Genomic DNA, 57,671 nt, shown 5'->3' on the forward strand with positions numbered 1-57,671 from the left:
TTCACCTCCTTTTTTGCGCATCGTCTTTTCTTCCTCCTGGGTCACGGCAATCAGATTCTTGCGGTCAGGCAGCAGGCCGAAATAGCGGATAATGGCATAGCCTTTCTGAATATCTGCCAGCAACCCTTCGGAAACCTCCAACGCATATACTCGGCAGGAGTGGCTCTCCACCAATAGGCCGGACAGGGTGCCGAGCTCCTCGCCCGCGCTGTCCACTACTTTTAAAGGCCAGCCCTGCTCTCCCGGCGGTTTAGCCGGCGGCTTGTTCCCCGCAGCCGAGCGATTTACTAAAATGCTGGCTGCGCCTAGCAGAACGATATCTTGCCGCGCCGCATATGCTTTTTTACGATATGCGCCTGTGCCACGGAAGTAAATCCCATCGATATACCGCGATCCGGGATTCCACTGGGCGCCTTCTGCCTGGCCGACGATCACCCCATCGGGCATCTGTACGACCGGAAGGCCGGTCAATTCCTGTACTCGTCTATATCGCGCCAATTTCAGCCGCTCTCCTTTCCGCTCCCTTATTTTGTCCCCGTACTGCCCCAAGCATAAGCGGAAATTCGAGGCAAATCGCAATAAAAAAAGCCATGCTACTTGTTTATAGCATGGCTTTTGCCCTTCTTTTTATGTATGCGCCCGTTCAGCTTTTTTGCATGTGGTTTTTGCGGTAATCCTCAATGGCGGAGCGCAACGCCTCCTCGGCCAGAACCGAGCAGTGGATCTTCACATCCGGCAGCCCGCCCAGCGCCTCGATCACCATCTTGTTGGTGATAGCCAGCGCCTCGTCAATGGTCTTGCCCTTGATCATCTCGGTGGCGACGCTGGACGAGGCGATGGCTGCGCCGCAGCCAAAGGTCTTAAACTTTACGTCGACGATCCGCTCATCCTCTACTTTGATGAAGATCTTCATGATATCGCCGCATTTGGCGTTACCTACCTCGCCTACGCCATCTGCGTTTTCGATCTCGCCCACGTTGCGCGGATTCATGAAATGATCCATTACCTTTTCAGTATACATCTCCTATTCCCCTTTCGCTTCCGTATATAGCGGCGACATCTGCCGCAGGCGCTCCACGATGCCCGGGAGCTTGTCGATCACGTAATCGATATCCTCTTGCGTATTATCTGAACCCAGGGAGAGCCGCAGCGACCCGTGTGCCGTCTCATGGTTCAGGCCCATGGCCAGCAGCACGTGGGACGGGTCCAGCGAGCCCGAGGTGCAAGCCGATCCGCTGGAGGCGGCGATGCCCATCAGATCCAGGCTGAGCAACATGCCCTCGCCCTCGATAAAGCTAAAGCTCATGTTCACGTTATTGGGCAGACGCTGGGTCGGGTGGCCGTTGAGCTTGGCATAAGGAATCTTGGAAAGCCCGGCGATCAGCCTGTCCCGCAGCGCGATCAGCCGCGCGTTCTCCTGGGGCATCTGCTCGGTAGCCAGCTCCAGCGCGGTGGCTAGGCCTACGATGCCCGGCACGTTCTCCGTCCCGGCGCGGTGGCGCCGCTCGTGTTCGCCGCCCAGCATCTGCGCCTCAAAGCGGATACCCTTTTTGACATACAGTACGCCCACGCCTTTGGGGCCGTAAATCTTATGTCCGCTCATTGAGAGCAGGTCGATCCCCATTTTTTCCACGTCGATCTCCACCTGCCCAACGGCCTGAACCGCGTCGGTATGGAAGATCACGCCATGCGCGTGGGCCGCTTTGGCCAGCGCCTCAATAGGCTCAATGGTACCCACCTCGTTATTGGCAAACATGATGCTGGCAAGGATCGTATCGGGCCGAATGGCCTTTTCAAAATCCTCCACCCGCACGCGGCCATACTCATCCACCGGCAGGTAGGTCACCTCAAAGCCCTGCTTTTCCAGCCACTGGCAGGTGTGCAGCACCGCGTGGTGCTCAATAGCTGAGGTAATGATATGCTTGCCCTTTTTCTGATTGGCAAAAGCCACGCCCTTAAGCGCCAGGTTGTCCGCCTCCGTGCCGCCGCTGGTAAAATAAATCTCTTCCGCCTTCGCGCCCAGCGCCTTTGCTACGCGCTCCCGGCTGTCTTCCACCAACTTACGCGCCTCGCGTCCATAAGCATGGATGCTGGAGGCATTGCCAAAGCTCTGGCCGAACACCGGCAGCATGGCTGCCAATACCTCGCTTTTAACATGGGTCGTAGCCGCATGGTCCAAATATACTTTTTTCATTTTACACACCCCTTATAAGGCTTCTCCTGTGTATTGAAAGCGCTTAGGCGCTTTGCATCGTCCAACATGCTCTGCAAGGTGATGCCGTCGAGCACCTCGTTAAGCCCATCGCGTATCTTTTCCCATACGATCTGGGTCACACACCCGCCCGAGCGGGCGCATTTGGCGCCGCCTTCCTCCTCGTTCATCACGCAGATAGAGGGCGCCATCGGCCCGTCCAGCGCGCGGATGATATCGCCTACGGTGATCTCCTCTGGCGCCTTTGCCAGCTCATAACCGCCCTGCGCCCCGCGTACCGAACGTACCAGGCCCGTCCGGCGCAGCGTCAGCACCAGCTGCTCCAAATAGGCCTCGCTGATGGCCTCCTGCATGGCGACCTCGCCCAGGGGCAGCGGCCCTTCGCCATAGCTTTTCGCCAGGGCAAACATCGCCCGCAGGCCGTACCGGCCCTTTGTGGAAAGTTTCACGCTCCCGCCCCCTTTTGAATCTTGACTAAATCACTCGGATTTCAATATCAGCATACTAATTCCGACAAGTTTTGTCAAGTATAAATTTCGTTTTTCTACCGATAGATTAAACGTTTTTGGGCTAGCTTATGCGTAAGCGTTTTTTTGTGCCGAAAAAAGCAAATTGAATGCCTATAGCGGTTCTCCAAATAAAAAGTTCCCGGGAGGATCGATCCTCCCGGGAACTTTACTGTGCAACTAAATTGAACCGATTAATCGATGGTGTCGCCCTCGTACAGCGGGAAGCTGCGGCACAGCTCCAGCACCTGCGCGCGCACCTCATCGATGCAGCATTCGCCCTCCAGGATCACCCGGGCAATAAAGCCAGCGATCTTCTCCATCTCCGGCTCCTTCATCCCGCGGGTGGTCAGCGCCGGGGTGCCCAGGCGGATGCCGCTAGTTACAAACGGCTTTTGCGGGTCAAAGGGAATGGCGTTTTTGTTCACGGTGATATTGGCCTGTCCCAGCAGTTTTTCTACCAGCTTGCCGGTCAGCTCCTGCGCGCGCAGGTCCACCAGCAGCAGGTGGTTGTCCGTGCCGCCGGATACCAGGTTGATGCCCTTGGCATTCAGCCCCTTGGCCAGTGCCGCGGCGTTTAGCACGATCTGGTGCTGATAGGCCTTGAAGCCCTCGCCCAGCGCCTCTTTAAAGCACACGCCCTTGGCGGCGATAATGTGCATCAGCGGGCCGCCCTGTGTGCCGGGGAAGATCGCCTTGTCGATGGCCTTGGCATATTCCGCCTTGCACAGGATCAGGCCCCCGCGCGGGCCGCGCAGGGTCTTATGGGTGGTCGTGGTCACAAAATCCGCATAGGGCACCGGGTTGGGATGCTCGCCCGCGGCCACAAGGCCGGCAATGTGGGCCATATCCACCATGAACAGCGCGCCTACTTCATCGGCAATTTTACGGAAACGTTCAAAATCGATGGTGCGGGGATAGGCGCTGGCGCCCGCCAGGATCAGCTTGGGCTTATTTTCCTTGGCCAACCGCTCTAGCTCCTCATAATCAATGCGGCCATCTTCTTCGCGTACGCCGTAGGGCACGATGTTAAAGTAGCTGCCCGACATATTGACCGGGCTGCCGTGGGTCAGGTGGCCGCCGTGGGCTAGATTCATGCCCATGATGGTATCGCCCGGGCGCAGCATGGCAAAGTAAACCGCCATATTGGCCTGCGCGCCGGAGTGGGGCTGCACGTTGGCATGCTCGGCGCCGAACAGCTCCTTGGCCCGGTCGCGCGCCAGGTCCTCGGCGATATCCACAAATTCGCAGCCGCCATAGTAGCGCTTGCCGGGATACCCTTCCGCATATTTATTGGTCAGGTGGCTGCCGGCCGCGGCCATCACCGCGGGGCTGACGAAGTTCTCGGAGGCGATCAGTTCCAGATGGTCCCGCTGGCGGCCCAGCTCCTTTTGCAGCGCGTCGGCCATCTCAGGGTCCGCCTGGCGAATGGTGCGAAAATCAATCATCAATTACATCCCCTTTGCATTTCAAAAAGCGAACATTTCCGCTATTTTTAGCGTTATCGTACTTGTAGATTATAAACAAAGCCGCCGTGAAAAACAAGGGGATAGAGCAAAACCCGGGCGGAAAGATTCCGCCCGGGTTTTTGTACCTGTTCTGTTCGTTAGATATTGTTTTGCACCATGGCATTAAGCGCGCCGGGGTTGGCGCCGATCACCTGCTCCACCTGCTGGCCGCCCTTAAACAAGATCAGCGTGGGGATGGACATGACGCCAAACCGGGCCGAAAGCTCCGGCTGCTCATCCACATTCACCTTGCCCACCTTGAGCTTGCCCGCGTTCGCCTCGGCGATCTGCTCCACCACCGGGCCGATCATGCGGCAGGGGCCGCACCAAGTCGCCCAAAAATCCACCAATACAGGCTCCTGGGCCTGCTCTACCTCGGTTGCAAAATTATCCTTCGTCAGCGTAACAACTGCCATAACCTTCACTCCTTATCGATCTGTTCTTCTTCCCGTCCCTGCGCAGCCCTGTGCACCGAGACCATCTGCAACTGAAAGCGCTTTTGCCTGCGCAGCCTGGGCTCCAGAAGATGGATGCCCAAAAAGCCCAGCGCACAAAGCGCGATCCCGCTGATTGCCGCCACCACATCGCTCTCAACGCCTGCAAAAAGTGGCGCCAGCGCCAATTTGCCCAATACCGCGCCGGCAATCAGCAGCAAAAGCGGTATCACATAGGCGATGGCCGAGGCCTGCAGCATCCCCTGGGTCTGCATCTGCACCACCACCTGGTCGCCCGGCCTTGCCTCTATAGTATTCTCCAAAGTAACGATCATATCCTGCCCGTTTGCCAACATTCCGCAGGCGCCGCACCGCTCGCAGGCCGATGTGCGCTTAAAATGGACCTGCGCCTGTCCGTTTTCGGCTGAAATCACCTGTCCGGTCTCCAGCATGCTTACGCACCTTCCTTCTTATTCACTGCGGATAGTAGGTCGTTCACCACCGCGCCGGCCAGCGCCAGCCCGGCAGCTGCGGGCACAAAAGCGATGCTGCCCGGCGGATGGGCCGCCGCGTCCTGCTCGGGCCTAAAGCTTAAATCCGGCTTATGCGGCAGCTCTGTAGAATAGACCACTTTTAGCTTTTTGATCCCCATTTCCCGCAGCTCTCGCCGAATCTTGCGGGCCAGCGGATCGCCCGTGGTCTTAAAAATATCCCCAACGCGAAAGGCCGTGGGGTCCAGGCGGTTGCCCGCGCCCATGCTGGCCACCAGCCTTATCCCCATTTCGCTGCAGCGCCGGGCCAGGTCCAGCTTGGCGCGCACATCGTCCACCGCATCGGCCACATAATCAAAGCCCCGGCTCAAAATCTCCGCCCCGTTATCCGGCGTATAGTTTTGCGCCAAAGCGGTAATATCCGCATCCGGAAAGATCTGGCGCAGCCGCTGCTCCATTGCCAGCGCCTTATTTTGCCCCAGCGTCCTTTGCGTAGCCACCAGCTGGCGGTTCAAATTGCTGAGGGAAACGCTGTCCCCATCCATCACCGTCAGGTGCCCTACGCCCGCGCGCAGCAGCGCCTCGGCCGCGTGCCCGCCTACCCCGCCAAGGCCGATCAGCAGCACCCGGGCACGGGCTAAAGCCGCGATCCCTTCGCCGCCGATCAGCATGGCCGTGCGGCTTTTTTCCAACTGGTTCTCCAATTTATTCCTCTCCGCCTTCCGGCAGGTCCAGCTTAAGCCCCAGCTCGCGCAGCTGCTTATCGTCCACCGCGCAGGGCGCCTCGGTCAGCGGGCAGGAGGCGTTTTGTACCTTGGGGAAGGCGATCACGTCCCGAATGGAATCCTTGCCCGAAAGCAGCATGACCAGCCGGTCAAACCCATAAGCCATGCCGCCGTGGGGCGGCGTGCCGTATTTAAAGGCCTCCAGCAGGTAGCCAAACTGGTTCCAGGCCTGCTCTTTGGTAAAGCCCAGCACGCCAAACATCTTTTCCTGCAGCGCGGAATCGTGGATACGGATGCTGCCGCCGCCCAGTTCCGTGCCGTTTAGCACCATATCGTACGCCTTGGCGCGCACCCGTCCCGGGTCGGTCTCCAAAAGGGCGATATCCTCATCCATGGGCATGGTGAAGGGATGGTGCATGGCGCTAAAGCGGCCCGCCTCCTCATCCCACTCCAAAAGCGGGAACTCCGTGACCCACAGGAAGTTGAATTTGCTCTCGTCGATCAGTCCAAATCGGCGCCCCAGCTCCAAACGCAGCTGGCCCAGCGCCGTGCAAACGGTGGTATCGCTTGCGTCGGCCACCATCAGCAGCGTATCGCCGGTCTTAGCGCCGGCGGCTTGGCAAACGGAAGCAAACTGCTCTTCGCTAAAGAACTTGGCGATGGGCGAGCGCACGCCATCCTGTCCCAGTACGGCCCAGGCCAGCCCCTTGGCGTGGTAGGTCTTGACCAGCTCGCCCAGCCTGTCCAGCTCCTTGCGGGCCAGGCTTTGCCCTTCCAGCACGATGGCGCGCACGCTGCCGCCGCCCGCCAGCGCATCCGCAAATACCTTGAAGCCGCAGCCCTGCACCGCCCCGGACAGATCCTGTAATTCCATGCCAAAGCGGGTATCCGGCTTATCCGAGCCAAAGCGCGCCATGGCCTGCGCATAGGGCAGCCGCTGCAATGGCAGGGGCAGGTCCATTCCCAGCACCTCTTTGCAGACCAACTGTACAAACCCCTCGTTGACCTGCATCACATCCTCTTCCTCTACAAAGGACATTTCAAGGTCGATCTGGGTGAATTCCGGCTGGCGGTCCGCCCGCAGGTCCTCATCCCGGAAGCAGCGCACGATCTGGATATATTTGTCAAAGCCCGACAGCATCAAAAGCTGCTTAAACTGCTGCGGGGACTGGGGCAACGCGTAAAACGTGCCCGGATGCACGCGGCTGGGCACCAGATAATCCCGCGCGCCCTCCGGGGTGCTCTTGGTGAGCATGGGCGTTTCAAGCTCTAAAAAGCCCTGCTCGTCAAAATAGCGGCGGGCAAGCTGGGCTACCCTGTGGCGCAGCATAAAGGTAGACTGCATCTGAGGCCGGCGCAGGTCTAAATAACGGTATTTTAGCCGCAGCGCGTCGGAGACCTTATCGGTATCCTCATCCAGGTTAAAGGGCAGGTTTTCCGAACGGCTGAGCACCTTGAGTTCCTTCACCGCGATCTCGATCGCCCCGGTGGCCAGCTCCTTATTAATATCCTTTTCCTGCCGGCGCACTACAATGCCTTTGACCGCCAGCACATCCTCATGGCGGATGGTCTCCGCCTGCTCCTGCAGGGCGGCATCTTGCGCCGAGTCAAACACCAGCTGGACGATGCCGCTGCGATCCCGCAGCCATACAAAGATCAACCCGCCCAGGTTGCGGCGGCGCTGCACCCAACCCATCAGCGTGACTTCCTGCCCGGCGCGGCTCTCTTCCACCTGTGCGCAGTAGCAGCTGCGTTTCCAGCCCGATAACGATGTTTCCATGCGTCGTTCCTCCTATATCAATCGCTTTATTTCAGTGTTGTTATTGGGCCAGCCGGGCCGCGATGGCCGCTGCCGCGGTATCAAGCGGCAGCAATTCCTCTTCGCGCGTGGCCATATTCCGCAGTTTGACCTGGCCGCTTGCCAGCTCGTCACCGCCCATAATCGCCACAAACGGCGCATCGATCTTGCCGGCAAACTTGAACTGGGCCTTTAAGCTGCGCCCCACATGGTCCATGTCTGCGCGCACGCCGGCCAAGCGCAGTTCGTTACAAAAACCAAACGCCGGGCCGCGTGCCTCCTCGCCCAGCGAGGCCACGTAAACCTGGGTAACCGCCGGTTCTTCGGGCAGCAGGTTCAGGCTTTCCATCACCAGCAGCAGCCGCTCCATCCCCATGCCAAAGCCGATGCCCGCAATGGCGGGGCCGCCCACCTGCTCCACCAATCCATCGTACCGGCCGCCGCCGCACACCGTGCCCTGGGCGCCGATATCGGTAGAGATGATCTCAAACACCGTGCGGGTGTAGTAATCCAGCCCCCGCACGATCATGGGGTCGATCTCGTAGGGGATGCCCAAGCGCGTAAGATACGCCTCTAACTGCTCCATGTGCGCCTTACAATCCGGGCACAGATGGTCGATGCACTTGGGCGCGCCTTGGGCGATCTGCTTGCACACCGGGCTCTTACAATCTAAAATGCGCAGGGGGTTGCGCTCCAGGCGGCCTTTGCAGGTATCGCACAGCTCGTCCACATGCGCGGCAAAATAGCTTTTCAGTGCCTCGTTGAACTTGGGCCGGCACTCCGGACAGCCGATTGAATTGATGTGCAGCGTCAGCTTTTTTACGCCCAGTCCCTGGATCACCGCCCAGGCTAAGCTGATGATCTCCGCATCGCAGCTAGCCTGCGGCGCGCCGAATACCTCGATGCCGAACTGGTGGTGCTCCCGGTAGCGCCCGGCCTGCGGGTTCTCATAGCGGAAGGTGGGCGAATTGAGGTAGTACATCTTGGCCGGCAGCGCCTCGTTATAGAGCTTACGCTCTACAAAGCAGCGCGCGGCCCCCGCCGTCCCCTCAGGCTTGAGGGTGATCGAGCGGCCGCCCTTATCCTCAAAGGTGTACATCTCCTTTTGCACGATGTCGGTGGTATCCCCCACGCCGCGCAAAAACAGCTCGGTATGCTCAAACACGGGGGTACGCACCTCGCGCACGCCGTAAAGCGCGCACACCTCACGTATCTTGCTTTCGATATAGTGCCATTTGTAGCTCTGCGCCGGGATGACATCCGTCGTCCCCTTGGGTGCCCGATAATCCATATTTACCGCTCCTTTATTCTCACTAACCAATACTTCACCGCTCTTATATAGCAAAAAGCCCTCACCCTTGCCCAACTTGGCAAAGATAAGGGACGGGGATCACCCCGCGGTACCACCCCATTTGGTATGATAACCCACTTCATCGGCCCGGTAACGCGGGCCAGGCGTTTTAGCCTACTATGCTTTTTCAGCTAACCGACTCCGGGGTGTCATTCTCCCGGGGGGCCTGGCGAAAACTTACAGTCGGCGATCTTCGCTCCCTTACAGGCCCGTATCCCGAAATACTCTCCCCTTCATTGTCTTTTCGCGCTTATATGCTTTATAAGACTTTATCATTATACAATGACAGTCTCTGGCCTGTCAAGCAGCGTCCCGCACAATCTGGGTTCCTTTCGGGCGATCATCTCGTCTACCCGGGCGATATACTGCTCGATATTCTTCACATTGGGTGTGCGCTCCAGCCGGTTCTCCGCAGGATATACCCATTTGCTGATACCGCCCGCGCCCAACGCCAAAATGGAGTGGGTCTCCTCCATGATGTCGATATTATAAATACAGGCCTTGCCCGGCAGGCTGTAGCCGATATTTTCAAAGTTGCCCGTCATGTACTTTTGCCGGTAGAGGTAATAGGGCTCCATGCCCCATTCGGCAGCGGCCGCCCGCGCCGCCTCCAGCATTTTTAAGACCTCTTCGCCGCTGGGCAGGCTGTAGCGCCCCTTTTCCTCCTTGAGCTTGCTGGCCCGCTTCATAGCCAGGGTGTGCACCGTCAGGTTATCCGGCGCAAGGGCCGCGATCTGGCGCAGCGTCCGCGCCATATCCTGCGCGCTCTCTCCCGGCAGCCCGGCAATCAGATCCATATTGATGGCTTCAAAACCCGCTTCCCGGGCCAGCGCAAAGGCCTGGACGATCTGCTCCGGGGTGTGGGTGCGCCCCATGCGCATCAGCGTTTCCCCATTCATCGTCTGGGGATTGATGCTGACCCTGCTAACGCCCGCATCCCGCAGGGCGCGCAGCTTATCCCGATCGATGGAATCCGGACGGCCGGCTTCCACCGTCACCTCCGCCGCGCCGGGGAAGGCCAGGTTGACCGCCTCCAGCAGCGCGCATAGCTGCTGTGCGGAAATAGCCGTGGGCGTGCCCCCGCCTAAATATACGGCGCGTACCTGCCAGCCGGCCTGCCGGGCCATCTGCCCGCACACCTTGATCTCGTGGTGCAGCGCCGCAAGGTAAGGTTCCACCCACTTGCGGTTTTTGCGGATGTCGCAGGCCGCAAACGAGCAGTAAGTGCAGCGGGACGGGCAAAAGGGGATGCCCACATACACGTCCAGCTGACGGAAGGATTCGTGGCACACGATGCCCTGCTGCGCCTTTAAAATCTGGAAAAGCAGGTCCGCCTTTTCCCGGCTCACATCAAAGGTATCCTTCAGGTATTGGGCCGCCTGCTGCACAGAGCGCCCCTGCGCGAGCAGCTCATACGCCAGCTTGGTGGGCCGTATGCCGGTGAGCGAGCCCCAGGGCATCGCTTTGCCGGTGGCCTGAGTCAACAGGTGGTAGAGGACGATCTTGACGCCGTACTTAAAATACCGCTTTTGCTCCAGCGTGCCCTCCCCCATCTCCTGCTGGCAATAGGCGGCGGTAAGCGGCGCCCTGTCCGGGCCTGTCAGCACGGCCTCGTGCAGATAGCCCTCCCCCTCACGCCGCGCGCGCTGGACGATCATCACGTCCGCTTCGGGTTCCATGTCGCCCTCCCTATAAAGCGTCAGCGGCGTGTCCCCGTAAAAAAGGCGCACCACGTCCCCCGCTTCGCTATAAAGGGCGGGGTGCTGCATCTTAAGCGTTATAGATCCCATAGGTCTTCCCCTTGTAAAAATGGATTGGTCCTTTTCTCCCGGCCGATCGTGCTCTCCTGCATGTGCCCGGGATAAACCTTGGTCTCCTCCGGCAGGGTCAGCAGCTCTTTTTGGATACCCGATAGCAGTTTTTGCATATCCCCGCCTGGAAAATCCGTGCGGCCAATGCTGCCCGCCATCAGCGCATCTCCGGTAAAGACGGCCCCGTCAATATAAAAACTCAACCCATCGGGCGAATGGCCGGGGGTAGAAAGCACCTTAACCGGCTGCCCCGCAAGGTACAGCGTCTGCCCGCCTTTCAGGCCTTCCGGCGCTGTGCGCATAAAAACCGGAGCGATCCCCATGCCGGCGGACAGGTTCTTAGCCGGATCCGGCCCAGCCTCCAGCTCCCCCAGCGGCGCATAAACGGCGGCCTTTGTCGCCGCCGCCAGTTCATCCACCCCGCCGATATGGTCAAAATGCATATGAGTGATGAGGATCATCTCCACCTGTGCACCCAGCAGCGCCGCCCGCGCGGCAACGCGCTGGCCTTCTCCGCCGGGGTCGATCACGGCACAAGCGCCGTTTTCAACCAGCAGATAGGTGTTAACGCCAAAGGGCCCCGTGGCCATCCGTTCGATCAGCATATTGCACGCCCCTTAAAATTTCTTTTTGGAATCCAGCAGCAAAGTCACCGGCCCGTCGTTCACCAGTTCCACCTGCATATCCGCCCCAAAGCGCCCTTTTTGCACGCGCAGGCCGTATCCCGCCAAGCGCAGGAGCGCGGCCTCGTACAGCGGCTCGGCCTTTTCCGGCAGTTCGGCATCCGTAAAGCCGGGCCGCCGGCCATGGCGCGCATCCCCCAATAGGGTAAATTGAGAGATCATCAGCGCCTCGCCGCCGATATCCAGCAGCGAAAGGTTCATCTTTTCCGCCTCGTCCTCAAAAATGCGCAGGTTAGCGATCTTATCGCAAAGGTATTCCCCATCCTTCAGAGTGTCCCCTTTTTCCACGCCCAGCAGGATCATCAGCCCCTTGCCGATGGCGCCTAAGGTCTGCCCGCCGGTTTCCACCTTGGCCCGGGCCACTCGTTGAATTACCGCTCGCATACGCTCCCTCCTCTAGGCGCTGGTGCGGAAGGCCTCCAGCACTTCCGGAATCTTGCGCAGTTGTTTGAGCATCTTCTCAAGCTGCTCGGTATCGGTGATCTCCACCGTAATATTGATCATGGTGGTCTGGTTTTTGCTCATGTGGGCGTTGATGGCCACGATCTGCATCTTCATATCTGAGATAGCGTTGGTCACATCCGCCAGCAGGCGCGGCCGGTCGGCTGAGATGATCTGTACCTCGGCATGGTAGCCGCTCACCTTGGGGCTATCTGCCCAGGAGACTTCTACCAACCGCTCGGGCTCGCCGTAAAAGCTGGCCACGTTGGTGCAGTCCGTCCGGTGGATGGAGACGCCCCGCCCGCGGGTGATATAGCCCACGATATCGTCCCCCGGCACCGGGTTGCAGCACTGGGCAAAGCGCACCAGCATATCCGCCTCGCCTTTGACGATCACGCCGTGGCTGTCCTTTAGCCGCTCGGCCTGCGGCTGCTTTGCGCCCCCGCTTTGGGACGATTGCTGCCCCTCCTTCTCCGCGGCGGCTACCTGGGCGGCGATGCGCTCTTCCTTATGGGCCTGTTTATATTCAGCGATCAGCCGGGTCAGCACCTGGTTGGTGGTCAAGCCGCCAAAGCCCACGGCGGCATACATATCCTCTAGGGAATTGAGGCTGAACTTTTGCAGCGCGGCCTCCACCGCCTCTTTACGCTCCAGCTGCCCCAGGGTATAGCCCAGGCGCTTGGCTTCTTTGTCCAGCATGTCGCGCCCGTGTACGATATTTTCATCCTTAAATTCTTTTTTGAACCACTGCCGTATCTTGCTGCGGGCCTGCGAGGTCTTGGCGATCTTGAGCCAATCCCGGCTGGGGCCATGCGAGGAAGCCGAGGTGATGATCTCCACCACGTCCCCGGTTTTGATGGCGTAATCCAGCGGCACGATCCGCCCGTTGACCCGCGCGCCGGTGCAGCGGTTGCCCACAGCGCTGTGGATGTAATAGGCAAAGTCCAGCGGCGTTGCCTCCTTGGGCAGGTTGATCACGTCCCCCTTAGGAGTAAAGCAGAACACCTCGTCGTTAAATAGGTCGATCTTAAATGTATCGATAAACTCAGAGGCGTCCGCCATATCCTTTTGCCAATCCAGCAGCCGCCTTAGCCAGGCCAGCTTCTCGTCCAAATCGTTAGAATCGCTGCGTCCCTCTTTATATTTCCAATGGGCGGCAATGCCGTATTCCGCCGCGCGGTGCATCTCAAAGGTCCTGATCTGAATCTCAAAGGGCACGCCATGGCTGTCGATCAGGGTGGAGTGCAGGGACTGGTACATGTTGGGCTTGGGGGTGGCAATATAATCCTTAAACCGCCCTGGGATGGGCTTATAAAGCGTGTGCACCGTGCCCAGCACCGTATAGCAGTCCTGTATCGTATCCACGATCACGCGGATGGCCGTCAGGTCGAAGATCTGGTCAAAGGGCTTGTTCTGGTTTTTCATCTTTTTATAGATGCTGTAAAAATGCTTGGGCCGGCCGTTAATCTCCGCATGGATACCCAGCTGCTTGACCCGCGCTTCCACCTCCGCGATGACGCGGCTGACGCTCTCCTCCCGCTCCTGGCGCTTCATAGCCACCTTTTGGCTGATCTCTTCATACGCATCATGATCCAGGTAAAAAAGGCAAAGATCCTCCAGCTCCCATTTGATGCGGAAGATCCCCAGCCGCCCGGCCAGCGGCGCGTAGATCTCCAGCGTCTCATTGGCGGTCTGCTGCTGTTTTTCCTCCCGCTTAAAGCCCAGGGTGCGCATGTTATGCAGCCGGTCGGCCAGCTTGATGAGGATGATGCGGATATCCTTGCTCATGGCCAGCAGCATCTTACGCAGGTTCTCTGCCTGCATCACCTGACGGCTGTGGAAGTTGAGCTTGTCAAGCTTGCTCACGCCCTCCACCAGCATGGCTACGGTATTGCCAAAGCGCTGGGCGATATCCTCGTACTCGTATTGCGTATCCTCGATCACATCGTGCAAAAGCCCTGCGGAGATCGCGTCTACATCCATCCCCAGGTCCAGCAGGATGTTGGCGACCGATAAGGGATGGACGATATACGGCTCGCCCGAGGCGCGCCGCTGATCTTTATGGGCGTCCTGCGCAAAGGCATACACCTGCTTTAATGTTTCCACCTGCTCTGGCGGATAAATCTTTTCGATCCTTGCGATAAAATCGTCCAACGCTCTTTGCCTCCCATCCCCATCCCTGGGCAATATCCAAATATCTCGTTGCCGCTACGAAACGTGCGCCGCCTGCACGTCAGGCTCCTGTAAAAGCGCACGCACGGCGCAAAACAGGCCGCTGTCCTCCAAATTTCTGCGTGCCGCTTGCTGGGGCAGCTTGATGTGCACCATCCAATCTCTGGCGCAGGTAAAGTGTAAAAGCCCCAGTTCGTTAAACACCTCAAGGGCAAAGTACAGCTGCTCCTGCGCCCCGGCATAACCGCAGCACGCGCACAGCTGTGCAAATGGCATCGCCGCGATCTCGTGCCTTGGCAGGGCGCTGATCCGTTTCCAGCACTGGCCCAGCGCCGCACGCTCCGGCACAAGGTCCTTCAAGGCATCCCGCACAAGTTCCTGTGGCTGGTCGTGCCGCAGGGCTTCGGTCTGGCAGGTATCAAAAACCAGCCCGCCGCCCAGGGCCGCCCCTTCCGCCAGCACCAACCGTTGCCAGCGTCCATTCAAGGTAAAGAACTCCGGCAGCGGCGCCAATACAATAGCATTTTCGCCATAAGGCTCTGCCGGCGGCGCGCCCTCGTAGACCTCAAAACGCTGTAGCGCGCCTGCCTTTTCCAGCGCCTCCAGCAGCAGCGCCGCGCCTTTAGGCGTATAGCATACCGCAAGCGACCCAAACGGCGAACCGGCCGCCGCCAAAGCGAGCCCGGCTGTGCCTTGCTCAAAGGGGTATTCCCGAATCGCCCCGACCCCCGGTTTATCCATATTATAGCGAATCGCCCCTAAAATTGCACGGACAAATTTGAGCGCGGTATTCTCACCGGAGGCGAGCGCGCTGCGCGCGTTGGCTTGGGGCGCGAACGCCTTGACCTGGCAGCGCAGCTCCCGCCTGCCGCCGTAAGTATTGATCTCCGGAACGACCAGCAGCGTCGCCCGCCCCATCCGCTCTAACTCCCGCTGTCGCTCTCCCGCCTGCCAGGCGATGGCGGGCAGCCTGCCCCCCAGGCGCATTTTGAGGTGGCGGTTTTCCTTGCCAAAGGCCTGCGCCTGCTCTACGCGCTCATCCTCCAGCAAAAAGGCCGGTTCGGGGTTGCCCCAGCCAAAGGGGGATAGATGCTCCATTTCGCCGATCAACTGCTCGGTCACCTGGGGCAGCGCGATCTTAAGGTCGTATTCGTAGGAGCGCTGGAACAGCTCCGGCGAAAGCTGCGCCGCAAGCGCATTGATCTTTTCCGCAAAGGGCGCAAAGTTTTCAGGGGCCAGCGTTACGCCCGCGGCCTGCGCATGGCCGCCAAAGCGCATAAACAGCTCCCTGCAAGGCGCCATCAGCTCGTAAATGTTGATTCCTGGCACGCTGCGTGCCGAGCCTACCAGCCGCCCTTCTTTCACGGCAAATAAGATGGCCGGCCGGTGGAACCGCTCCACCATCCGGGAGGCGACGATGCCGATCACGCCCTCGTGCCAGTCGGGATGCTGCAGCAGGATCACGCCCTTTTGCGCAGCTTTCTCATCGGCCAGCACCATTTTTTCCGCCTGTTCGGAAAAAGTCATCTCCATCTGCTGGCGCTTTTGGTTCAGTCCGTCCAGCTCTGCCGCCAGCGCCCAGGCGCGCTCAGGCTGCTGGGCCATTAATAGCTCCACGCCCTTTGCAGGCGAGTCGATCCGCCCCGCCGCATTCAGCCGCGGCGCGAGACCAAAGGCCAGGTTGCCGGCGGACAGCGTTTTGCCGTCCAGCCCCGCAGCCCGCGCCAGCATCTGGATCCCAAGACTAGGCGCCTGATTGATCTTTTGCAGCCCCCGGTAGACCAAGATGCGGTTTTCGCCATGCAGCGGCACCAGGTCCGCCACGGTAGCCAGGGCGATCAGATCGATCATTTCATCGAGCATTTCCTCTCCGCCTAAGGCGCACAGCAGTTTGCCCGCCACCGCCGTCCCGCAAAGGTCGCTAAAAGGGTATCGTTCATCCGCCCGGTGCGGGTCGATCACGGCCAGGGCGGGCGGCAGTTCCTCCGGGCAGATGTGGTGATCGGTCACGATACAGTGCAGCCCCAGCTCGTTTGCCAGCGCGATCTCCGGAGCCGCGGCGATGCCGTTATCCACCGATACGATCAGCCCCGGCCCTCCGGCGGCGATGGCGCGGATGGCCCCGGCATTCATGCCATATCCCTCTTTATCCCGGCTGGGGATATAGTATTCCACATTGCCGCCCAAAGTTCTCAGGCCGCGCATCATCAGCGCCGTAGCGCACATGCCGTCTGCATCATAGTCGCCGTAGATGACGATGCGCTCGCCCCCATCGATAGCCTGGCGCAGGCGCTTTACGGCCTTTTCCATATCCTGCAGCGCCAGCGGATCGTGCAGCGAGCCCTGCTCTGGATGCATAAAGGCGTAAGCCGCCTGCGCATCCCCATATCCCCGGGCGCACAGCAGCGCAGCACAGGCCGGGGATATGTCCAGCGCCTGCTCCAATGCCTTTGCCTTTTCCCTATCCGCATCCCTGCCGATGCGCGCGCGCCAATGGATCACAGCCATTCCTCCCAAGCTAAAATATGACGGTAGGGCTGCCGCTACGGCAACCCTACCCAAAACTACCTAAACTGCAAAATCACGATCAGGCCCACTTATTCTTGCGCCGGTGCATCTTCACTTTTTTAGGCGTATCCCGGCCGCTGATCAGCCACCAGGTAGGCGCCGCAAGGAATACCGACGAGAAAGCGCCGGAGATCAGGCCCACGATGATGGGCAGCGTAAATTCTTTGATGGAATCCACACCCATGATGTACACCAGGAAGATCATGATAAACGTGGTCAACGTGGTGTTGATCGAGCGGGTCAGCGTTTCGCGGATACTGGTATCCACGATCTGCCCGCGGGTGAACTCCCGCGAGGGCATCTTATGCACATTCTCGCGGATCCGGTCGAACACCACGATGGTGGCGTTGATGGAATAACCGACGATGGTCAGCATGGCCGCCACAAAGGAGGTGTTGACCTGGACCTGCAACAGCACGACAAAGGTGAACATGATCAGCACGTCATGCACCAGGGCCAGCACCGCCACGATCGCAGAGAATACCTCAAAGCGGAAAGCGATATAGATCAGGATCAGGATGCAGGCGATGCCCACCGACATCAGCGCATTCATCTGCAGCTCCTGCCCCATGACGGCGCCTACCTCTTCCATCGAATCCATCCGGACATTTGGATATTTATCCTTCAGCGCATCCTGCAAAGCCTGGCCTACGCCCTCATCCACATCCCCGGGAGAGGTCTTAAAGCGGACGACCGCCAGCGTTTTGACATCCCCGTCGCCGGATTTGGAGACCGGCGCATCGCCCAGGTCCAGCGCCTTAAGCGCATTTTGCACATCCGCCACATCGTATTCCTGTTCCATATCCAGCGTCACGATGGTGCCGCCGGTAAAATCAATGCCCCAGTTGACCCCCATGGTGCAAAGCCCCACGATGCCCGCGAGAATGATCACGGCCGAGATCAGAAGGCAGTACTTGACGTTTTTGGTGAAGCTAAACTTTTTCATTTACTTCGCCTCCTTCGCTGCCGCTTTTTTGGCGCCGGCCAGGTAGAGCGAACGGTTGGTGATATTCAGTCCTACCGCGATGCGCATCAGGAACCGGGTGACCACGATAGCCGTAAACATCGAGGTCAAAATACCCAGCAGCAGCGTAATGGCAAAGCCCTTGATGGTGCCGGTGCCAAAGAACATCAGCACCACGGCGGCGATCAACGTAGTCAGATTGGAATCGAAAATCGCGCCAAAGGCCTTGGAAAAGCCGCTGGAAAGGGCGCTGGTCAGGGTCTTGCCCAGCCGCAGCTCCTCTTTAAACCGCTCAAAGATTATGACGTTGGCATCCACCGCCATACCAATGGACAGGATAATGCCCGCGATGCCGGGCAGCGTCAGCTGCACCGACGGGATCGTCGCCAGCAGCACCAGCATGATCAGCATATATACGCAAAGCGAAATATTTGCCATCAACCCGGGCAGCCGGTAATAGACCAGCATGAACAGCATCAGGATGATCAACCCGATCAGGCCCGCCTGTAGGCTGCGGGCCAGCGCGCTTTCACCCAGCGTAGCGCTGATGGAGCGCACCTCCACCTGATTAAGCTCCAGCGGCAGGGAGCCGCTTTGGATCAGCATTGCAAGCTCTTTGGCGCTCTCGGCATCCATATTGCCGGTGATGCTGCCCGAACCCGTGGCGATCACCGCCTCCACCACAGGGGAGGAAATCGTTTCGCCGTCCAGCACGATCTTGATGACCTGGCCCTTAAACTCCTCGGTGGCCTTGGCAAATACCTCCGTGCCGCTTTCGTTCAGCTCAAAATTGACCACCCACTGGCTGCCGTCGCTTATGGCAGGTTCGGCCTTTTTAATATCCTGCCCCGTCAAAATCGTCTCGTTATTGGGATCGACAAACTCCAGCTTTGCCGGCTTGCCGATAATATCCAGAATCTCTTCAGGATCGTCCACATCCGGCACCTCAACGCGGATGCGGCTTGTCCCCTGCTGGGTCACGGTGGCCTCCGTGTAGCCGGAAGAATCCAGACGGTTGCGCAGCACGCTCATCGCGCCGCTGAGCTTGTTTTGCAGGTCCTCCTCGCCGTCGTTGGCCTGGTAAAGCGCGTAAACGCCGCCCCGCAGGTCCAGCCCCTGCTTGATGGCCTCCGGCAATGGCTTAACACGATAGATGCCGATCTGCAACCCCGTCAGCGACAAGGTGCCCAGCACCGCCACCACCAGAAGCATCACGATTAACTTGATCAGGTTTTTCCTCTTGGCCCTCATGCCCGTGATGTCCTCCTCATTTTCACGATGAGCAATCCCCCTTAGCCTAACTGCTACCGCTTTTTATGTATCATTCATCCATTATAGTATGGCCCGCCCCTTCCGTCAATGAAAGGGCGCCCGTTTATTCGCCTTGCTGTTGCGCCCAGTCTCGCTCGATGGCGTAGATGGCCAGGGCACATTCCAGGCGCTTGCGCTCCATCTCGCAGCCCAGCTCATAAGGTTTGGCGATATCCCCGTTGAACTGATAAGCGTTGGCCGCGCAGCCGCCAGAGCAATAGAACCTGGCCCAACAATCCTTACACTCGGGCTTGGCCAGCACGTGGTTGGCCGCAAATTTGGCCTGCAAATCCCGGTCAAAGCTGCCGTCTAATACGCTGCCCATCTTAAACTCCGGAATGCCCACGAACTGGTGGCAGGGGTAGATATCCCCCTGAGGCGCCACTGCCACGTACTCGTTGCCCGCGCCGCAGCCGGTCAGCCGTTTTTTGACGCAGGGCCCCTGGCCCAGGTCGATCATAAAGTGGAAAAAGTTGAACCACTGGCCGTCTCTGCGCCTGCGCAGGTACAGCGAGGCCAGCTTTTCATACTCGTCAATGATTTCGGGCAGGTGCTCCGGGTGCAGGCTGTATTCCACCTCGTCCGGCGCCACCACCGGCTCGATGGAAATCTGCTCAAACCCCTGATCCGCCAGGTACAGCACGTCTGAGGCAAAATCCAGGTTATGCCGCGTAAAGGTGCCGCGCACATAATACTTATCCTGGTTGCGGCTCTCGGCCAGGCGCTTGGCCTTGGGCAGGATATGCTCAAAAGAGCCCGTGCCCTTTACGGTCTTGCGCAGCAGGTCGTGCACCTCGGGCCGGCCATCTAAGCTGATGACCACGTTGTCCATCTCCCGGTTGACAAAGTCGATCACCTCGTCATTGAGCCCCAGGCCGTTGGTGGTAATGGTAAATTTGAAGCGTTTGCCATTGGGCGCCTCCAGCGAGCGGCCATAGGCCACGATCTGCTTGACCGCCTCCCAGTTCATCAGCGGCTCTCCGCCAAAAAAGTCTACCTCCAGAAAATGGCGGTTACCCGAGTGGGCCACCAGAAAATCCAGCGCCTTAAAGCCCACCTGCGCATCCATCAGCATCCGCTCGCCGTGGAACTCGCCCGTAGAGGCAAAGCAATAGGCACAGCGCAGGTTACAATCGTGGGCCACATGCAGGCACATGGCCTTGACCACGCCAGGCTGGGCGCTCTCAAACACCCCATCGTAATCTTCATGGGTAAAGAGCATCCCCTCCCGCGCCACTTCCTCTACTTCTTCATAGGCCTCCTGCACAGCGCTGGCGCCAAACTCACCCTGGAGCGAGGCGACGATCTCCTCTTTGCTCTTGCTCTCAAACTGGCGGATGATCTCATAGGCCAGCTTGTCCACGGCGTGCACCGCGCCGCTGTCCGTATCCAGCGCCATATAGGTTCCGCATGCTTCAAAGGTATGTACCATAATGAACAACAATCCCTCTTTTTTACTGTTCTTGCCGGTCTGCCCGTCATTCCCGGCGATAAAAAAAGCAGTAATGCAAGGATTACTGCTTTGCCGCGTCCAAAAGCGGGGCGCGCCTTATTTCTGCTTTTTCTGGCAGCTCTGGTTCCCCACCGTGCAAGACGTTTTGCAGGCGCTCTGGCAGGAAGCCTGGCACTCGCCACAGCCGCCGGTAGCCATCGAATCTTTCAGGCAAGCCTTTTGCAGCGTCGTAATATGTTTCATCGCTTATCCCTCCCCAAGCATTTCTTTCAGTGGCATTATACCCCATTTCATACGCACTGCGCAAGTTCTTTCGCGCAGAAAGCCGCTTATTTCCCAATATTGGCTCGAATAATGCCGATCACCGCGCCGGAAACTACGCCCAAGATCACATCACTCAGCAGCGCCGCATCAAAGATCACGCGCTGCTCGATGGCGCTGAACAGCGCGACTGACAGCAGGATATACAGCACCCCGATGACCGCCCCGCGCAGCCAGCCCCGGGATACCGGCGAGCGCTTGCAGAAAAATACGCCCAGGATGATCGAAAGCACTTTGACCACCTGATTGACCGGCGCGATCACCGCATCGGCCGGATTGGCCAGTTTGATGAAAAGCGCAAAGATCAATACGGCAAGAAAAGAAAAAACGATGCCGATCATCGCCCCGCGCAGGCAGCTAAGCGCAAACCCCAGCGCGGATTCCTGACCGGCCGGCTTGGCTGATTGACTCACTCTTGGCATTTTATTACGCCCCTTTCGCCGCTTCTTGCTACACTTTATGACGGTAAATGCCGGGGTATGCTAAAAGGGTACAAAGAAGGGCCGCTACCCATGCAGGTAACGGCCCTTCCGCCATTTACATTAAGCCTTTTTCACTTCAGCCTCAACCTCGATCGCCTGACGGCCATCGTAATAACCACACTTGGCGCACACGCGGTGTGGAAGCTTGGGCTCGTGGCACTGCGGGCAGGTTACGATACCGGGAAGCGTCAGCTTCCAGTTCGCACGCCGGGAGTGTTTACGGGCTTTGGACACGCGTTTCTTGGGTACTGCCATGGTTTACACCTCCTCATCCTCATTCAAAAGCGATTTTAATACCGAGAAGGGATGTCTGTCCGCATTCTCCGCCTGGCAAGAACAATCGCCCTCATTCAAATTCATGCCGCAAACCGGGCACAGCCCCTTGCACGCAGGCGTGCAGAGCTGTTCCAGCGGAATCTCCGAGAGGACATATTCCTCCACCAATGGGTCTACCAGCAATACGTCGCCTTCAAAGACCCGCCGGTCCGGGTGATCCGGGTCCTCGGTCCTGGCGAATTCCTCCTCGAACTCAACATCCAAGGGATACTCAAACGGGCTCAAGCACCTGGCGCAATGCAACTGCAATACCGTCTGCAACCGCCCGGTCATCTCTAAAAAGTCATGCTGATTGACGATCTTCCCCTCAAAACGTACCGGCGCGGCAAAAGCATAATCCAACCCGCCAAACGTAAAGGGAGGCATCTGCTCGCTAAAGGCAAACTCAGCCGATGCGCCGTCCTGCCTTGCGACCCCAGCAATATCTAACTTCAAGCCCTACACCTCGAATCGTTAGCCATCCAATATTATACTAAGGCTTAGATGGCTTGTCAATTATTTTATTTCACCAGATCCAGCGTTTCGCGGGCGATGGCCAGCTCCTCGTTGGTCTCGATAACAACGACCTTCACTTTGGAATCATCGGCGCTGATGACAAAGTCGCCGCCGCGATGCTCGTTTTTCGCCTCATCCAGTTTAATGCCCAAAAAGTCCATATCCGCGCACACGCGCCGGCGGATATGCGCCATATTCTCGCCGATGCCAGCGGTGAACACCAGGCAATCCAGCCCATTCATAGCCGCGGCATAGCCGCCGATGTACTTTTTAATGGCATAGACCAGCATATCGATAGCCAGCTGCGCGCGCTCGTTACCGTCGTTGGCGGCGGCGGTCACATCGCGCATATCGCTGGTCACCCCGGTCAGGCCCAGCAGGCCGGATTCTTTATTGAGCATGTTGTTCACTTCATCAATGGACTTTCCTGTGCGCTGCATGATGAACTGGATGATGGCCGGATCCAGGTTGCCGCTGCGGGTGCCCATGGGCACACCTTCAAGAGGCGTCAGACCCATCGAGGTATCCACGCACTTGCCCCCATCCACCGCGCTGATGCTCGAACCATTGCCCAAATGGCAGGTTACGGTCTTAAGCGCACTGGCCGGCACGCCCAGAAAATCCGCCACGCGTTTGGAAACATAGCGGTGGCTGGTGCCGTGGAAGCCATAGCGGCGGATCTTCAGATCCGTATAGCACTCATAGGGCAGGGCGTACATAAAAGCCTTGGGCGGCATGGTCTGGTGGAAAGCCGTATCGAAAACCGCCACCTGAGGCGTGCCCGGCATCACCTTCTCACAGGCCTTAATGCCCATGAGGTTGGCCGGGTTGTGCAGCGGGCCTAAGGGGATATACTCCTCAATGGCCTGTTTGACCGCATCATCGATCACGACCGAGGCCGAGAACTTCGAGCCGCCGTGCAGTACGCGGTGCCCCACCGCATGGATATCATCCAGGCTCTTGACGACGCCGTGCTTTTCATCGGTCAGTGCAGCCAAAAGGTGCTGCATGCCCGCCACATGGTCCGGCATATCGGTCTCCAGCACAAAGGGCTCGCCGCTGCCCGGCTTATGGGTCAGCTTGCTGCCCGGGATGCCGATGCGCTCGATCTGCCCTTTGGCAATGACGCTTTCATCATCCATATTGATGACCTGATATTTAATCGAAGAACTACCCGCGTTGATGACCAGAATATTCATGAACTTATCCTTCCTCCGTAATTATACCCTTAACTCGCCTATTTACTCATCTGCGCCTGCACAGCCGTGATCGCGGTGACCGCCACGATATCCTCAGGGCTGCAGCCGCGGCTCAAGTCGTTTACCGGCTTGGCCAGACCCTGCAGGATGGGGCCGACCGCCTCGGCGCCCGCCAGGCGCTGCACCAGCTTATAGCCGATGTTGCCCGCCTGAAGGTCCGGGAAGACCAGTACATTGGCGTGGCCGGCTACCTTGCTTCCAGGGCTCTTGAGCTGGCCAACGGATTCGACCAGCGCGGCGTCGGCCTGCAGCTCGCCGTCGATCTGAAGCTCGGGCGCCTGCTCTTTGGCCATGGCCGTAGCCTGCACGACCTTGTCCACAAATTCGTGCTTAGCGCTGCCCTTGGTGGAGAAACTGAGCATCGCCACCCGGGGCTGGATGCCACACAGGGCCTCCCCCGTTTGAGCGGAAGAGATAGCAATGGCGGCCAGCTGCTCGGCGCTGGGATTGGGGATGACGGCGCAATCGCCGAAAATCATGATGCCGTTATCGCCATAGTCCTTATTGGGGATATCCATAATAAAGCAGGAGGATACCGTAGACATGCCCGGAGCGGTGCGGATGATCTGCAGCGCCGGGCGCAGGGTGTTGCCGGTGGAGTTGATGGCGCCGGCCACCATACCGTCCGCCTCGCCCTTTTTGATGAGCATGGTGCCAAAAAACAGCGGGTTCTTCATGGATTCCAGCGCCTGTTCGGGCGTCATCCCTTTGGCCTTGCGCATCTCATAGTAGGTATCGGCGTAATCCTGCAATTTATCGGAAGTTTCCGGGTTGATGATGGTGACGCCATCGAGCTGATCGCCGCCCTCCATCGCCCTAATCTCCTTTTCATCGCCCAGCATGATCAAGTTTGCCAGCCCCTGGCGCAAGATCTCGCCCGCAGCTTTAACGGTGCGCGGCTCGTTGCCCTCGGGCAGGACGATGCACTTTTTATCCGCCTTGGCCTTGTCTTTGATCTGGTCCATTAACGACATGATTCTTTCCCCTTTCCAAAAAGAAAAATTCCGTTCGATTTCCACTATTTATTACCTTAACGAATTGGCGCTTGCTTGTCAATTATTTCCCTCAAAAAGTGCAGGTTTTCCTGCTTTTATTGTGAATAACGGGGAAAAACAGTATAATAAAAGTAATAAACTCCTGTATAGAAAGGGGGCGTTGGGTTTGCGTGTGACCGGGATCGTAGCCGAGTATAATCCGTTTCATAACGGGCACCTCTATCATCTGGAGCTGGGCCGTACGCTGACGGATGCGGACTATACCGTGGCGATCATGAGCGGCAACTTTGTTCAGCGCGGGGAGCCCGCACTGGTGGATAAGTGGCTGCGCGCGAAAATGGCGCTGGAGCAGGGCGTCGATCTGGTGCTGGAGCTGCCTGTGGGTTACGCGCTGGCCCCGGCAGAGGACTTTGCCTACGGCGCTATCGCCACCCTGGACGCCTGCGGCGTGGTGACCGACCTGGTTTTCGGCAGCGAGTGCGGCGATCTGAGCAGCCTCCAGGTAACGGCGCAGCGGGCTTTGAACGAGAATGAACAGGAGCGGGCCACCATCCGCCGGTACCTGGACGAGGGGCTGTCTCACCCGCAGGCGCGCGCCATGGCTTATGGCGACGACGCCGGGCCGCTGGCCTCCCCCAACGACATCCTGGGCGTGGAGTATCTTAAAGCCCTGACCCGGCTGAAAAGCCCCATCCGCCCTCACACCATTCTGCGCACCAAGGGCTACCACGACCCCGCGCTGCACGGGGCCATCGCCAGCGCCACAGCCATCCGCCACGGCATCGATACAGGAGATGATGCCTGGCGCACCGCGATGCCCAAGGCAGCGGCCGCAAGGATCGCCAGCGCCTGGCAGCGCGGAGATTCTCCCATGCGGACCCAGGTATTAAGCACCCTGGCGCTGGGCGCTCTGCGCCGCTGCAGCCCCGAAGAACTGGCCAGGATCGGCGAGGTCACCGAGGGATTGGAAAACCGCATCGCCCGCAGCGCCGCCCAGGCCGATACGCTGGCGGAATTTTATGCCCTGTGCAAGACGCGGCGCTACCCTTTAAGCCGGCTGCGCCGCATTGCGATGAAGGCGATGCTGGGCATCCATGGCGTCTCCCATCTCAGCCCTCCGGCCTATATCCGCGTTTTGGGGCTACGCACCGATGCCGCGCCGCTGCTCAAACGTCTGCAGGAAAACGCCCGCCTCCCCATCATCACCCAGCCCGGCCGCCAGCTCGGCACGCTTCCCTATCCGGCACAGGTCCGTCTGCGTCAGGACTTCCGCGCCAGCGACCTTTACGTCCTGGGGCTGACCAGCCTGCCTAAACGAAAGGGCGGCCGGGATTATACCCAGCCGCTGGTCATTCTCAAATGATTTTGCAGTTCACTGTCCGCTGCTTTCCACTTCACCTTTACGCTGTTCCAATTCGGCGGCCCTTTTCAGGGCCGCTTTTTTGATATCCTCCACTCGCTCCCGGGCGGCTGCCCGCCCCAGCTCGATACACTCTTGCGCCTGCTTCATGGTATAGGGGTTGATGTGCCTTACCTTGGGCAGGATCATCACATCGGCAAGCTGCTCTTGCAATCGGATGATCTCCCAGCCCATCAGGTCCAGCGTCTGGTTGATGATATCCAGCGTGGAAGCGGGTTTCTCCTGCTCGCGCGGCTCGCCCCGGTAGCCGATATCCACGCCCACCAGCAGCTCGTCCCCCATCGCCCTGGCCGCTGCCAGCGGTACCCGCTGCATGGCGCCGCCATCCACCAGCAGCCTGTCTCCCATGACCACCGGCTCAAATACCCCGGGGATGGACATGCTGGCCCGTACCGCCGTATAGATCTTGCCGGTATTGAGCACCACCAGCTCCGCCTTGGGCAGGTCCACCGCGATAGCCGCAAATGGAATGTTCGTCTGGTCAAAATTTTTATCGTGGGTGAGCGTGCGGATGATCGACTGGGCGCGCACGCCTTTGACCAAGCCCTGCCGGGGCAGCGTCACGTCGATCAGGTCCCGGTCCTCCAGCGCCATCACCAGCTTTTCCAGCATGGGCATGGGCGCGCCGCAGCAATATGCCGCGCCGATGATCGCCCCGATGCTGCACCCGGCCACGTAGGCGATCTGGATCCCTTCCTGCTCCAGCACCTCGATCACGCCGATATGCGCCAGCCCCCGCATCGCTCCGCCGCCCAGCGCCAGCCCGATTTTCACACTCATATTTCCATTGCCTCCCAGCATAAATACTCTATGATCCAGTATATAAAATCCGTTGACGGGAAGGGACCTTATGCGTAGAAAAAGTTTTTCCCTCACCCTGGTGTTCCCAACACTATTGATTATACTCTTAATTCTCTATCCGCAACAGTCCCTGCAGGCGGCGCGGGAGGGATTTGCGCTGTTTACCGGCTCTGTACTGCCCTCGCTGCTGCCCTTTTTTGCCGCGGCCAGCCTGTTTGTGGCCCTGGGCGGCGCGCACTGGGTCGGGCGCATCCTCGAGCCGGTGATGCGGCACGTGTTCCATTGCCCGGGCATTGCCGGATACGTACTGGTGATGAGCTTTCTCTCCGGCTATCCCATGGGCGCGCGGCTGACGGCGGACCTGTACGCCCAGGGGCAGATCACTAAGGCCGACGCGCGGCGCATGACCATTTTGTGTTCTACCTCCGGCCCGGTGTTCATTACCGGCGCGGTGGGCGCCGGCATGCTGGGCAATTCCCGGGCGGGGCTTTTGATCTTGCTGGCCCATTACGCCGCCGTGCTGATCACCGGCTTTCTCTGGCGCGGGGGCAAGCTTAGCCAGCCGCCCGCCCGCGTATCCATCCCCAAACCGCTGCCCTTTGGAGAATCGCTGGGCAAGGCGGTCAAAAGCGCGGTGGAATCCATCTTTACGATCTGCGGCTTTGTAGTGCTCTTTGCCGTGATCATCGCCCAGCTGACCCAGACGGGCGTGATCGCCTTGTTGGCCCAGGGGCTAAGTCCGGTTTTGCAGCTGCTCCAGCTGCCGCCCGATCTGGCCCAAGCCATGCTTGGGGGGATGGTAGAGATGACCACCGGCTGCCGCCTTGCGGCCGAAACTACAGCGCCCCTGGTCAGTAAATGCGCGGTCATCGCCGCGGCGATCTCCTTTGGCGGCTTCTCTATCCACGCGCAGACCTTTGCCTTTACGGCCAAATGCGGCATGCGCCCCTGGCATTATTTTATCGCCAAATGCATGCACGCCCTGTTCGCCTTTTGCTTTACGGTGATCCTGGGCCGCTTTCTCATCCGCCCGGATGCGGCGGCCGCCTATGTGGATTATACCGGCGCATATTTTATGCCTATCCCCACCTTTGTCAATACCCTGCACATCGCCTTGCTCTACTGCGGATTTGCCGCGGTGCTGCTGATCATTATGCTGGTATTGGACTATATGGATTATCGTGCCCGAAAAAAAGGCAAATCATAACAAACGCCGCTTTGGAAAACCAAAGCGGCGTTAACCTGCTGCACTATACCCGGCCTATTCCGGTTTGATCATCTCGTTGTCCGCGTCGCTGTCCTCCAGGTTGCGAACGGCCCAGCGGGCGATCATCAACTTGGTCTTGTCCGCGCCGACCTCGACCACCAGCACATCGTCATGCGCCTCGACCACGCGGGCATAAATGCCGCCAATGGTAGTAATGCGGTCCCCCGTCTTAATGGAAGCCAACATTTCCTTGGTCTTTTTCTCCCGCTTTTGCTGCGGACGGATCAGGAAGAAGTAAAACAGCACCACCAGAAGCACGATCGGCCCGATATTAACGAGAATATTGAGGAACTGGTTGCTTTGGTCTACGGATACACCCGCCGCTTCGGCAATCGGCATAAGATTCTGTAAAAGTCCCGGCATGATATTCAAACACCTGCTTTCTATGTTATCAAGTAATTATTCTACTTGATTTTGGTAATAAAATCAACCTGATTCTTGTCGAATACCTAAAAGCGTCCGGCTTTTGCGAAATATTCTTTGGCAAAATCTGCCAAGCGGTCCTCCCAGATCGCCTGGCGGATGCGCTCCATCAGGTCGATCAAGTGATAAAGGTTATGGTAGCTGGCCAAACGGGCCCCCAAAATCTCCCCCGCCTTAAACAGGTGGCGAATATACGCGCGGGAATAATTGCGGCAGACCGGGCAATCGCAATCCGGGTCCAACGGCATAAAGTCCTCGGCATAGGTGGCGTTGCGGATGACCAGCCGGCCGCTCCAGGTCAGCACCGTGCCGTTGCGGGCAATGCGGGTGGGCAGCACGCAGTCAAACATGTCCACCCCGCGCAGCACGCCCTCTACCAGACAATCCGGGCTGCCTACACCCATTAGATACCGGGGCTTATCCTTTGGGGTATGCGGCATCAGGTCGTCCAAAACCTCATACATCAGCTCCTTGGGCTCGCCCACGGACAGGCCGCCGATGGCCGTACCGGGGAAGTCCAGCTCGCTGATCTGCTCGCAGCTGATGCGGCGCAGGTCTTTAAAAAGTCCGCCCTGGATGATGCCAAACAGCGCCTGATCCTCCGGGCGCTGATGCGCCTGCTTGCAGCGGGCCGCCCAGCGGGCGGTACGGTCCATGGCGGCGCGCACTCGCTCGTACTCGCAGGGGTAGGGGGAACACTCATCAAAGCACATCATAATATCTGCGCCCAGCGCGTTTTCGATCTCCATCACCTTTTCAGGGCTGAAAAAATGCTTGGAACCATCCAGGTGAGAGCGGAACATCACGCCCCCCTCCTCCACCTTGCGCAAGCTAGCCAGAGAAAAGACCTGGAACCCGCCGCTATCGGTCAAGATCGGCCGATCCCAATTCATAAACTGATGCAGGCCGCCGGCTTTTTTCACCAACTCATGCCCCGGACGCAGATAAAGGTGATAGGTATTGGAAAGGATGATCTGCGCGTGCATCTCCTTTAGTTCATCTACCGACATTGCCTTAACGGTAGCCGCCGTGCCTACCGGCATGAAGACCGGGGTCTCCACCACGCCGTGGGGCAAGTGCAGCCGGCCGATGCGCGCACCAGTCTGCGCGCAGGTCTTTAATACTTCGTATTCAAAAGCCATGGGGTCTCTCCTTACATATCAGTTTAAAAAGCTGCCCAGCGTCATCATAATCTTAAAGGTGACCGCATCGTCAAACCTGCGCAGGTCAAGCCCCGTCAGCTTTTGCAGCTTATCCAGCCTGTAGACCAGGGTGTTGCGGTGCAGGTACATCTGCCGCGCCGTTTCCGATACGTTGAGGTTATTTTGAAAGAACTTCTGTATGGTCTGGCGCATTTCCTCATCCAGGCCCTTGCCGCCGCCCTGCGGGGCTACGCGCTGTAAAAAGTCCAAGCTGACCGCCTGGGGCACCTGGTAAAGGTAAAGTTCCAGCGCCAGCCTTTCATAAACGTGTACGGCCTGCCCGGGGTCGATGCGGGTGCCAACCTCCATAGCCTGCCGGGCCTGGCGCAGGGCCTGCTCCAGCTCCGCGATCTGCCCGCAATTGCCGCTGAGCGAAAGGACGGGACGAATATCCAGCTCCGCCTGCAAGGTATCGGCCGTAGCCAAAAGCGCCTCTATCAGCTCCTCCTTGCTATCCTGGCGGAAGGTATGCACCAGTGCCAGCGTCTGCGCGTCCAGCTCTAAGAGCTGATCCTGCTTGCCTTTGGGAAAGATCGAGCTTAAGATGCGCTTGGCAGATGCAAGCGTTTGATCTGCCACACGGCACAGTGCCACACAGCGCTCAGCCTGCGGGACGATGTGCAGCGCCTTACACAGCTCCATGACCTCGACGGACTGCAGACGCCCGAAGAAAATATCCCTGTACAGCCCCTCTGTATCCGGCCGCTCGTTTCCGCCCCCCGTCCGCGCCAGGGGGATAAGCGCCGCCAGCAAGGCGGCATTCGCACGATTCAAGCGCCCGGCATCTTCCAGCCAAAGGTAACCGCCGCGCCCCTGCGCCGGACCCAGGGCCAGCAAGCCACCACCGCCATAGGGAACCCACTCCCCCAGCGGGACATCTTCCGCAAGCGTTATGCGCTCTGGCGCCGCCATGTCCGCAGCCGAGACTGCCAGCAGCTTTCCGTCCGCCTGATAATAGGCTATCTGCGTCCCCAGCGCCTGGGCACAGCGCTGCAAAACTTTTTTCATCGCTCTTTACCGCCTCTCCTTCCTGCGCCTATAAAAAAAGCAGAAACAATAAATGTTTCTGCTTTTTTGGTTAAAATCCTTCTTTATAAGGCAAATGCTTATTTCGTCAGGATAGAAGCCTCGGTCTCCTTATCGAAGAACTGCAGGCGGTTCGGGTCGAACGCAACCTTGATGGTATCGCCAAAGCGGCTGGTGGTACGAGGATCAACACGGGCGATCGCATTGCCTTCCTTACCGGAGATGTTCAGGTACAGGTAGGTCTCGGCGCCCATCAGCTCGACAACCTCAACGTAAGCGGATACAACATACTCGGAGGCATTCTGGATGAACAGCTCCTCATCGTGGATATCCTCAGGACGGATACCCAGGGTAACCTCTTTGCCGATGTAGGACTCATCCGTCAGGCGTTTTACCTTGCCCTCGGGCACTTTGATCTTGTTCTCGCCGAAGATGGCGTACACATCGTTGCCCTCTTTAACCAGCTGAGCATCGAAGAAGTTCATCTGGGGGCTGCCGATGAAGCCGGCCACGAACAGGTTGGCGGGATAGTCGTACAGGTTCTGGGGGCTGTCAACCTGCTGGATGAAGCCATCCTTCATAACCACGATACGGGTACCCATCGTCATAGCCTCGGTCTGGTCATGCGTTACATAGATGAAGGTGGTCTGCAAGCGCTGATGCAGCTTGGTGATCTCGGTACGCATGGCAACACGCAGTTTCGCGTCCAAGTTGGAAAGAGGTTCGTCCATCAGGAAGACCTTCGGCTCACGAACGATAGCGCGGCCCAGGGCAACGCGCTGACGCTGACCACCGGAAAGAGCCTTGGGCTTACGGCTGAGCAGATGCTCGATGTCCAGGATCTTGGCGGCCTCGTGCACGCGGCGATCGATCTCCTCTTTGGGGGTCTTGCGCAGCTTCAGGGCGAAGGCCATGTTATCATAAACCGTCATATGCGGATACAGCGCGTAGCTCTGGAACACCATCGCGATATCGCGGTCTTTCGGGGCAACCTCGTTGCACAGACGGTCGCCAATGTACAGCTCGCCGGAAGAAATCTCCTCCAGGCCAGCGATCATGCGCAGCGTGGTGGATTTACCGCAACCAGAAGGACCGACCAGGATGATAAACTCCTTATCCTCAATGTCCAGGCAGAAATCGCTAACAGCCGTAACGCCGCCGGCATAAACCTTGTAAATGTTTTTCAAAGTAACATTTGCCATTATAGATGAACCTCCTTCAAAATGCACCGATAAGGCCTTGGCCTTAAGGTTAGTTTTATTATATAGTTTCGGTCCCGTTCTGACTATGGGTATATCTCACAAATTTACCTGCGATTTTATGGATATTTTATATAAATTGCACAAAAGCCCTCAGCCCTGACGCAGCGCGGCGATGGGCTCCAGCCTTGCGGCCTGCCGGGCTGGGTAGGTGCCAAAAAAGACGCCCACGATGGCCGAAAAGCCTGCGGCAGCCAGGTAGACCGTTCCATCCAGCATCACGGGTAAGCCGATGGCCGACGCGGCGATCAGCGTCAGCCCCGTACCCAGCAGCATGCCGCCAAGGCCCCCGCCCAAGGCGATCAGCACCGACTCCAGCAAAAACTGCGCCAAAATCTGCCGGCGCGTTGCGCCAAGTGCCTTGCGCACGCCGATCTCCTGGCGGCGCTCCCGCACGGTGACCAGCATGATATTCATGACCCCGATGCCGCCCACCAGCAGCGAGAGCGCCGCAACGCTGGCGATGATCAGCAAAAATACCAGCACGATATTGCTGGCCAGCTGGGTCTCCTTAGATAGGGTGACGGTTCTGAAATATCCCTGGCCCTGGTACCTTTGGTCCAGCAGCTGCTGGGCTACCTGGGCAACCGGTTCTACCGCGTCCCCGCTGTCCAGCGTCAGGGCGATCTCGTCGATGGTGGTGCGCCCAAGGTAGCGCTGCATGGTGGTCAGCGGGATCATGCAGCGTGCTGTGCTGCCGCTGCCCAGGGCGCTGTCATCCTGCAGCACGCCGATCACCCGAAATTCGATCCCGCTGATGCCCACGCTTTGGCCCACGGCCTGCTGTTCGCCAAAGAGCTGCCGGGCTACCGCCTGAGGCAGCACGATCACGCTTCGCGCCTCCTGTGCATCCCGGAAAGAGAGCGTGCGGCCGGAGAGCAGCTTAAACCCCTCCTCCTGCTCGATCCCCCAGGTGCAGCCCCTTAGCTGTACCTGGGCGTTTCCCACCACGCCCTTGAGGCCGGCCTGCAGGTAGGCTGTGGGCTGCACGCTCTCCACGCCTTTAAGGGTCTGCTCCAGATAACTGGCGTCTTCCATCGTCAGCGCCGGCGCCTGATCGTTCTGGTCGATGCAGCTGTAGACCCAAACCCTCTGAATGCCAAATTTTTGTAGCTCATCCCGGATGCGCCATTCTCCGCCCCGGCCCAGCGCGTACACGGCGATCAGGCAGGCGGTGCCGATGATGATGCCCAGCATGGTCAGCAGCGTCCTTACCGGGTTGCTTTTGATATTAAAAAAGGCCATCCGAAGATAGTCCGCCTTATTCATGCCCTTACCCCCTCGCTTGGGGAAGGCTGTAACCTTCCATCCCGCAGAATATATTGCCGATCCGCATAGCGGGCGATCTCCGACTCATGGGTGATCAGCACCACCGAGACCCCGCTTTGACTAAAATTCTGTAAAATCTCCATGATCTCGCTGCCGGCGCGGCTATCCAGATTGCCCGTAGGCTCATCTGCCAATACCAGTTTGGGGCTGTTGATCAGCGCGCGGGCGCAGGCCACCCGCTGGCGCTGCCCCCCGGATAGCTGATCGGGCCGGTGATGGGCGCGCTGGGCAAGGCCCATGCGGCGCAGCATTGCATAAGCGGCCTCCCTGCGCTTGGCCTGGGGCACGCCCCGGTACATCAGCGGCAACGCTACATTATCTACGGCGGTAAGTTTAGGCAGCAAAAAAAAGGATTGGAAGATAAAGCCGATCCGGTCGCGCCGCACAAGCGCCATTTTCTCGTCGCTCAGCTCCGTGGTCAAACATCCATCCAGGCGGTAAGTCCCGCTGTCGGCATGGTCCAAGCACCCCAGAATATTCATCAGCGTGGACTTGCCCGACCCGGAGGGACCCATGATGGCGATGAACTCCCCCGGCGCCACCTTCAGGTTGATATCCTTAAGCACCTCGATGCCGCCGCTGCAATCGGTATAAGTTTTGCACACATTTGTAAGCTCGATCATTGGCTCAGCCTCCCTGCCGGGATGTTGGCCTGTCCATTTTCATCCGGATACAGCACCAGATGTTCGCCCGGCGCCAGACCGCTTATGACCTCGATATAAAAATCATCCTGCAGCCCGGTCTCGATTTTGACCCAGTGCCGGCTCCCATCCGCCTGTACCACGCAAACAAAGCTTTCGCCTTCTCGCTCATAAAGACATTCCAGCGGCACTTTGACCACGTTTTCCCGCCGGTCCAACACCACGGTGGCCTTGACTGCGGTGCCCTCCAGATAGCCCTTGCTGCGCATTTCATCCAGGTCGAACTCCACTACCATCTGTGCCGTAGCCCCGCTTTGGGCCGAAACAGCCGACTGCACGCGGGCTACGGTGGTCGTCAGCGTTTCTCCGCTTTCCGCTATATATATTGAAGCTTCCTGTCCAAGGCGCAGACGGCTGACATTATTTTGTAGAGCCGTTACCCGCGCGACCCGGGCGTCCGAAGTCACGGTCACAACCGTTTGGCCGGGGATCACATAACTGCCGGGCAGGGACTGGATATGGGATACCGTGCCGGTAATGGTACTTTTAAGCGCATACTGCTCCTGCTGCTTGAGCATGGTACGGCGTTTGAGTTCCAGCAGTTGCAGCTGCTGGATGGACTGGGCCGCGCTGGACTGCGTAGCAGACGAAAAGCTTTCGTCTATCCCCTGCCAAACGGATTGGGCCTCCTCATCCCCTACCGCCTGCGTCAAATCGGACAAGGCGTCATTCATGCGCGCCAAGTCTTTGGCGTTCATCCCGTCGAATACCGAAAGAGCGTTTTGCTCCAATATTTCCCAATCCTTTGCCGAAAGCTGCATCTTGAGCTTTTGCGCCTCCTGCTCCGCCTCCACCATGCTGATCTGATCCTTGATCAGCGTATCGTCCAGGCGCATCAGCATATCGCCCGGCTTGACCTTGGCCCCCTCCTGAACATCGATCTGCGATACGCAGCCACTTACCGGGAAGCTGGCGGCATAGACCTGCTGGGCCTCTATGGTTCCGCTCAAAAGCAAGGTAGCCTCAATATCCCCCATCGAAGAAAGGGCTGTATGCTGCAAATGCGCATCCGCAGCCGGTTTTGAAAAGATCAATGCACAAATGATCCCCGTCGTTAAGACCAGGGCGGCCGATGCAGCCTTTCTTTTGACCATAGCGAACCTCCATACTTGACATAAACCTATTTTGGCGCGCTGGCCAAACGATATACCCTGAAAGATTTCCCTATCGCGCGCACGGCTGCTCGGGACCAAAGATTTTGCCGCGCATGGTGAAATTTTATGCATAGAATGCATAACCGTCCTGATTTTAAGATACAGCTCCCTGATTTGCACGAGAAAATTGCCAAATAAAGCCTAAAACGCTTGCATTTTTATTCCCGCAAATGTATAATTATCACCATCAACAAAATTGAGGAGGCAGGGAGATTATGATACGGGTTGGCATTATCGGCGCTACGGGCTATGCGGGCATCGAGCTCGTTCGGCTTTTGACCCAGCACCCCCAAGTAGAGCTTGCGCATTTGGTTTCCCACAGCTACGTCGGTCAGGATGTGGCGGGGATCTATAAAAATTTCAAAGGCATCCTTGCAAAGGATTTAGAGGATATGGATCTGGACGTTCTGGCCGGGGAATGCGACGTGGTATTCACCTCCCTTCCCCACGCCACCTCCAGCGAGGTGATCCCCAAGCTGGTGGCCGCGGGGGTGAAGGTGATCGACCTGAGCGCAGATTACCGGTATAATTCCGCCGCGGTTTATGAGGCCTGGTATGGCGTGCCCCATCCCGATCCGGCGCTGCTGGCCCAATCGGTCTACGGCCTGCCGGAGCTGCACAGGGACGAAATTAAGGGCGCGCAGCTGGTGGGCAACCCCGGCTGTTATACCACCTGCTCGATCCTTGGGCTATACCCGCTGTTGCAGGCGGGCCTGGTCTCCCCGGAGAATATTATTGTAGACGCCAAAAGCGGCGTGACCGGCGCGGGCCGCAACCCCAGCGCCAACACCCACTTTTGCGAGGTGGATGAGAGCATGAAGGCCTATAACGTGGCCCGGCACCGCCACACCTCTGAGATCGAACAGGAGCTCTCCCTGGCCGCCGGGCAGGAGGTGCTGATCTCCTTTACCCCTCACCTGATCCCCATGAAGCGGGGGATCCTCTCGACGATGTACGCCAACCTGACCGGAGCTTACAGCCATGCGGACCTGATGGCCGCCTACGAAAAGGCTTATGGCGATGAGTCTTTTATCGTACTGCACGAGGAAGGCAGCCTGCCGGAGGTCAAGTTCGTTAACGGCTCCAACTACTGCCACATCGGCTTTGTGGTGGACCAACGCTTAAAGCGCGTGGTGGTGGTCAGCGCGATCGACAATCTGGTAAAAGGCGCGGCCGGCCAGGCCGTGCAGAATATGAACCTGCTATTCGGCCTGCCGGAGAACACGGCGCTCTCCGCCCCGGGCTGGTATCTCTAAGGGAGGCAAGCAACATGGAAAACTACGATAATCTGATCCACAAGGCCAATATCCTGACCGAGGCACTGCCCTATATCCAGCGCCTGGCCGGGAAGACCGTGGTCATCAAATACGGCGGCAACGCCATGACGGATGAAAAGCTGATCACCACCATTTTGCAGGATATCGCCCTGCTCAAATGCGTAGGCGTCAACCCCGTGGTGGTACACGGCGGCGGCCCCGAGATCAACAGACTGCTGGGCAAGCTGGAGATCGAGAGCAAATTCCACAACGGGCTGCGCATCACCGACGGGGCCACCATGGAGGTGGTGCAGATGGTGCTCACCGGCAAGATCAATAAAGACATCACCGCCCAGCTCAACTGCCTGGGCGTCAAGGCCATCGGCCTTTGCGGCAAGGACGCCAACCTGATCGAGGTGGTAAAAAAGCCGGCCTCAGACGGCGTAGACTTAGGCTATGTGGGGCAGATCACCGGCATCAATCAAAAACTGCTGCACATGCTGACCCAGGATGAGTTTATCCCCGTGATCGCGCCGGTGGGCGTAGGGCCGGACGGGGAGAGCTACAACATCAACGCCGATACGGCCGCCGCGGAGATCGCCGCGGCGCTGCAGGCGGAAAAGCTGATCTTCCTGACGGACATCGACGGCATCCGTCTGGACCCGCAGGATCCCGAATCCCTGATCTCCGTGATCACGGTCGAGCGCATCAACGAACTGATCGCCGACGGCACCATCTCCGGCGGGATGATCCCCAAGGTGCAGGGCTGCATCCGCTCCATCGAGCTGGGCGTAAACCGCACCCATATTCTCAACGGCACGATCCCCCACCCGGTGCTGCTGGAGATCTTTACGGACAAAGGTATCGGCACCATGGTGGTGCGCGCCTAATTTAAAGGGAGGTTAAAACCATGACGGTAGAGCAGATCAAAGCCCTGGATGAACAGTATTATATGCACACCTTCGGCGCGCGCTTCCCGGTCTCTTTTACCCACGGGGAGGGCTGCACGCTGTACGATACCAACGGCAAGGCCTACACCGACTTTTTAGCCGGAATCGCCACCAATGCCTTTGGCTACGCCAACCCGGCCATCGTTAAGACCATAAGCGAGCAGGCGGCCAAGCTGACCCACTGCTCCAGCCTATTCTATATCGAGCCCCAGGCCAAGCTGGCCCAGCTGCTGGTGGAAAACAGCTGTGCCGACCGGGCGTTCTTCGCCAATTCCGGTGCGGAGGCCAACGAGGGCGCCATCAAGCTGGCGCGGCGCTTCTTCTCCTCCAAGGGGATCGACCGCTATGAGATCATCACCATGCAAAACTCCTTCCACGGGCGCACGCTGGCCACGCTGGCGGCTACCGGGCAGGAGAAATATCAAAAGCCCTTCCGCCCCATGCCGGCGGGCTTTGTACACGCGGAATATAACGATTTGGCGGATGTAAAGGCCAAGATCACCGATAAGACCGCTGCCATAATGTGCGAGACCGTGCAGGGCGAGGGCGGCGTCATGCCCGCGACCCCAGAATTTTTACAGGGCCTGCGCCAGATATGCGATGCAAACGGCATCCTGCTGATCTTTGACGAGGTGCAGACCGGCCTTGGACGCACCGGCACCCTGTTTGGCTACCAGGTCAGCGGCGTGGAGCCGGATATCTTTACCCTGGCCAAAGCTCTGGGCGGCGGGCTGCCCATGGGCGCGGTGCTGGCCAAAGAGCCTGCGGCCTCCGCCTTCCAGCCTGGCGACCACGGCACGACCATGGGTGGCAACCCGCTGTGCTGCGCCACGGCTATCACCGTCGTCCAGATGCTGCTGGACGGCCAGGTGGAAAAGGGCGCGCAGGCGGGCGCGTATTTCAATCAAAAGCTGGAAGAGCTGAAAGGCCTGTTCAGCTTCATTAAAGATGTGCGCGGGCAGGGCCTGATGCTGGGCATGGAGCTGGATGCTGCCGTGCCCGGCAAAGAAATCGTCGCCAAGGCGCTGGAAAAGGGCTTTATCATCAACTGCGCCGGGCACAACACGCTGCGCTTTGTACCGCCGCTGATCATTACGCAAGCGGATATCGACGCGCTGTGCGACGTACTGTCGGCCATCTTTAAAGACATCTAAGTAAAGGAGCAACACCATGGATTTATTGAAATATCAGGCCCAATCGGTCTTTTCCCAGCAGCACCTGCTCTGTCTGCAGGACTATACGCCCGACGAGATCCTGCAGCTTTTAAGCCTGGCGGCCAAGCTCAAGCAGGAGCAGAAGTTAGGCATCCCCCACCCCATCTTACAGGGACAGACCCTGGCCATGATCTTTAGCAAGCCCTCGGCCCGTACCCGCGTTTCTTTTGAGGTGGGCTTCCATCAGCTGGGCGGCCACGCGCTCTACATCAGCGCAAATGAGATCGGCCTGGGCCAGCGCGAGAGCGTGGAGGACGTGGCGCGCGTCTTTTCCCGCTTTGTGGACGGCATCATGATCCGTACCTTTAAGCAAAGCGACGTGGAGGGGTTGGCCAAGGCGGGCTCCATCCCCGTCATCAACGGCCTGACGGACGACTTCCACCCCTGCCAGGTGCTGGCGGATATGCTGACCGTTTATGAACACAAGGGACAGATCGCCGGGCTGAAGATGGCCTTTGTGGGCGACGGCAACAACATGGCCCACAGCCTGATGATTATATCCAGCAAGCTGGGTATGGATATCACCATCGTCTGCCCCGAAGGCTATGACCCGCAGGAAAAGGTCGTAGCCTGGGCCAAGGCAAATGCCGCCCAGTCCGGCAGCAAGGTGGAGATCGAGCACGACCCCATGAAGGGTGTCGCCGGGGCCGATATCGTCTATACCGACGTCTGGTCCAGCATGGGCCAGGAGGCGGAGACCGAAAAGCGCCGCGTGATCTTTGCGCCCTATCAGGTGAACGCCGCCCTCATGGCCGGCGCCAAGGCGGACGCCATCTTCATGCACTGCCTGCCCGCCCACCGGGATGAAGAGGTGACCGACGAAGTGATCGAAAGCAAACAGTCTGTGGTATTTGACGAGGCGGAAAACCGCCTGCACGCGCAAAAGGCCGTTATGGCTAAGTTGATGAATCGTTAGGGGCGAGAAAAATGTCAAGGCTGCACCATCATTATGATGATCTGATCGAGATCCGCTACGCCACGCCGGAGGACGCCGAGGATATCCACGAGATCACCCACGACGCCTTTGAGATCTATGCCCAAAGCCTGGGCCAGCCGGATAAGGTAGCCGCATTGAAGGAGACGCCCGAGGACGTCGTGCGCGACATCGGGAAAAAGCATGTGATCATCGGCACGTTCGTATCCAAGCCGGCCGGTTCTATCCGCTTTGATATCCTGCCGGGCAATATCGCCTACATCAGCCGTTTTGGGGTGCGCCCCGAGTTTCAGAAATACGGCATGGGTAAGGCGCTGATCCAGTTCGTACACGCCCGCTGCCGGGAGTTGGGGCTCAATGCCATCGTGCTGCATACCGGCGCAAAGGTGTTCCAGCTGGTGCGCTTCTACTACGGCATGGGTTATTACGTCCACTCCACCACTACCGACCGGGGTTATATCCGCGCGTTTCTGGTACACGAGCTGCAGCCCGAATACGATTTGAGCGCAGCGATAGAGAAATAAACAGCAAAAACAGCCGGTATTTACCGGCTGTTTTTTCATACCCTAAATTACTCTACCGGCAATTCTGCCGAAGCCACTGAAAAATGAATATAGACCTCCGGATAGCCCTCCAGCGGCAGCCAGAATTTGATCCGCCCGGCGGGCGTATTTTGCACCTGCGCCTTTTGCGTGCGCAGGGCAAGGCCTGCCTTGCAGCCGGCGTGCCGCTGCGGGTTGCCATCTTCGTTGCAGCGCTCCCCCACCTTAAGGCCCAGTCTCGCAGCCGTATCGTTGATGGCCAGCACCTCGTGGCTGCGGTGGATCATCCGCACGCAGGTGGGGAATCCATCCCATATCCGGTGAAAGGCTGCAAGCGTCTTCTCGTCGATCTGCACCATCTTTTTTATCCCCTTTCTCAGTACACGGCCCAATGGGCCAGATAAGCGTAAAAGTACAATCCATTGGCAACCAGGCACAGCCCAGTCGCCAGGCGGTTTGCCCACCGCTTTTGCCCCAGCGCCGCCAGCGCAAAGCTCAGCGGGAACGCCGCCATCAGGTAGCGCGGCCCGCTCAGCAGCCAGGTGGCCCCGATGGTCGCTATAAAATAGGCGATAAAATAAGCGGTGTAGGAAGGGCGCACCCGTTTAACCGCCGCGGCCATCACCCCCAGGGCGGCAAAGTGATAAAACAGGTTGGGCAGCCACAACCCCATAAAGCCCTGCACATCCCCGCTTTGCAGGTAGCTTACGGCATAATCCGCCTGATAGGCGGCCGTGTTAAAAAAGCAACCCAGCCGCTGGCCCCAATGCTCGCTTTGATAATAGAGAAAGCGCAGCGGATCGCCCGAAACGGCGTAATTGACCCCGCAATAGGCGGCAAAGCCTAGCGGGATCAAAAGCAGCGCCGCCAATCTACCCAGCGTCTTTGGCAGCGGCGGGCGCTGGCGCAGGGTATTGGCAATTCCCTCAAACAATACCGGAACCAGCACGATCAACCCGGGCAGCCGCGTAAACGAGGCCAGCGCGCCCAGCAGCCCTGCTAACACCAAACGCTGGCGCCGGGCCAGGTAGAGGCAACCAAGGGTCAGTAGCAAAAAGAGGCTGTCACTCATCGGCGCCCAGAGGAAGAAGGCGCCTGGCAGGATCAGTTGGAATTTGACAACTCGTAAAGCCGCCCCCGCCGGAAGATCGACCCGGGCCAGCTTATAAAGCACGCAGGCCGCCCCGGCGGCGGACAGGGCCGAAACGACGAATGCCGCGGCCAGATAATCCTGCACCAGCCAGGAAAAGGCCCTGACCAGCATGGGATAACCCGGGAAAAACACCAACTGCACCAGCTGATCCCAGGGCCCTTCGGATAAATAGCCGCCCCGCTTGGCAATGTCCTGGTACTGGTTGACATCCCCTGCGACCCAGGCGTCAAAGCCCAAGGCCGCGCCGTTGGAACGCCCCGCCGCCATTTGCAGCAGATACCCAGCCAGATAATAAAGCGCGCCCGCCAGAAGGAATACGGCAAACAGCTTAAAGCAGGTTCCCCTGTCAGGCTGCGCCAACTGTTCGCCTTCCGGCTCTCCCCTCCAGGCCTTCATCCATTGCGGGATAAAGCGGACGCCCAGCAGGGCAAATAGACCAGCGCTGAGCAGCGCGGCGGCCTGCGCATAAGGGGAGCGCGGCGGATTTTGCCACCACCACAGCGCAAAAAGCCCAGCCAATATCGCCAGGCAAACGCCCGTCAGCAGGTTTTGCCCCGCCCTGCTTTGCCCTTTTTTGATACGCTCCATACCGCGCTATCAAACCTTGGTATAATAACCGGTGGGCTGCAGCTCGCGGCTTTCCTCCCCCAGCTGCCCGGAGAGGAAACGCCGCAGCTCGATGCACAGGTGACATGCGCTTAAGTAACCTTTTTCAGGCTGGTATCCCTTGGCCTGGGCGGCCTCCAAGAGCGCCCCCACCCCCTTTTGGTAAAGCAGGGTGCTATAAGGGTACTTCTCCTCATCCAGGGGCTTGCCCAGATCTTCCAGCGCAATGGCCAGGCCCTGGCAGCCCAGGTAATTGCCGTACAGGTCGATATGGAAGTGCCCGGTCTGATAGGGCTTATGGCAGGGGCCGGCCTTTTTTAGGATTTGAGATAGCGGCGTAAGCGCAAGCCGCGTTTTGTAAAACTGGGCTGCGCGCCCGGTAAAGCCGATCCACTGCCGGGGCATATCGTCGATAAAGCGCCGGCCAAAGTGCGCGTCGTATTCCGCCAGCGTATGGGTCTTGCATACATCCAGCTGATTGATGTCGCCGAAATATTCGCTGATCCAGGGGAACACCCGCATGCCCGCCTTGCGGCAGGCGGCCATCACGTCGTGCACCTTCTGGAAGGGAATGTATTCGTTATGAAAGGGACTCATGGAGATCAGCAGGGTATCCACCCCCAGCGCCTGCAGCGTATGGAGCTTTTGCAGCGCGTCGGCCTCATCCCGATACCAGGACGAGTTGCTTTCGATGTATTCGATCATAATGCCCGCATCCCGGGCCTCCTCGAGAAAAGCCTTGAGTCCTTCAAAATTCAGCATAGGCTCCCCGCCGCCCACATGGATGGAATCACAGCCCATGCCGCGCATCCGCCGCAGGATCTTGCGCGCCATCTCCCGGGTCATATAATCCTTAGCCCAGCTGGGCGAGGACGCTACCGAACAGTGCTTGCACTTGCTGGAACAATAATAATTGGTGATCACGCCGCCAGAATAGAGATGCTTGACTTGCGGGTTTTGCATCGGATGAACCTCCCATCAGTTATATCGGGGATCAATCTACCCATTTGGTTTTATTATACCATACGCAGCCCGGGCCTTAAAAGCACCCGTTTGCGGCAACGCGCCTTTTTGATCTGCCCGTCCTCCCCCCTCTCGGTTTACCGGAGCGGCCCGCGTTTTCCCGCGCGCGAAACGCAGCGAAATCTTGCAAAAAGGGCGGCTTGCGTGCTATACTTTTGCCAATGTAATTGTTTATCTGCAAAGCCCGGCCACGCTGGGCTTTACACGGTTATCAGCCAAATTCAAAGGAGGAACTTATGCAACAGGATATGATCGTCGTTCTGGATTTAGGGAGTGAGGACAATACCCTCATCGCCCGGGAGTTACGCAGCCTGGGCGTGTACAGCGAGATCCATCCCCACGACATTACCGCGGCCCAGTTAAAGGCGCTGCCCAACGTGCGGGGCATCATTTTAAACGGCGGCCCCAACCGGGTGGTCGACGGGGTGAGCATTGACGCATCTAAGGCCGTTTATGAAAGCGGGCTGCCGCTGTTTGCCGTTGACCACAAAGGGCAGATCCCCCAAAATCTGGAGCGTTGGCCCAAGGACGCGGGGCAGCTGCGCGATACGCTGCGCGCGTTTACCTTTGAGGCCTGCAAGGCCCAGGCCAACTGGAATATGGAAAACTTCATCGCCGACCAGATCGAGCTAGTGCGCGAACAGGTAGGCGATAAAAAAGTGCTGCTGGCCCTGTCCGGCGGGGTGGATTCCTCTGTCGTGGCGGCGCTGCTGCTCAAGGCGATCGGCGATCAGCTCACCTGCGTGCACGTCAACCACGGGCTGCTGCGCAAGGGCGAGGCCGAGCAGGTGGTTGAGGTCTTCCAAAAACAGCTGGGCGCCAACCTGGTGTATGTGGACGCCAGCGAGCGGTTCCTCGGCAAGCTTGCAGGCGTGGCCGACCCGGAGCAAAAGCGCAAGATCATCGGCGCCGAATTTATCCGCGTGTTTGAAGAGGAGGCCCGCAAGCTGGATGGCATCGAGTTCCTGGCCCAAGGGACCATCTACCCCGATATCGTGGAAAGCGGCACCAAGACGGCTAAAATGGTCAAATCCCACCACAATGTAGGTGGGCTGCCGGATGACCTGCAATTTGAGCTGGTGGAGCCGCTCAAGATGCTGTTCAAAGACGAGGTGCGCGCCTGCGGCGTGGCACTGGGCCTGCCGGACAACATGGTCTACCGCCAGCCCTTCCCCGGCCCGGGTCTGGGGGTGCGCTGCCTGGGCGCCATCACCCGCGAGCGGCTGGAAGCCGTGCGTGAGAGCGATGCGATCCTGCGCGAGGAGTTTGCAAACGCGGGCCTGCAGGGCAAGGTTTGGCAGTACTTCACCGTGGTGCCGGACTTCAAGTCCGTTGGCGTGCGGGATAACGCCCGTAGCTTTGAATATCCGGTGATCCTGCGCGCGGTCAACACCATTGACGCGATGACCGCCAGCATCGAGCCGCTGGACTGGGCACTGCTGGAGAAGATCACCCAGCGCATCACCCACGAGGTGCCGGGCGTGAACCGCGTCCTTTACGACCTGACGCCAAAGCCGGTCGGGACGATCGAGTGGGAGTAAAAGTAGAAATAAAAAAAAGGGAGCATTTGCTCCCTCTTTTTTATACGATCCGCCGCCACAAACTAATCATGATGAAAATAGTACCTCAGCGCCCTTGCGATATATTCCGCCGCCCCCTCCCCGTACTTTTGTTCTGTGAATTGAATGACTTCATCGTTGCCGTAACTATCGATCACCATGTCCCAAAAGCCCTCGCCCATATCCAAGCCCAGGTTCGTTTCCCCGGCATAGGCGACGATGCGGCCCGCCGCTTCCTGCACCCGCGCGCAGGCGGCGTCTTGCCGCATATCGCGGGTCAACTCCTGATACAGCGCGTCGCTGTGGCTCAGCACCTCATCCATGTTCTCCTTTAATTGATCCGCCCTTTCCATCAGTTCGGAAAAGTGTTCCAGGTTGTACTTCATAGCCTCGGTGTACTTCTCTACGCTTCCAAACTGCTTGACGGCGATGGGCGCCAGTTTATCCTGATCCTCCCGCACTTTTTGTATAAACTGCTCAAATTTCTCTATACTTCCCCAGTGTTTGATCACGTCCTCCTCTTTGCGCGCCTTAAAATCTTCCAGCGCGCTAATATATTCGCTCATATCAAATTCCTTAAAGCTCATGCAATCTTCTCCTTTTTCCAGGCGGCCCAACAGCTTGATCAGCCCGTCGATACGGTTGCGCCTGATCTCCAGCAGCGTTTTTTGCCTTTTAAAGGCCTCGATCCGATCAAAATCCGGTTGATCCAGCAACTGCCCAATATCTCTGAGCTTAAAATCCAGCTCCTTAAAAAACATGATCTGCTGGAGCCGTTGCAGGTCTGCCTCGCCGTACAGACGATAGCCGGACGCTGTGCGCTCCGAAGGCTTCAGCAGGCCGATCTCATCATAATATTGCAGCGTCCTTGTGCTCAGTCCCGTCAACTTTGCAACCTGGCTGATGGTTCGCATGCCGCGCACCGCCTTTCCTTAAAATGTACAGAAAAACCATTGCGAGCTTTTGCCGGCAATGCTCCTTTTGGCCTCCCTGCAGTACAAGCGTACACTATCACCTAACGTATGAGTCAAGGTATTTTTTTAATCTGCCTGGAAAACGCCGGGCTAAAGCAGGCATCTGTTTGTTCGCTATCGGAGCCGATCCATGGTATGATGGAGGTGAAAATGGAATTGCATTGGAGGGTACATGAAAGATTACCGGAGAAAAGATCCGCGTTTTTCGCTTTGCGGGTTAAACTGCGCCCTTTGCCCCATGCACCTTGGCAGCTATTGCCCCGGCTGTGGCGGCGGCGAAGGGCACCAAAGCTGTGCGGTGATCCGTTGCAGCCGGGAGCAGGGCGAGATGGATTACTGCTTTGAATGCGCACAATTCCCTTGCCCGCGCTACGACAGCCTGACCGAATACGATTCTTTTATCCCCCACCGGCACATGGTGCGCGATCTTAAGCGCGTTCAGCAGATCGGCCCCGCCGCTTATGGCGAAGAGCTGGAGCAAAAATTGGCTATCCTGCAGCGCTTACTGGAGCACTATAACGACGGCCGGCGCAAGACGTTTTATATTGCGGCGGTATCCCTGCTGGATCTATCCGATCTTTCAGCGGCGATGGACGAGTTAAATCGTTTCTCCATCTCCGCACAAGACGCCTCCATTAAGGAGATGGCCGCGTTTGCTGTCGCGCGCTTAACTGCGCTTGCCGGGGAAAAGCAGATAGAGCTGAAGCTGCGCAAAAAGCCAAAATCAAGGTAGCCGCTGCTGCCCTTTTCGTATACTGATATTAAATGAGGGCGGCCAATGGGCCGCCCTCTTATTCATGAAGTACTATTCAACCACAAAAATCCGACCGGCGCGCCGCGGCTTGCCCTCACCGATCTCTCCATCCGGGTATCCCAGGCATATGCTGCACCGGGCGACGTATTCCGGGTCGATTCCCGCCCTCGCCATCAGCGCCTGTCCCTGCTCAGTAGCAAAAGTATCCTCCGCACGTGTAACATGCACGCTACCTACGCCCAGGGACCAGGCCGCCAGCATCAGGTTTTGGGCCATTACCGTACAATCGTTAATGCCCCAACGGTGTCCCTCCGGCGCAAAAATCGTTATAACGGTGGGTGCGCTATAAAATGCGCTTTGAAGCGAATCATCCTCTGCGATGCTGATCTGCTTTTCGTTGACGATATGCGCGCCGGGTTTGAGCGCGCCCCCGAAAATTTTACGATTTATGCGCCCCATATCTTCGTTTGCCTGCGCATCTTGGCAAACCAGCATGATGGCCGATTGGCGGCCGCCTGCACTGGGCGCCCAGAGCCCCGCTTCAAGGATCTGGCGCAAGTGTTCAGGCGAAAGCTGTTGGGATTTGAAGCGCCGCACGGAGCGCCGCGACATTATATTTTCCACTACCGCATTCATTATTGCAACTTCCTTTCCGGCCCAACGCGGCCGCTTTTTCTTCATCATATAAAAAGCAATGCAGCCGCGCAAGTACGCACAATTTTGTTCTCAGGTTACCTATGCGTAACTATAACCGAGGCATATACGTAACAGCACGCCAAGCAGCATCCGCTGATGCGTTGCGCTAAATAGTGCTCTGGCGCCGAAGATGGCTTTTGACCCCATTCCCATCCTCAAAAAAGCATAACATACAACTAAATATTTTTATCTTCCTGTCCCTAAAATGCCGCAACCGGCCTGGCTGGGGGCGTTTGGGTGCCAACGCCTATCCGTGGCTGTAAATTAATTGACACCCCCATTTTTGTTGGTTATACTCAATTTAGGACGTTTTGCAATGGACTAAAGGGGTAAAGCGTTCGTGGGGTGGTTTGGGGAAGCCACCCGCGTTACAAGGGGTACACGGCAAGCTATTTTAGGATGTTTAAGGGAGGAATGAATGTTGAGTACACTACCGGAAAAAATGAAGGCAATCGTCGCTTATGCGCCGGGTGATTACCGTTTTGAAATGGTGGACACCCCCCGCGCGGGCGAGGGCGAAATGGTGCTCAAGGTAGAGGCGTGCGGCATCTGCGCGGGCGATACCAAGGCTTTTGCGGGCGCGCCCAGCTTCTGGGGCGGAGACGGCAATCCCCCGTATATCAAGGCGCCGATGATCCCGGGCCACGAGTTTGTGGGCACGGTGGTGGAGATCGGCCCCAACGTCAAGGGCGATTGGAAGATCGGGGACCGCATCTGCCCCGAGCAGATCGTTCCCTGCGGGGAATGTATGTTCTGTAAGACCGGGCGGCACTGGATGTGCGAAAAGCACGATCTGTTCGGCTTCCAGAATAACGTCAACGGCGGCATGGCCGAGTACGTAAAACTGACCAAAGAGGCGCTGCCCTACCGCGTGCCGCAGGATATGCCCATCGCGCAGGCCGCGCTGATCGAGCCGTACGCCTGCTCTTTCCACTGTGTGGAGCGCGCCCAGGTCAAGACTACGGATGTTGTGGTGCAATCCGGGGTAGGCACGCTGGGGCTGGGGATGATCGGCGCGCTGCGCCAGGCTAACCCCAAGTGCCTGGTGGCGCTGGACATGAGCGACGAGCGGCTGGCCAAGGCCAAGGCCTTTGGCGCGGACATCGTGATGAACCCCGGCAAGGAAGACGTGGTGGCCAAGATCAAGGAGATGACCGGCGGTTATGGGTGCGATATCTATATCGAGGCCACGGGCCATCCCTCCAGCGTACAGCAGGGGCTGGAAGCCATCCGCAAGATGGGCCGGTTTGTGGAGTTCAGCGTGTTTGGCGACCTGGTAAAGGTGGACTGGTCCATCATCAGCGACCGCAAGGAGTTGGACCTGCTGGGCTCGCACTTGAGCCCGTTCTGCTACGACACGGTAATCGAATGGATCGGAAATGGCAAGTTGCCCACCGAGGGCGTGGTCACACACCAGCTGCCGCTTGAGAAATGGGAGGAAGGCTTCCATATCGCCAAGACCGGCGAAGGCGGCGCGCTGAAGGTCGTTCTGGTTCCGGGCATGGAATAAGACAAAGGATATAAGGGGGAAATGAATATGTTGCAACGCATCATGAATCAGCCGGACGATATTGTAGACGAGATGCTAAAAGGCTTTTTAAAAGCCCATAGCGAACTGGTGGAAAAGACCGAGAATCCCAGGGTCGTCAAGGCCAAGGACATCCCCGAGGGCAAGGTCGGCGTGGTGACCGGCGGCGGATCGGGCCACAAACCCGCCTTTGTGGGTTATGTGGGCAAAAATATGTGCGATGCCGTGGCCGTGGGCGAGATCTTCTCCTCCCCCACCGCCGCCGCGTTCCTGGATGCCTTTAAGGCTGCCGATCAGGGCAACGGCGTGGCCTGCTTGTACGGCAACTACTCCGGCGACAATATGAACGTGAAGATGGCTGTAAAGATGGCCAAAAAGCAGGGCATCACGGTCAAGACCGTGGTGGCCAATGACGATGTGGCCTCCGCCCCCAAGGATCAGCGCGAAAAGCGGCGCGGCGTAGCCGGCGAGGTGCTGATGTGGAAGGTGGGCGGCGCCAAAGCTTCCAAGGGCGGCAGCCTGGACGAGGTGATCGCCGCAGCGCAAAAGGCCATCGATAACACCCGCAGCGTAGGCATTGGGCTTACCCCCTGCACGCTGCCGGCCGTGGGTCACCCGAACTTTGAGATCAAAGAGGGCACGATGGAAGTGGGCATCGGCCACCATGGCGAGCCGGGCATCGAGGTATGCGCGCTGGAGACCGCCGATAAGATGGCCAAGCGCATGGTGGATACCGTGGTGCCGGATTATCCCTTTGAGGCGGGCGACGAAGTGGTGGTGCTGGTCTCCGGCCTGGGCGCGACCCCGGTGATGGAGCTGTATGTGCTCTACGATGAGATCGATAAACTGCTCAGCGAAAAAGGCATCAAGACCCATAAGGCCTATGTGGGCAACTACTTTACCTCCCTTGAGATGATGGGCGCCACGCTGACGGTGATGAAGCTGGACGACGAGCTCAAAGAGCTGATCGACATGCCGGCCAACTGCATGGGCTTAACGCAGTTCTAAGGAGGGGCGCGAAGATGAGCGTATTTCAAAATAAAGACGGCAAACCCGTATTGCTGGCTATGGTCAAGGCCATTCAGGATAACAAGGCCTATCTGGGCGAGGTGGACGGCCTGATCGGCGACGGCGACCACGGCATGAACATGAACAAAGGCTTCAGCCTGTTTGAAAAGCGGTTTGCCGATACCGATTTCACCTTTACAGAAGGATTAGACGAACTGGGCAATATCCTGTTTGCGGAGATCGGCGGCTCCATGGGCCCCATCTACGGCACGATCTTTATGGATTCCGCCGAGGCAGGCGAGGACTTAGAGGAGATCGATGTACAGCAGCTGCATGATATGCTGGCTGCGGGCCTGGAAGGGCTGCAGGGCATCGTGGAGGCGCAGGTAGGCGATAAGACGCTGGTGGATACCTTAAGCCCCGCTGTAGACGCCCTGAAAGCGGCCGCGGATGCGGGCAAGCCGTTGCCCGAGGCGTTGGAAGACATGAAAGCGGCCGCTCAGGCGGGCAAAGAATCCACCAAGGACATGGTGGCTAAATACGGCCGCTCCAGCCGGCTGGGCGAGCGCTCCCGCGGGGTGCTGGACGCCGGCGCTACCAGCTGCTGCATCATCTTAACGGCGATGGCGGACGCGATCGCCGCACAGCTGTAAACGCGGCTTTACGGAAAGGAAGATATGGAATGAAACTGATCATCGGTTGCGACGAGGCGGCCTATAATCTTAAAATGGTCATCATCAAGCATCTGGAGGAAAAGGGCTACGAGGTGGACGATTTTGGCGCCGCCAAGGGCGAGACCGTGCTCTACCCCGATGTGGCCTATAAAGTAGCAGGCGAAGTGGCCAAGGGCAACTACGAAAAAGGTATTTTGCTGTGCGGCACGGGAATCGGCATGTGCATCTGTGCCAACAAGGTGCCGGGCATCCGCGCGGCGGTGTGCCACGATCCCTACAGTGCCGAGCGCGCTCGCAAGAGCAACGATGCGCAGATCATGTGCATGGGCGAGCGGGTGATCGGCGTGGAGCTGGCCAAGTATCTGGTGGATATCTGGCTGGGGTGCGACTTTGCCGGCGGTGGATCGGCGCCCAAGGTAGCCCGCATTATGGAGCTGGAAAAGGAATACCAGCAAAGGGCCTAATAAAAGAGCCTAAGCGATAGAAACAGCGGCGCAGGGATATTTTCCCGCGCCGCTGTTTTTATTATCTCTTCCTTTTACTTATGAGACAGCAAAAACCCCGCACTGCAACTGCAGGTGCGGGGTTTTAAAGACTTCAGTGTAATCCGGTTATTCCGCTTGGGAGCCGATCAGCCCCATGGCGGTGGCGATGTCGATATTGACCAGCAGGACGTTGACGGTATCCTCGCCAAATACGCCCAGGACTTTGCCGCCCGTATGCCGCGCCACGATCTCGCGGACCGTATCCTCGCTCAAGCCCGAGGCCTTTACGATGCGCGGAATCTGCACCTCGGCGGACGCCGGAGAGATATGCGGGTCCAGCCCGGAGCCGGAGGCCGTTAGCAGATCGGTAGGAATATCCTCGCGCTTGACATCCGGGTTGCGCTCCAAAAACTTGGCGATATCCTCCTCTACCCGCGCCGCCAGATCCGGGTTGGAGGGTGCGTAGTTATTGGAGCCAGAGCTCAGGCCGGCAAACTCCGTACCATCGGTATAGTACTGGTTGCCCTGTGCATCCTCGGTATAAACGTTGTAATGATACGCCGAAGGCCGGCTCCACATATAATAATCCTGTGTGAATTCCTGCCCTACATTCTGGGCGCCCAGGGTCTGCTCCTCTACCTCTACCAGGCTGCCGCCGGCCTGATGCGGAAAGATCAGCGCCGAAATGCCCGTCAAAAGCGTGGGAAAGATCAGTCCGCAGATCAGCATCAGTACCAGGGTCACCACGACGGCCTGTCGGGTCCCGTGCAGGAATCCTTTTGCAGATTCTTTCATAATCTCATCCTCCTTATAGGCCCATCAGCGCAAGCAGCGGATGGATGATCAGATCGATGATCTTAATTCCGATAAACGGAGTGATCACGCCGCCTACGCCATAGATCAGCATGTTTCTGCCCAGCATTTTACCCGAGGACATCGGCCGGTACTTAACGCCCTTCATCGCCAGGGGAATCAGGCAGGGAATGATGATCGCGTTAAAGATGAGCGCGGACAGGATCGCGCTGTAAGGCGTGGCCAAATGCATGATATTGAGCACGCCCAGCTGCGGGATCGCCATCATAAACATCGCCGGAATAATGGCAAAATACTTTGCAATATCGTTGGCGATGGAGAAGGTGGTCAGGCTGCCGCGGGTAATCAGCAGCTGTTTGCCGATCTCCACGACCTCCAGAATCTTGGTCGGGTCCGAATCCAGATCGACCATATTGGCGGCCTCCTTGGCTGCCGTGGTGCCGCTGTTCATGGCCAGGCCCACATTGGCCTGGGCCAGGGCCGGCGCATCGTTGGTGCCGTCGCCCGTCATGGCCACGATCTTGCCCTGGGATTGCTCCATCTTGATCACATCGATCTTATCTTCCGGTTTGCACTCGGCGATAAAGCCATCCACGCCCGCCTCTTTGGCGATGGTAGCCGCGGTCAGGGGATTATCGCCCGTGCACATAATGGTCTTGATGCCGATGGCGCGCAGGCGCTGGAACCGCTCCACCATACCGGGCTTAACGGTATCCTTTAAATAGATCACGCCCAAAATCCGGTCATTCAGGCAAACGGTCAGGGGCGTGCCGCCCAGGCTCGATATCTTATCCACCTGCTCGTGCAGGTCGCCAGGGATCTGGCCGCCCAGCGCCTTGACGTATTGCTCGATGGCATCGGCCGCGCCCTTGCGGATGCGGGTGCCGTCGGGCAGGTCCACGCCGCTCATCCGGGTCTGCGCCGTGAATTCGATAAAGCTGGCGCCTTCCACAGCTTCGCTATGGTCTCCCATTTCCCGAGCCAGTTGCAGGGTGGATTTGCCCTCCGGGGTATCGTCCTGCAGACAGGTCAGCGCCGCGCATCCGATTAGCTCCTCTCGCCGCGCCCCGCCCACCGGGAAGAAATCCGCGGCCAGGCGGTTGCCATAGGTGATGGTGCCCGTCTTATCCAGGATCATGGTATCCACATCCCCGCAGGCCTCTACGGCCTTACCGGACATGGCGATGACGTTAAACCGGGTGACCCGGTCCATCCCCGCGATGCCGATGGCCGAGAGCAGGCCGCCAATGGTGGTAGGGATCAGGCAGACGGCCAGGGCGATCAATGTGGAGGTCTGCAGCTGCACGCCCGAATAGATGCCGATGGGATACAGCGTTACGATCACGATCATGAAAATGATGGTCAGCGAAACCAGCAGGGTGTTGAGCGCGATCTCGTTGGGGGTCTTTTTCCGCGAGGCCCCTTCGACCAGGGCGATCATCCGATCCAGGAAGCTATTGCCCGGGTCAGAGGTGATGCGGATCTTCAACCAGTCCGAAACCACGGTAGTACCGCCGGTGACCGAGCAGAAGTCCCCGCCCGATTCCCGCACCACCGGGGCGGATTCGCCAGTAATGGCGGATTCATCCACCGAGGCGATGCCCTCGATGACCTCGCCATCGCCAGGGATGATCTCGCCGGCGCGAACCAGCACCACATCCCCTTTTTTCAGCTCGCTGGAAAGCACGGTCCTTTCCCCGCCGTTGTCCTCCAGCAATCGGGCCTGGGTGTCCTTCTGGGTCTTTTTCAGGCTGGCCGCCTGGGCCTTGCCCCGCCCTTCCGCCACGGATTCGGCAAAGTTGGCAAACAGTACGGTTACAAACAGGATCGCCGCTACAATGATATTATAGGTGCGAAGGGATCCGCCGCCCACGTCCCCGAACAGCGCCGGAAAAAAGGACAGTACCAGCGTGATCACAAACCCCACCTCTACCACAAACATGACGGGGTTCTTCATCATATACCGGGGGTTCAGCTTTACAAACGAACCTATTACCGCCTGGCGGAAGATCTCCGGCGTAATCAGCTTTTGATTGCGTTTCTTACTCATGTTAAGGCTTCCTCCTTATGTCCAGAGGCTGAGATGTTCCGCGATGGGCCCTAGCGAGAGCACCGGGAAGAAGGTCAGCGCCGCGAAGATGTATACCACAAATACCAAAATGATGGCAAACGAGGCGGTATCGGTATGCAGGGTCCCCACGGACTCATTGACAAAGCGTTTTTTCATCAACGATCCGGCGATGGCCAGCTGGATGACGATGGACAGGTAACGCCCAAAGAACATGGCCAAGCCCGTTGTAATGTTCCAGAACATCGTATTATCGGCCAGGCCCTCAAAACCGGAACCGTTGTTGGCCGCTGAGGACGAAAACTCATAGAGCACCTGCGTCAGCCCGTGGAACCCCGAGTTGGTAATGCCTTCCAGCCCTCCCTGCGTGGCGACCGCGATAGCGGAAAAAGTCAGGATCAGGAAGGGATGGATGATGATGCAAAGGGCCGTCAGCTTCATCTCGCGCCCCTCGATCTTTTTACCCAGGTATTCCGGCGTCCGGCCGATCATCAGCCCGCAGATAAACACCGCCAGTATAGCGTACATGATCATGTTCATAAGGCCTACGCCCTTGCCGCCGAAGACGACGTTAAGCATCATATGCAGCAGGGGCACCATGCCGCCCAAAGGCGTTAGGGTATCGTGCATATTATTAACGGTACCCGTGGTAAACGACGTTGTCGTCGTGGTAAACATCGCAGATTGAGCGATGCCGAACCGGACCTCTTTGCCTTCCATACTGCCCTGTGTTTGGCTCAAGCCCACATCGGCCAACGCCGGGTTGCCCTGGCTCTCTGCCCAGAAGCAAAGGCCCAGCCCCAGGATAAAGATGATCCCCATAGCGGCAAAGATCGTGCGCCCTTCGCGGCCGTACATCCATACGGTCAGGCTCCTAGACGCCTTGCCCTTGATCTCCAGTTTCTGTCCGTTGGCCTGTGCCTGCTCGCGCTTGCGGTCCCGCACCATCTTGCCAAAGGTGATGACGCTGGCTCCCGGCAACAGCATCATCGAATAAAGCTCGATAAGGTTGGAAATGATCGTGGGGTTCTCAATGGGTGTAGACGAGTTGGCGCCCAGGAAACCGCCGCCGTTCGTCCCCAGGTGTTTAATGATCTCCAGCGCCGCCACAGGCCCCATGGCGATGATCTGCTTGGCGCCCTCGATCGTATCCACGACCACATTACCGGTAAAGTTCTGGGGCACGCCCTGCCATACCAGAAGCATGCCGCCGATGATGGAAAAAGGCAGCAACACGCGGGTGGTGATGCGTACCAGATCCGCAAAAAAGTTGCCCACATTGTCCTTGGTCTTTCCCGCCAGGCCGCGAATAAAGGCCACGCAGGCCGCGTAACCGCTGGCCGCGGATACGAACATCATGAAGATGATGACCAGCATCTGCGATAAGTACGAAAGGCCGGACTCGCCGGAGTAGTGCTGCAGGTTGGTATTGGTCATAAAGCTGATGATCGTATTAAAGGACAGGGATTCTTCCATGTTCCCGATCCCATTGGGGTTGAAAAGGCCGATGCTCTGGATCCGCAGGATAATATACCCCAGCAGGATCATGACGGCATTGGTCACCAGAAGCGATACCGCATATTTTTTCCAGTTCATACCCTTATGGGGATCGATGCCGCTGATCCGGTAGATCAGCCCGTCAAGGCGGTTAAATACCGGGTCGGCAAAGGTATGCTTTCCGGCGGCGATATGATAGACATAGATCCCGACCGGAATGACCATCATCAAATAGATGAGAATGGTCAATACGAGCTGCACCATAACGAACTCCTCCTGAAAGCTTTAGAATTTCTCCGGGTGCACCAGTGCGTATACCAGATAGCACCCCATCAGTAAAACAATAATGCCTAGGATTATCATCATACCTTCCCCCCTACTCGTTGGAATCCAGTTGTTTTTGGCACCAATGGACCAACAGGCCGAGTAATCCAAAGCTGACAGCAAAGATCGCTATCATCAATAGGTCGAGCATGCGTATCATCTCCTCATCTACTTGTTTATCGAGATAATTATACTCGCCGGGATATGAGCATTGTCTTTGCAAAACCGCTGTGATATTAAGATTGCGTTAAGAATACATAAAGAAACGTATCCAGGCATAAATTAGGCGATTTGGGCATAAAAAAGAGGCATCCTTTTGGATGCCTCTTGCCATAACCGCTATAACGGACCTAAACTTATTTTTTTACCTGCTCATCATAGATCATGTCGATATCGTAGCAGATATGGGCGCCCTTATACTCAAAGCGGCGCGAGGTGGGCAGCCCCGGGAAGTGCATGGAAGGCGAGGTAATATCCGTTTTCCCCTGCGCCCCGTCCAGGATCATCTGGTCGCAGACGATAAAATCGTTGATATAGCTTTTATGGATAGCCATGCCGTTATGTCCCGGGCAGATGATGTCAAAGTCATCATAATAAGCTTTCAGTTTACGCATATTGCGCTGATGGTTCTGGATGCTCTGGCAGCTTTGGATATTCTCCTGATGGCCCGCCATCCTAAAGATCAGCACCTGTCCCGGGTCCACCTCATCCCCGGTAAAGAGCATGCGGTTCTGCCTATCTAAAATGGCGATGCTGCCAGGGTTGTGCGCCCCGTCGTAGATCACCTGCAGCTTACGGCTGCCCAGATCGAACATATGCCCATCTTCCACCGTAACGATCTCATAATCCAGCGGATATTCAGAATCGTCAAAGGGCTTTTTAGCCTCCGTAGCCGCATAAGGGTGCATATACGCTACCTTGAACCAGCCGTTGCCGCCGGTGTGGTCAAAGTGGCCGTGGGTATTGATCACCCCTGTGATGGGCAGATCGGTAAACTGGCGCGCGTATTCGTGGATATCGCGGTGGCTCATGCCGGTATCGATCATCATGGCCATCTCATCCCCCATGACCAGATAACTGTAGCACCCCACCCCCGAGATCAGGATCGTGTTTGGCGTGATCTTAACGGACATAAAAACCGGGTCCTGCATTGTAAAATCCCCCTTTTTTTCTTTATGGTTTGATTATAACACAGGGTGTACAATCCGTTAAGCCTCCCGGACTAAAAAACCGCCCGGTGCTTTATCGGCACTTCGGGCGGTTTTACCGGCGGGGTATTGTATTTACCAGTTCTGAAGATTTAGGCCGCTGTACTAGGCTTTATCCGCCATCAGCTGGCATACCCGGTTGCAATAAGCTACCGGATCTTCGATCTCCATGCCGGCGATCAGCAGTGCCTGGTCGTAAAGCATCTGGGCGTACTGCCCGAGCTTTTCCTCATCCTTGCCCTGCAGCTTGCACAGGGTCTCAAACACCGGGTGATCACCATTCAATTCCAGGATGCGGTCAGCCTTGACCTTCTCCTCTGTGGGCATGGCGTTTAATACCTTCTCCATCTCCAGGGACAGGGGACCGTCGCTGCTCAGACAAACCGGGTGGGATTTCAGCCGGCTAGAGAGCTTGACCTGCTTCACTTTTCCCTCCAGCGCCTTTTGCATATCTTCAAACAGCGCCTTGTACTCGGCCGCCTGCTGCTCAGCCTTTTCCTGATCCTCCTGGCTATCCAGCCCCAGGTCGTTATCGGAGATGGACTTAAACTCCTTCCCCGCAAAGTCGCGCATCATGCGCACGGCAAACTCGTCGATATCCTCCGTCATGCACAGCACATCGTACCCCGCGTCCCGCACGCGCTCCATCTGGGGCAGCTGGGCCACACGGTTGATATCCGTACCGCAGGCATAGTAGATATATTTTTGCCCTTCTGGCATGGCGTCCACATACTCCTGCAGGGCGATCAGCTTATCCCCGGCTAGGGAATGGAACAACAGCAGATCCTGCAAAAACTCCTTTTCCGCGCCATAGTTGGTATATACGCCCACCTTTAATTGACGGCCAAAGTTTTTGAAGAAGAGCTCGTACTTTTCCCGGTCGTTTTTAAGCAGCTTTTGCAGCTCGCTTTTGATCTTCTTTTTCACGTTGTTGGCAATGGCGCGCAGCTGCCTGTCGTGCTGCAGGGTCTCGCGGGAGATATTGAGCGAGAGGTCGGAGGAATCCACCAACCCGCGCACAAAGCTGAACGCATCCGGCAGTAGGTCCGGGCACTTATCCATGATCATCACGCCGTTGGAATAGAGCTGCAGGCCCTTTTCAAAATCACGGGAATAGTAATTGAAGGGCACGGCTTTGGGGATGAACAGCAACGCCTGATAGGTCACGGCGCCCTCCACCGCGTGGGACACTACTGAGAGCGGATCCTCAAAATCCATAAACTTTTCTTTATAGAAGTTGTTATAATCCTCATCGGTGACCTCGCCCTTGGCCCGGCGCCAGATGGGCACCATGCTGTTGAGGGTAGAGGTCTCCACCACGGTCTCGGTCTCTGTTTCACTTCCCTCTTTCATGCGGGTGGATTCCATCTCCATCTGAATGGGATAGCGTACATAATCCGAGTATTTTTTGACGATGGCGGCCAGACGGTACTGCTCTAAAAACTCGCCATAGTGCTCCTCGCCCTCGTCATCCTTGATCTCGAGGATGATGTCCGTGCCATTTTCC

Annotated in this window: 56 protein-coding genes and 1 other annotated feature (2 of these 57 cut by a window edge); of the genes, 13 read left to right on the forward strand and 43 right to left on the reverse strand. The window is 57.9% G+C overall.

Annotated features, from left to right (window positions below):
- The 24 genes from H8699_RS06295 to pta form a co-directional block, all read right to left on the reverse strand.
- Nucleotides 1-498, reverse strand: the 5' portion of a protein-coding gene (locus H8699_RS06295) for a hypothetical protein (protein WP_138296100.1). The gene continues 15 nt to the left of window position 1, outside the view; the window shows 498 of its 513 coding nt (coding positions 1-498); it begins with the start codon at nt 496-498; the stop codon falls past the left edge of the window.
- A 145-nt stretch (nt 499-643) separates the two neighbouring features.
- The gene (nifU, locus tag H8699_RS06300; protein ID WP_138296101.1) at nt 644-1,021 is read right to left on the reverse strand and encodes a Fe-S cluster assembly scaffold protein NifU; all 378 of its coding nucleotides are present in this window, start codon (nt 1,019-1,021) and stop codon (nt 644-646) included.
- Between the two features lie 3 nt (nt 1,022-1,024).
- Nucleotides 1,025-2,194: a cysteine desulfurase NifS gene (gene nifS / locus H8699_RS06305; RefSeq protein WP_249284936.1), complete on the reverse strand. Its 1,170-nt coding sequence runs from the start codon at nt 2,192-2,194 to the stop codon at nt 1,025-1,027.
- Nucleotides 2,191-2,661, reverse strand: coding sequence for an RrF2 family transcriptional regulator (locus tag H8699_RS06310; protein ID WP_249284937.1), 471 nt, complete (start codon nt 2,659-2,661; stop codon nt 2,191-2,193). The genes nifS and H8699_RS06310 overlap by 4 nt, the downstream gene beginning before the upstream one ends.
- Nucleotides 2,662-2,912: 251 nt before the next feature.
- Nucleotides 2,913-4,163, reverse strand: a complete 1,251-nt coding sequence (locus H8699_RS06315) for a serine hydroxymethyltransferase (RefSeq protein ID WP_407943997.1) — start codon at nt 4,161-4,163, stop codon at nt 2,913-2,915.
- 161 nt (nt 4,164-4,324) lie between these two features.
- A complete protein-coding gene (trxA, locus tag H8699_RS06320) occupies nt 4,325-4,642 on the reverse strand; it encodes a thioredoxin (RefSeq protein ID WP_249284939.1) in 318 nt (105 codons plus the stop codon).
- A 5-nt stretch (nt 4,643-4,647) separates the two neighbouring features.
- Complete coding sequence (locus tag H8699_RS06325; protein WP_249284940.1) at nt 4,648-5,112, reverse strand: SoxR reducing system RseC family protein; 465 nt, start codon at nt 5,110-5,112, stop codon at nt 4,648-4,650.
- A gap of 2 nt (nt 5,113-5,114) precedes the next feature.
- A complete protein-coding gene (locus H8699_RS06330) occupies nt 5,115-5,855 on the reverse strand; it encodes a tRNA threonylcarbamoyladenosine dehydratase (protein WP_249284941.1) in 741 nt (246 codons plus the stop codon).
- A gap of 1 nt (nt 5,856) precedes the next feature.
- Nucleotides 5,857-7,656, reverse strand: coding sequence for an aspartate--tRNA ligase (gene aspS / locus H8699_RS06335; RefSeq protein ID WP_249284942.1), 1,800 nt, complete (start codon nt 7,654-7,656; stop codon nt 5,857-5,859).
- A 40-nt stretch (nt 7,657-7,696) separates the two neighbouring features.
- Nucleotides 7,697-8,965 carry a histidine--tRNA ligase gene (hisS, locus tag H8699_RS06340; protein WP_249284943.1) on the reverse strand — a complete coding sequence of 423 codons (1,269 nt, stop codon included), beginning with the start codon at nt 8,963-8,965 and terminating at the stop codon, nt 7,697-7,699.
- Between the two features lie 85 nt (nt 8,966-9,050).
- Nucleotides 9,051-9,271, reverse strand: a binding site (T-box leader).
- Nucleotides 9,272-9,300: 29 nt separating this feature from the next.
- Nucleotides 9,301-10,815, reverse strand: a complete 1,515-nt coding sequence (gene hemZ, locus H8699_RS06345) for a coproporphyrinogen dehydrogenase HemZ (RefSeq protein WP_249284944.1) — start codon at nt 10,813-10,815, stop codon at nt 9,301-9,303.
- The gene (locus tag H8699_RS06350; protein ID WP_249284945.1) at nt 10,803-11,441 is read right to left on the reverse strand and encodes an MBL fold metallo-hydrolase; all 639 of its coding nucleotides are present in this window, start codon (nt 11,439-11,441) and stop codon (nt 10,803-10,805) included. The genes hemZ and H8699_RS06350 overlap by 13 nt, the downstream gene beginning before the upstream one ends.
- 12 nt (nt 11,442-11,453) lie before the next feature.
- Nucleotides 11,454-11,903 (reverse strand): D-aminoacyl-tRNA deacylase, encoded by a 450-nt coding sequence (gene dtd, locus H8699_RS06355; protein ID WP_249284946.1) that lies wholly within the window; start codon nt 11,901-11,903, stop codon nt 11,454-11,456.
- Nucleotides 11,904-11,915: 12 nt separating this feature from the next.
- Nucleotides 11,916-14,114 (reverse strand): RelA/SpoT family protein, encoded by a 2,199-nt coding sequence (locus tag H8699_RS06360; RefSeq protein WP_249284947.1) that lies wholly within the window; start codon nt 14,112-14,114, stop codon nt 11,916-11,918.
- Nucleotides 14,115-14,168: 54 nt separating this feature from the next.
- A complete protein-coding gene (recJ, locus tag H8699_RS06365) occupies nt 14,169-16,634 on the reverse strand; it encodes a single-stranded-DNA-specific exonuclease RecJ (protein ID WP_249284948.1) in 2,466 nt (821 codons plus the stop codon).
- 85 nt (nt 16,635-16,719) lie between these two features.
- On the reverse strand, nt 16,720-17,646 hold the full coding sequence (gene secF, locus H8699_RS06370; RefSeq protein WP_249284949.1) for a protein translocase subunit SecF: 927 nt from the start codon (nt 17,644-17,646) through the stop codon (nt 16,720-16,722).
- Nucleotides 17,647-18,915, reverse strand: coding sequence for a protein translocase subunit SecD (secD, locus tag H8699_RS06375; RefSeq protein WP_249284950.1), 1,269 nt, complete (start codon nt 18,913-18,915; stop codon nt 17,647-17,649). It lies immediately after the preceding gene.
- A 124-nt stretch (nt 18,916-19,039) separates the two neighbouring features.
- A complete protein-coding gene (gene scfB, locus H8699_RS06380; protein WP_249285115.1) occupies nt 19,040-20,407 on the reverse strand; it encodes a thioether cross-link-forming SCIFF peptide maturase in 1,368 nt (455 codons plus the stop codon).
- A 117-nt stretch (nt 20,408-20,524) separates the two neighbouring features.
- A complete protein-coding gene (gene scfA / locus H8699_RS06385; protein ID WP_138296115.1) occupies nt 20,525-20,671 on the reverse strand; it encodes a six-cysteine ranthipeptide SCIFF in 147 nt (48 codons plus the stop codon).
- Between the two features lie 86 nt (nt 20,672-20,757).
- Complete coding sequence (locus tag H8699_RS06390; RefSeq protein ID WP_138296116.1) at nt 20,758-21,171, reverse strand: TIGR04086 family membrane protein; 414 nt, start codon at nt 21,169-21,171, stop codon at nt 20,758-20,760.
- A 120-nt stretch (nt 21,172-21,291) separates the two neighbouring features.
- Entirely contained in the window at nt 21,292-21,486 is a 195-nt protein-coding gene (rpmF, locus tag H8699_RS06395; RefSeq protein ID WP_138296117.1) for a 50S ribosomal protein L32, read from the reverse strand.
- Between the two features lie 3 nt (nt 21,487-21,489).
- Nucleotides 21,490-22,002 (reverse strand): YceD family protein, encoded by a 513-nt coding sequence (locus H8699_RS06400; RefSeq protein ID WP_147517761.1) that lies wholly within the window; start codon nt 22,000-22,002, stop codon nt 21,490-21,492.
- 65 nt (nt 22,003-22,067) lie between these two features.
- Entirely contained in the window at nt 22,068-23,261 is a 1,194-nt protein-coding gene (locus H8699_RS06405) for an acetate/propionate family kinase (protein ID WP_138296119.1), read from the reverse strand.
- Nucleotides 23,262-23,299: 38 nt separating this feature from the next.
- Nucleotides 23,300-24,295, reverse strand: a complete 996-nt coding sequence (gene pta / locus H8699_RS06410; RefSeq protein WP_138296120.1) for a phosphate acetyltransferase — start codon at nt 24,293-24,295, stop codon at nt 23,300-23,302.
- Between the two features lie 193 nt (nt 24,296-24,488).
- Here pta and H8699_RS06415 point away from each other — a divergent pair, with 193 nt between their 5' ends.
- Nucleotides 24,489-25,679, forward strand: coding sequence for a nucleotidyltransferase (locus H8699_RS06415; protein WP_249285116.1), 1,191 nt, complete (start codon nt 24,489-24,491; stop codon nt 25,677-25,679).
- A gap of 9 nt (nt 25,680-25,688) precedes the next feature.
- Here H8699_RS06415 and H8699_RS06420 read toward each other — a convergent pair whose 3' ends face one another.
- Nucleotides 25,689-26,516 (reverse strand): patatin-like phospholipase family protein, encoded by an 828-nt coding sequence (locus tag H8699_RS06420; RefSeq protein ID WP_249284951.1) that lies wholly within the window; start codon nt 26,514-26,516, stop codon nt 25,689-25,691.
- A gap of 70 nt (nt 26,517-26,586) precedes the next feature.
- On the opposite strand from H8699_RS06420, the gene H8699_RS06425 reads away from it, so the two are divergent.
- Nucleotides 26,587-27,744: a nucleoside recognition domain-containing protein gene (locus tag H8699_RS06425; RefSeq protein WP_249284952.1), complete on the forward strand. Its 1,158-nt coding sequence runs from the start codon at nt 26,587-26,589 to the stop codon at nt 27,742-27,744.
- Nucleotides 27,745-27,798: 54 nt separating this feature from the next.
- On the opposite strand, the gene yajC is transcribed toward H8699_RS06425, so the two are convergent.
- The 7 genes from yajC to H8699_RS06460 all read right to left on the reverse strand — a co-directional run bounded on the left by yajC (nt 27,799) and on the right by H8699_RS06460 (nt 34,838).
- Nucleotides 27,799-28,167: a preprotein translocase subunit YajC gene (gene yajC / locus H8699_RS06430; RefSeq protein WP_249284953.1), complete on the reverse strand. Its 369-nt coding sequence runs from the start codon at nt 28,165-28,167 to the stop codon at nt 27,799-27,801.
- An 86-nt stretch (nt 28,168-28,253) separates the two neighbouring features.
- Nucleotides 28,254-29,369, reverse strand: coding sequence for a tRNA guanosine(34) transglycosylase Tgt (tgt, locus tag H8699_RS06435; RefSeq protein ID WP_249284954.1), 1,116 nt, complete (start codon nt 29,367-29,369; stop codon nt 28,254-28,256).
- An 18-nt stretch (nt 29,370-29,387) separates the two neighbouring features.
- On the reverse strand, nt 29,388-30,437 hold the full coding sequence (locus H8699_RS06440) for a PucR family transcriptional regulator (RefSeq protein ID WP_249284955.1): 1,050 nt from the start codon (nt 30,435-30,437) through the stop codon (nt 29,388-29,390).
- A 98-nt stretch (nt 30,438-30,535) separates the two neighbouring features.
- Nucleotides 30,536-31,657: an ABC transporter ATP-binding protein gene (locus tag H8699_RS06445; protein WP_138296125.1), complete on the reverse strand. Its 1,122-nt coding sequence runs from the start codon at nt 31,655-31,657 to the stop codon at nt 30,536-30,538.
- A gap of 150 nt (nt 31,658-31,807) precedes the next feature.
- On the reverse strand, nt 31,808-32,983 hold the full coding sequence (locus tag H8699_RS06450) for an ABC transporter permease (protein WP_249284956.1): 1,176 nt from the start codon (nt 32,981-32,983) through the stop codon (nt 31,808-31,810).
- A complete protein-coding gene (locus H8699_RS06455; protein WP_249284957.1) occupies nt 32,980-33,666 on the reverse strand; it encodes an ABC transporter ATP-binding protein in 687 nt (228 codons plus the stop codon). Before H8699_RS06455 ends, H8699_RS06450 begins: the two co-directional genes overlap by 4 nt.
- Nucleotides 33,663-34,838, reverse strand: coding sequence for an efflux RND transporter periplasmic adaptor subunit (locus H8699_RS06460; protein ID WP_249284958.1), 1,176 nt, complete (start codon nt 34,836-34,838; stop codon nt 33,663-33,665). Before H8699_RS06460 ends, H8699_RS06455 begins: the two co-directional genes overlap by 4 nt.
- 275 nt (nt 34,839-35,113) lie before the next feature.
- Here H8699_RS06460 and argC point away from each other — a divergent pair, with 275 nt between their 5' ends.
- Genes argC through H8699_RS06485 form a run of 5 tightly spaced genes read left to right on the forward strand, consistent with a single transcriptional unit; the run spans nt 35,114 to nt 39,776 of the window.
- The gene (argC, locus tag H8699_RS06465; RefSeq protein ID WP_249284959.1) at nt 35,114-36,154 is read left to right on the forward strand and encodes an N-acetyl-gamma-glutamyl-phosphate reductase; all 1,041 of its coding nucleotides are present in this window, start codon (nt 35,114-35,116) and stop codon (nt 36,152-36,154) included.
- Between the two features lie 14 nt (nt 36,155-36,168).
- Nucleotides 36,169-37,044 carry an acetylglutamate kinase gene (argB, locus tag H8699_RS06470; RefSeq protein ID WP_249284960.1) on the forward strand — a complete coding sequence of 292 codons (876 nt, stop codon included), beginning with the start codon at nt 36,169-36,171 and terminating at the stop codon, nt 37,042-37,044.
- Nucleotides 37,045-37,064: 20 nt separating this feature from the next.
- Nucleotides 37,065-38,258 carry an aspartate aminotransferase family protein gene (locus tag H8699_RS06475; RefSeq protein ID WP_249284961.1) on the forward strand — a complete coding sequence of 398 codons (1,194 nt, stop codon included), beginning with the start codon at nt 37,065-37,067 and terminating at the stop codon, nt 38,256-38,258.
- Between the two features lie 16 nt (nt 38,259-38,274).
- Nucleotides 38,275-39,234 carry an ornithine carbamoyltransferase gene (argF, locus tag H8699_RS06480; RefSeq protein WP_249284962.1) on the forward strand — a complete coding sequence of 320 codons (960 nt, stop codon included), beginning with the start codon at nt 38,275-38,277 and terminating at the stop codon, nt 39,232-39,234.
- Between the two features lie 11 nt (nt 39,235-39,245).
- Nucleotides 39,246-39,776: a GNAT family N-acetyltransferase gene (locus H8699_RS06485; protein ID WP_249284963.1), complete on the forward strand. Its 531-nt coding sequence runs from the start codon at nt 39,246-39,248 to the stop codon at nt 39,774-39,776.
- A gap of 47 nt (nt 39,777-39,823) precedes the next feature.
- Here the strand turns inward: H8699_RS06485 and H8699_RS06490 are convergent, their stop codons facing one another.
- From H8699_RS06490 to H8699_RS06500, 3 genes are read right to left on the reverse strand one after another with little or no spacing between them, the layout of a single operon-like run.
- The gene (locus H8699_RS06490) at nt 39,824-40,153 is read right to left on the reverse strand and encodes a hypothetical protein (RefSeq protein ID WP_249284964.1); all 330 of its coding nucleotides are present in this window, start codon (nt 40,151-40,153) and stop codon (nt 39,824-39,826) included.
- A 17-nt stretch (nt 40,154-40,170) separates the two neighbouring features.
- Entirely contained in the window at nt 40,171-41,535 is a 1,365-nt protein-coding gene (locus tag H8699_RS06495) for a hypothetical protein (protein WP_249284965.1), read from the reverse strand.
- A 9-nt stretch (nt 41,536-41,544) separates the two neighbouring features.
- On the reverse strand, nt 41,545-42,516 hold the full coding sequence (locus H8699_RS06500; RefSeq protein ID WP_249284966.1) for a radical SAM protein: 972 nt from the start codon (nt 42,514-42,516) through the stop codon (nt 41,545-41,547).
- A gap of 296 nt (nt 42,517-42,812) precedes the next feature.
- Here H8699_RS06500 and guaA point away from each other — a divergent pair, with 296 nt between their 5' ends.
- Nucleotides 42,813-44,117, forward strand: coding sequence for a glutamine-hydrolyzing GMP synthase (guaA, locus tag H8699_RS06505; protein ID WP_249284967.1), 1,305 nt, complete (start codon nt 42,813-42,815; stop codon nt 44,115-44,117).
- A 62-nt stretch (nt 44,118-44,179) separates the two neighbouring features.
- Here guaA and H8699_RS06510 read toward each other — a convergent pair whose 3' ends face one another.
- Nucleotides 44,180-45,049 (reverse strand): MerR family transcriptional regulator, encoded by an 870-nt coding sequence (locus H8699_RS06510; RefSeq protein WP_249284968.1) that lies wholly within the window; start codon nt 45,047-45,049, stop codon nt 44,180-44,182.
- Between the two features lie 232 nt (nt 45,050-45,281).
- Here H8699_RS06510 and H8699_RS06515 point away from each other — a divergent pair, with 232 nt between their 5' ends.
- Nucleotides 45,282-45,842: a DUF3795 domain-containing protein gene (locus H8699_RS06515; RefSeq protein ID WP_249284969.1), complete on the forward strand. Its 561-nt coding sequence runs from the start codon at nt 45,282-45,284 to the stop codon at nt 45,840-45,842.
- Between the two features lie 72 nt (nt 45,843-45,914).
- On the opposite strand, the gene H8699_RS06520 is transcribed toward H8699_RS06515, so the two are convergent.
- Entirely contained in the window at nt 45,915-46,499 is a 585-nt protein-coding gene (locus H8699_RS06520) for a nitroreductase family protein (protein ID WP_249284970.1), read from the reverse strand.
- Nucleotides 46,500-46,980: 481 nt separating this feature from the next.
- Between H8699_RS06520 and H8699_RS06525 the strand changes: the two genes are divergently transcribed.
- The 4 genes from H8699_RS06525 to rpiB are packed head-to-tail and all read left to right on the forward strand — an operon-like array spanning nt 46,981 to nt 50,233.
- Nucleotides 46,981-48,069, forward strand: coding sequence for an alcohol dehydrogenase catalytic domain-containing protein (locus tag H8699_RS06525; RefSeq protein WP_147518051.1), 1,089 nt, complete (start codon nt 46,981-46,983; stop codon nt 48,067-48,069).
- A gap of 30 nt (nt 48,070-48,099) precedes the next feature.
- Complete coding sequence (locus H8699_RS06530) at nt 48,100-49,095, forward strand: dihydroxyacetone kinase subunit DhaK (RefSeq protein ID WP_249285117.1); 996 nt, start codon at nt 48,100-48,102, stop codon at nt 49,093-49,095.
- 14 nt (nt 49,096-49,109) lie between these two features.
- Nucleotides 49,110-49,748, forward strand: a complete 639-nt coding sequence (gene dhaL / locus H8699_RS06535; RefSeq protein ID WP_249284971.1) for a dihydroxyacetone kinase subunit DhaL — start codon at nt 49,110-49,112, stop codon at nt 49,746-49,748.
- A gap of 29 nt (nt 49,749-49,777) precedes the next feature.
- A complete protein-coding gene (rpiB, locus tag H8699_RS06540; protein ID WP_138296142.1) occupies nt 49,778-50,233 on the forward strand; it encodes a ribose 5-phosphate isomerase B in 456 nt (151 codons plus the stop codon).
- A 147-nt stretch (nt 50,234-50,380) separates the two neighbouring features.
- On the opposite strand, the gene kdpC is transcribed toward rpiB, so the two are convergent.
- From kdpC to htpG, 6 genes are all read right to left on the reverse strand, one after another.
- Nucleotides 50,381-51,049: a K(+)-transporting ATPase subunit C gene (kdpC, locus tag H8699_RS06545; protein ID WP_249284972.1), complete on the reverse strand. Its 669-nt coding sequence runs from the start codon at nt 51,047-51,049 to the stop codon at nt 50,381-50,383.
- Nucleotides 51,050-51,062: 13 nt separating this feature from the next.
- Nucleotides 51,063-53,117 carry a potassium-transporting ATPase subunit KdpB gene (gene kdpB, locus H8699_RS06550; protein ID WP_249284973.1) on the reverse strand — a complete coding sequence of 685 codons (2,055 nt, stop codon included), beginning with the start codon at nt 53,115-53,117 and terminating at the stop codon, nt 51,063-51,065.
- A gap of 15 nt (nt 53,118-53,132) precedes the next feature.
- Nucleotides 53,133-54,896: a potassium-transporting ATPase subunit KdpA gene (locus H8699_RS06555; protein WP_249284974.1), complete on the reverse strand. Its 1,764-nt coding sequence runs from the start codon at nt 54,894-54,896 to the stop codon at nt 53,133-53,135.
- Nucleotides 54,897-54,917: 21 nt separating this feature from the next.
- Nucleotides 54,918-54,998, reverse strand: coding sequence for a K(+)-transporting ATPase subunit F (gene kdpF / locus H8699_RS12600; protein ID WP_138296192.1), 81 nt, complete (start codon nt 54,996-54,998; stop codon nt 54,918-54,920).
- 314 nt (nt 54,999-55,312) lie between these two features.
- A complete protein-coding gene (locus tag H8699_RS06560) occupies nt 55,313-56,107 on the reverse strand; it encodes an MBL fold metallo-hydrolase (RefSeq protein ID WP_249284975.1) in 795 nt (264 codons plus the stop codon).
- A 162-nt stretch (nt 56,108-56,269) separates the two neighbouring features.
- Nucleotides 56,270-57,671 carry the 3' portion of a molecular chaperone HtpG gene (gene htpG, locus H8699_RS06565; RefSeq protein WP_249284976.1) on the reverse strand. It continues 488 nt past the right edge of the window, so 1,402 of the gene's 1,890 nt are visible here — the last part of the coding sequence; its start codon lies beyond the right edge, outside the window; its stop codon occupies nt 56,270-56,272.

The organism is Luoshenia tenuis (genome assembly GCF_014384745.1).
Lineage (GTDB): Bacteria > Bacillota > Clostridia > Christensenellales.

Coding starts and splice junctions, on each gene's coding strand:
- nifU (WP_138296101.1), bottom strand. CDS start 1,021: ATGTATACTGAAAAGGTAATGGATCATTTCATGAATCCGCGCAACGTG.
- nifS (WP_249284936.1), bottom strand. CDS start 2,194: ATGAAAAAAGTATATTTGGACCATGCGGCTACGACCCATGTTAAAAGC.
- trxA (WP_249284939.1), bottom strand. CDS start 4,642: ATGGCAGTTGTTACGCTGACGAAGGATAATTTTGCAACCGAGGTAGAG.
- H8699_RS06325 (WP_249284940.1), bottom strand. CDS start 5,112: ATGCTGGAGACCGGACAGGTGATTTCAGCCGAAAACGGACAGGCGCAG.
- aspS (WP_249284942.1), bottom strand. CDS start 7,656: ATGGAAACATCGTTATCGGGCTGGAAACGCAGCTGCTACTGCGCACAG.
- hisS (WP_249284943.1), bottom strand. CDS start 8,965: ATGGATTATCGGGCACCCAAGGGGACGACGGATGTCATCCCGGCGCAG.
- hemZ (WP_249284944.1), bottom strand. CDS start 10,815: ATGGGATCTATAACGCTTAAGATGCAGCACCCCGCCCTTTATAGCGAA.
- H8699_RS06350 (WP_249284945.1), bottom strand. CDS start 11,441: ATGCTGATCGAACGGATGGCCACGGGGCCCTTTGGCGTTAACACCTAT.
- dtd (WP_249284946.1), bottom strand. CDS start 11,903: ATGCGAGCGGTAATTCAACGAGTGGCCCGGGCCAAGGTGGAAACCGGC.
- secF (WP_249284949.1), bottom strand. CDS start 17,646: ATGAAAAAGTTTAGCTTCACCAAAAACGTCAAGTACTGCCTTCTGATC.
- secD (WP_249284950.1), bottom strand. CDS start 18,915: ATGAGGGCCAAGAGGAAAAACCTGATCAAGTTAATCGTGATGCTTCTG.
- scfB (WP_249285115.1), bottom strand. CDS start 20,407: ATGGTACATACCTTTGAAGCATGCGGAACCTATATGGCGCTGGATACG.
- scfA (WP_138296115.1), bottom strand. CDS start 20,671: ATGAAACATATTACGACGCTGCAAAAGGCTTGCCTGAAAGATTCGATG.
- H8699_RS06390 (WP_138296116.1), bottom strand. CDS start 21,171: ATGCCAAGAGTGAGTCAATCAGCCAAGCCGGCCGGTCAGGAATCCGCG.
- rpmF (WP_138296117.1), bottom strand. CDS start 21,486: ATGGCAGTACCCAAGAAACGCGTGTCCAAAGCCCGTAAACACTCCCGG.
- H8699_RS06405 (WP_138296119.1), bottom strand. CDS start 23,261: ATGAATATTCTGGTCATCAACGCGGGTAGTTCTTCGATTAAATATCAG.
- pta (WP_138296120.1), bottom strand. CDS start 24,295: ATGTCGTTAATGGACCAGATCAAAGACAAGGCCAAGGCGGATAAAAAG.
- H8699_RS06420 (WP_249284951.1), bottom strand. CDS start 26,516: ATGAGTGTGAAAATCGGGCTGGCGCTGGGCGGCGGAGCGATGCGGGGG.
- H8699_RS06425 (WP_249284952.1), top strand. CDS start 26,587: ATGCGTAGAAAAAGTTTTTCCCTCACCCTGGTGTTCCCAACACTATTG.
- yajC (WP_249284953.1), bottom strand. CDS start 28,167: ATGCCGGGACTTTTACAGAATCTTATGCCGATTGCCGAAGCGGCGGGT.
- tgt (WP_249284954.1), bottom strand. CDS start 29,369: ATGGCTTTTGAATACGAAGTATTAAAGACCTGCGCGCAGACTGGTGCG.
- H8699_RS06440 (WP_249284955.1), bottom strand. CDS start 30,437: ATGAAAAAAGTTTTGCAGCGCTGTGCCCAGGCGCTGGGGACGCAGATA.
- H8699_RS06445 (WP_138296125.1), bottom strand. CDS start 31,657: ATGGCAAATGTTACTTTGAAAAACATTTACAAGGTTTATGCCGGCGGC.
- H8699_RS06450 (WP_249284956.1), bottom strand. CDS start 32,983: ATGAATAAGGCGGACTATCTTCGGATGGCCTTTTTTAATATCAAAAGC.
- H8699_RS06455 (WP_249284957.1), bottom strand. CDS start 33,666: ATGATCGAGCTTACAAATGTGTGCAAAACTTATACCGATTGCAGCGGC.
- H8699_RS06460 (WP_249284958.1), bottom strand. CDS start 34,838: ATGGTCAAAAGAAAGGCTGCATCGGCCGCCCTGGTCTTAACGACGGGG.
- argC (WP_249284959.1), top strand. CDS start 35,114: ATGATACGGGTTGGCATTATCGGCGCTACGGGCTATGCGGGCATCGAG.
- argB (WP_249284960.1), top strand. CDS start 36,169: ATGGAAAACTACGATAATCTGATCCACAAGGCCAATATCCTGACCGAG.
- H8699_RS06475 (WP_249284961.1), top strand. CDS start 37,065: ATGACGGTAGAGCAGATCAAAGCCCTGGATGAACAGTATTATATGCAC.
- argF (WP_249284962.1), top strand. CDS start 38,275: ATGGATTTATTGAAATATCAGGCCCAATCGGTCTTTTCCCAGCAGCAC.
- H8699_RS06485 (WP_249284963.1), top strand. CDS start 39,246: ATGTCAAGGCTGCACCATCATTATGATGATCTGATCGAGATCCGCTAC.
- H8699_RS06490 (WP_249284964.1), bottom strand. CDS start 40,153: ATGGTGCAGATCGACGAGAAGACGCTTGCAGCCTTTCACCGGATATGG.
- H8699_RS06495 (WP_249284965.1), bottom strand. CDS start 41,535: ATGGAGCGTATCAAAAAAGGGCAAAGCAGGGCGGGGCAAAACCTGCTG.
- H8699_RS06500 (WP_249284966.1), bottom strand. CDS start 42,516: ATGCAAAACCCGCAAGTCAAGCATCTCTATTCTGGCGGCGTGATCACC.
- guaA (WP_249284967.1), top strand. CDS start 42,813: ATGCAACAGGATATGATCGTCGTTCTGGATTTAGGGAGTGAGGACAAT.
- H8699_RS06510 (WP_249284968.1), bottom strand. CDS start 45,049: ATGCGAACCATCAGCCAGGTTGCAAAGTTGACGGGACTGAGCACAAGG.
- H8699_RS06515 (WP_249284969.1), top strand. CDS start 45,282: ATGAAAGATTACCGGAGAAAAGATCCGCGTTTTTCGCTTTGCGGGTTA.
- H8699_RS06520 (WP_249284970.1), bottom strand. CDS start 46,499: ATGAATGCGGTAGTGGAAAATATAATGTCGCGGCGCTCCGTGCGGCGC.
- dhaL (WP_249284971.1), top strand. CDS start 49,110: ATGAGCGTATTTCAAAATAAAGACGGCAAACCCGTATTGCTGGCTATG.
- rpiB (WP_138296142.1), top strand. CDS start 49,778: ATGAAACTGATCATCGGTTGCGACGAGGCGGCCTATAATCTTAAAATG.
- kdpC (WP_249284972.1), bottom strand. CDS start 51,049: ATGAAAGAATCTGCAAAAGGATTCCTGCACGGGACCCGACAGGCCGTC.
- kdpB (WP_249284973.1), bottom strand. CDS start 53,117: ATGAGTAAGAAACGCAATCAAAAGCTGATTACGCCGGAGATCTTCCGC.
- H8699_RS06555 (WP_249284974.1), bottom strand. CDS start 54,896: ATGGTGCAGCTCGTATTGACCATTCTCATCTATTTGATGATGGTCATT.
- kdpF (WP_138296192.1), bottom strand. CDS start 54,998: ATGATGATAATCCTAGGCATTATTGTTTTACTGATGGGGTGCTATCTG.
- H8699_RS06560 (WP_249284975.1), bottom strand. CDS start 56,107: ATGCAGGACCCGGTTTTTATGTCCGTTAAGATCACGCCAAACACGATC.